Annotated in this window: 45 protein-coding genes, 1 tRNA gene and 1 pseudogene (1 of these 47 running past the window's edge); 17 read left to right on the forward strand and 30 right to left on the reverse strand. The window is 44.5% G+C overall.

Annotated elements, in window-relative coordinates; all coding sequences use genetic code 11:
- Nucleotides 1-107 precede the first annotated feature (107 nt).
- Entirely contained in the window at nt 108-1,103 is a 996-nt protein-coding gene (locus NO989_RS11320) for a YhdH/YhfP family quinone oxidoreductase (RefSeq protein WP_371342555.1), read from the reverse strand.
- Nucleotides 1,104-1,470: 367 nt separating this feature from the next.
- On the opposite strand from NO989_RS11320, the gene NO989_RS11325 reads away from it, so the two are divergent.
- Nucleotides 1,471-1,773 carry a helix-turn-helix domain-containing protein gene (locus NO989_RS11325; RefSeq protein WP_136783030.1) on the forward strand — a complete coding sequence of 101 codons (303 nt, stop codon included), beginning with the start codon at nt 1,471-1,473 and terminating at the stop codon, nt 1,771-1,773.
- A gap of 199 nt (nt 1,774-1,972) precedes the next feature.
- Here NO989_RS11325 and gtfA read toward each other — a convergent pair whose 3' ends face one another.
- From gtfA to NO989_RS11360, 7 genes and pseudogenes are all read right to left on the reverse strand, one after another.
- Entirely contained in the window at nt 1,973-3,469 is a 1,497-nt protein-coding gene (gene gtfA / locus NO989_RS11330) for a sucrose phosphorylase (RefSeq protein WP_283649013.1), read from the reverse strand.
- A 372-nt stretch (nt 3,470-3,841) separates the two neighbouring features.
- Nucleotides 3,842-4,021, reverse strand: coding sequence for an oxidoreductase-like domain-containing protein (locus tag NO989_RS11335; protein ID WP_156086570.1), 180 nt, complete (start codon nt 4,019-4,021; stop codon nt 3,842-3,844).
- A 230-nt stretch (nt 4,022-4,251) separates the two neighbouring features.
- A pseudogene (locus tag NO989_RS11340) lies at nt 4,252-4,587 on the reverse strand (SDR family NAD(P)-dependent oxidoreductase); the annotation flags it as partial.
- Between the two features lie 99 nt (nt 4,588-4,686).
- Complete coding sequence (locus tag NO989_RS11345) at nt 4,687-6,456, reverse strand: flotillin family protein (RefSeq protein ID WP_371342556.1); 1,770 nt, start codon at nt 6,454-6,456, stop codon at nt 4,687-4,689.
- An 18-nt stretch (nt 6,457-6,474) separates the two neighbouring features.
- Nucleotides 6,475-7,089 (reverse strand): OB-fold-containig protein, encoded by a 615-nt coding sequence (locus NO989_RS11350; protein WP_014949924.1) that lies wholly within the window; start codon nt 7,087-7,089, stop codon nt 6,475-6,477.
- Nucleotides 7,090-7,202: 113 nt separating this feature from the next.
- Nucleotides 7,203-7,928, reverse strand: coding sequence for a UDP-2,3-diacylglucosamine diphosphatase (gene lpxH / locus NO989_RS11355; protein ID WP_014949923.1), 726 nt, complete (start codon nt 7,926-7,928; stop codon nt 7,203-7,205).
- Nucleotides 7,929-8,068: 140 nt separating this feature from the next.
- Nucleotides 8,069-8,560 carry a peptidylprolyl isomerase gene (locus NO989_RS11360; protein ID WP_014949922.1) on the reverse strand — a complete coding sequence of 164 codons (492 nt, stop codon included), beginning with the start codon at nt 8,558-8,560 and terminating at the stop codon, nt 8,069-8,071.
- A 185-nt stretch (nt 8,561-8,745) separates the two neighbouring features.
- Here NO989_RS11360 and cysS point away from each other — a divergent pair, with 185 nt between their 5' ends.
- Nucleotides 8,746-10,128, forward strand: a complete 1,383-nt coding sequence (cysS, locus tag NO989_RS11365; protein WP_283622932.1) for a cysteine--tRNA ligase — start codon at nt 8,746-8,748, stop codon at nt 10,126-10,128.
- Nucleotides 10,129-10,200: 72 nt separating this feature from the next.
- On the opposite strand, the gene NO989_RS11370 is transcribed toward cysS, so the two are convergent.
- From NO989_RS11370 to gloB, 3 genes are all read right to left on the reverse strand, one after another.
- Entirely contained in the window at nt 10,201-11,232 is a 1,032-nt protein-coding gene (locus NO989_RS11370; protein WP_014976870.1) for a hypothetical protein, read from the reverse strand.
- A gap of 80 nt (nt 11,233-11,312) precedes the next feature.
- On the reverse strand, nt 11,313-12,977 hold the full coding sequence (locus tag NO989_RS11375) for a LysM peptidoglycan-binding domain-containing protein (protein WP_049586881.1): 1,665 nt from the start codon (nt 12,975-12,977) through the stop codon (nt 11,313-11,315).
- 64 nt (nt 12,978-13,041) lie between these two features.
- Nucleotides 13,042-13,833: a hydroxyacylglutathione hydrolase gene (gloB, locus tag NO989_RS11380; RefSeq protein ID WP_039225290.1), complete on the reverse strand. Its 792-nt coding sequence runs from the start codon at nt 13,831-13,833 to the stop codon at nt 13,042-13,044.
- A gap of 84 nt (nt 13,834-13,917) precedes the next feature.
- Here gloB and NO989_RS11385 point away from each other — a divergent pair, with 84 nt between their 5' ends.
- Entirely contained in the window at nt 13,918-14,775 is an 858-nt protein-coding gene (locus tag NO989_RS11385) for a class I SAM-dependent methyltransferase (RefSeq protein WP_014976867.1), read from the forward strand.
- 187 nt (nt 14,776-14,962) lie between these two features.
- On the opposite strand, the gene NO989_RS11390 is transcribed toward NO989_RS11385, so the two are convergent.
- A complete protein-coding gene (locus NO989_RS11390) occupies nt 14,963-15,802 on the reverse strand; it encodes a mechanosensitive ion channel family protein (RefSeq protein ID WP_039225292.1) in 840 nt (279 codons plus the stop codon).
- A 343-nt stretch (nt 15,803-16,145) separates the two neighbouring features.
- Nucleotides 16,146-18,173, reverse strand: a complete 2,028-nt coding sequence (metG, locus tag NO989_RS11395) for a methionine--tRNA ligase (protein WP_371342558.1) — start codon at nt 18,171-18,173, stop codon at nt 16,146-16,148.
- Between the two features lie 108 nt (nt 18,174-18,281).
- Here metG and apbC point away from each other — a divergent pair, with 108 nt between their 5' ends.
- From apbC to NO989_RS11410, 3 genes are all read left to right on the forward strand, one after another.
- A complete protein-coding gene (gene apbC / locus NO989_RS11400) occupies nt 18,282-19,388 on the forward strand; it encodes an iron-sulfur cluster carrier protein ApbC (protein WP_156086563.1) in 1,107 nt (368 codons plus the stop codon).
- Between the two features lie 224 nt (nt 19,389-19,612).
- Nucleotides 19,613-20,206, forward strand: a complete 594-nt coding sequence (gene dcd, locus NO989_RS11405) for a dCTP deaminase (RefSeq protein ID WP_014976864.1) — start codon at nt 19,613-19,615, stop codon at nt 20,204-20,206.
- Between the two features lie 124 nt (nt 20,207-20,330).
- The gene (locus NO989_RS11410; protein ID WP_049586885.1) at nt 20,331-21,767 is read left to right on the forward strand and encodes a DASS family sodium-coupled anion symporter; all 1,437 of its coding nucleotides are present in this window, start codon (nt 20,331-20,333) and stop codon (nt 21,765-21,767) included.
- Here the strand turns inward: NO989_RS11410 and NO989_RS11415 are convergent.
- Entirely contained in the window at nt 21,754-22,650 is an 897-nt protein-coding gene (locus NO989_RS11415; RefSeq protein ID WP_252118644.1) for an AraC family transcriptional regulator, read from the reverse strand. The two genes, NO989_RS11410 and NO989_RS11415, sit on opposite strands and share 14 nt — an antisense overlap.
- Before the next feature lie 128 nt (nt 22,651-22,778).
- Here NO989_RS11415 and NO989_RS11420 point away from each other — a divergent pair, with 128 nt between their 5' ends.
- Both NO989_RS11420 and NO989_RS11425 read left to right on the forward strand, forming a co-directional pair.
- Nucleotides 22,779-23,240: a YHS domain-containing (seleno)protein gene (locus tag NO989_RS11420; RefSeq protein ID WP_281715899.1), complete on the forward strand. Its 462-nt coding sequence runs from the start codon at nt 22,779-22,781 to the stop codon at nt 23,238-23,240.
- A 111-nt stretch (nt 23,241-23,351) separates the two neighbouring features.
- Nucleotides 23,352-23,428, forward strand: a tRNA-Pro gene (locus tag NO989_RS11425).
- A gap of 97 nt (nt 23,429-23,525) precedes the next feature.
- On the opposite strand, the gene NO989_RS11430 is transcribed toward NO989_RS11425, so the two are convergent.
- The 7 genes from NO989_RS11430 to NO989_RS11460 form a co-directional block, all read right to left on the reverse strand.
- Nucleotides 23,526-23,705, reverse strand: coding sequence for a YrhK family protein (locus tag NO989_RS11430; RefSeq protein ID WP_371342560.1), 180 nt, complete (start codon nt 23,703-23,705; stop codon nt 23,526-23,528).
- 18 nt (nt 23,706-23,723) lie between these two features.
- A complete protein-coding gene (locus NO989_RS11435; protein ID WP_039225299.1) occupies nt 23,724-24,173 on the reverse strand; it encodes a carboxymuconolactone decarboxylase family protein in 450 nt (149 codons plus the stop codon).
- A 48-nt stretch (nt 24,174-24,221) separates the two neighbouring features.
- On the reverse strand, nt 24,222-25,034 hold the full coding sequence (locus tag NO989_RS11440; protein WP_371342561.1) for a helix-turn-helix domain-containing protein: 813 nt from the start codon (nt 25,032-25,034) through the stop codon (nt 24,222-24,224).
- 84 nt (nt 25,035-25,118) lie between these two features.
- A complete protein-coding gene (locus NO989_RS11445) occupies nt 25,119-25,982 on the reverse strand; it encodes an alpha/beta fold hydrolase (protein WP_371342563.1) in 864 nt (287 codons plus the stop codon).
- Between the two features lie 144 nt (nt 25,983-26,126).
- A complete protein-coding gene (locus NO989_RS11450; protein WP_371342565.1) occupies nt 26,127-27,479 on the reverse strand; it encodes a sensor histidine kinase in 1,353 nt (450 codons plus the stop codon).
- Entirely contained in the window at nt 27,476-29,005 is a 1,530-nt protein-coding gene (locus NO989_RS11455; RefSeq protein ID WP_269351260.1) for a DUF3369 domain-containing protein, read from the reverse strand. Before NO989_RS11455 ends, NO989_RS11450 begins: the two co-directional genes overlap by 4 nt.
- A gap of 242 nt (nt 29,006-29,247) precedes the next feature.
- Nucleotides 29,248-30,750 (reverse strand): catalase, encoded by a 1,503-nt coding sequence (locus tag NO989_RS11460; RefSeq protein WP_039225577.1) that lies wholly within the window; start codon nt 30,748-30,750, stop codon nt 29,248-29,250.
- A 229-nt stretch (nt 30,751-30,979) separates the two neighbouring features.
- On the opposite strand from NO989_RS11460, the gene NO989_RS11465 reads away from it, so the two are divergent.
- Nucleotides 30,980-31,651, forward strand: coding sequence for a nitroreductase (locus NO989_RS11465; RefSeq protein WP_168463440.1), 672 nt, complete (start codon nt 30,980-30,982; stop codon nt 31,649-31,651).
- A 146-nt stretch (nt 31,652-31,797) separates the two neighbouring features.
- Here NO989_RS11465 and NO989_RS11470 read toward each other — a convergent pair whose 3' ends face one another.
- The 4 genes from NO989_RS11470 to NO989_RS11485 all read right to left on the reverse strand — a co-directional run bounded on the left by NO989_RS11470 (nt 31,798) and on the right by NO989_RS11485 (nt 37,036).
- Nucleotides 31,798-33,681, reverse strand: coding sequence for a bifunctional diguanylate cyclase/phosphodiesterase (locus NO989_RS11470; RefSeq protein ID WP_168463441.1), 1,884 nt, complete (start codon nt 33,679-33,681; stop codon nt 31,798-31,800).
- Nucleotides 33,682-33,828: 147 nt separating this feature from the next.
- The gene (locus NO989_RS11475; protein WP_014949897.1) at nt 33,829-34,935 is read right to left on the reverse strand and encodes an NADH:flavin oxidoreductase/NADH oxidase; all 1,107 of its coding nucleotides are present in this window, start codon (nt 34,933-34,935) and stop codon (nt 33,829-33,831) included.
- A 65-nt stretch (nt 34,936-35,000) separates the two neighbouring features.
- Entirely contained in the window at nt 35,001-36,155 is a 1,155-nt protein-coding gene (locus tag NO989_RS11480) for an iron-containing alcohol dehydrogenase (protein WP_049586907.1), read from the reverse strand.
- Nucleotides 36,156-36,169: 14 nt separating this feature from the next.
- Nucleotides 36,170-37,036: a type 1 glutamine amidotransferase domain-containing protein gene (locus NO989_RS11485; protein WP_371342568.1), complete on the reverse strand. Its 867-nt coding sequence runs from the start codon at nt 37,034-37,036 to the stop codon at nt 36,170-36,172.
- A gap of 108 nt (nt 37,037-37,144) precedes the next feature.
- Here NO989_RS11485 and NO989_RS11490 point away from each other — a divergent pair, with 108 nt between their 5' ends.
- Nucleotides 37,145-38,053: a LysR family transcriptional regulator gene (locus tag NO989_RS11490; RefSeq protein WP_014949894.1), complete on the forward strand. Its 909-nt coding sequence runs from the start codon at nt 37,145-37,147 to the stop codon at nt 38,051-38,053.
- 110 nt (nt 38,054-38,163) lie between these two features.
- Here the strand turns inward: NO989_RS11490 and NO989_RS11495 are convergent, their stop codons facing one another.
- On the reverse strand, nt 38,164-38,568 hold the full coding sequence (locus tag NO989_RS11495) for a phosphate ABC transporter substrate-binding protein (protein WP_371342569.1): 405 nt from the start codon (nt 38,566-38,568) through the stop codon (nt 38,164-38,166).
- A gap of 163 nt (nt 38,569-38,731) precedes the next feature.
- Between NO989_RS11495 and NO989_RS11500 the strand changes: the two genes are divergently transcribed.
- The 6 genes from NO989_RS11500 (at nt 38,732) to NO989_RS11525 (ending at nt 49,991) form a co-directional block, all read left to right on the forward strand.
- Complete coding sequence (locus tag NO989_RS11500) at nt 38,732-38,983, forward strand: hypothetical protein (protein WP_014979627.1); 252 nt, start codon at nt 38,732-38,734, stop codon at nt 38,981-38,983.
- 205 nt (nt 38,984-39,188) lie between these two features.
- Complete coding sequence (locus NO989_RS11505) at nt 39,189-41,108, forward strand: Cache 3/Cache 2 fusion domain-containing protein (protein WP_371342571.1); 1,920 nt, start codon at nt 39,189-39,191, stop codon at nt 41,106-41,108.
- Nucleotides 41,109-41,334: 226 nt separating this feature from the next.
- Nucleotides 41,335-43,983 (forward strand): M1 family metallopeptidase, encoded by a 2,649-nt coding sequence (locus tag NO989_RS11510; RefSeq protein WP_342326013.1) that lies wholly within the window; start codon nt 41,335-41,337, stop codon nt 43,981-43,983.
- Between the two features lie 338 nt (nt 43,984-44,321).
- Nucleotides 44,322-48,365, forward strand: coding sequence for an ExeM/NucH family extracellular endonuclease (locus NO989_RS11515; RefSeq protein ID WP_371342572.1), 4,044 nt, complete (start codon nt 44,322-44,324; stop codon nt 48,363-48,365).
- An 11-nt stretch (nt 48,366-48,376) separates the two neighbouring features.
- Complete coding sequence (locus NO989_RS11520) at nt 48,377-48,988, forward strand: PEP-CTERM sorting domain-containing protein (RefSeq protein WP_014976845.1); 612 nt, start codon at nt 48,377-48,379, stop codon at nt 48,986-48,988.
- Between the two features lie 115 nt (nt 48,989-49,103).
- Nucleotides 49,104-49,991: a WYL domain-containing protein gene (locus NO989_RS11525; protein ID WP_202285799.1), complete on the forward strand. Its 888-nt coding sequence runs from the start codon at nt 49,104-49,106 to the stop codon at nt 49,989-49,991.
- Between the two features lie 52 nt (nt 49,992-50,043).
- Here NO989_RS11525 and NO989_RS11530 read toward each other — a convergent pair whose 3' ends face one another.
- The 4 genes from NO989_RS11530 to NO989_RS11545 all read right to left on the reverse strand — a co-directional run bounded on the left by NO989_RS11530 (nt 50,044) and on the right by NO989_RS11545 (nt 56,192).
- The gene (locus NO989_RS11530; RefSeq protein ID WP_371342574.1) at nt 50,044-52,167 is read right to left on the reverse strand and encodes a response regulator; all 2,124 of its coding nucleotides are present in this window, start codon (nt 52,165-52,167) and stop codon (nt 50,044-50,046) included.
- 91 nt (nt 52,168-52,258) lie between these two features.
- Nucleotides 52,259-53,473, reverse strand: coding sequence for a pectinesterase family protein (locus NO989_RS11535; RefSeq protein WP_371342576.1), 1,215 nt, complete (start codon nt 53,471-53,473; stop codon nt 52,259-52,261).
- Nucleotides 53,474-53,486: 13 nt separating this feature from the next.
- The gene (locus tag NO989_RS11540; RefSeq protein ID WP_371342578.1) at nt 53,487-54,953 is read right to left on the reverse strand and encodes a glycoside hydrolase family 28 protein; all 1,467 of its coding nucleotides are present in this window, start codon (nt 54,951-54,953) and stop codon (nt 53,487-53,489) included.
- Nucleotides 54,954-54,986: 33 nt separating this feature from the next.
- Entirely contained in the window at nt 54,987-56,192 is a 1,206-nt protein-coding gene (locus NO989_RS11545) for a glycoside hydrolase family 105 protein (RefSeq protein WP_371342579.1), read from the reverse strand.
- Nucleotides 56,193-56,873: 681 nt separating this feature from the next.
- Here NO989_RS11545 and NO989_RS11550 point away from each other — a divergent pair.
- On the forward strand, nt 56,874-57,671 hold the 5' portion of the coding sequence (locus NO989_RS11550) for a TonB-dependent receptor (protein ID WP_039225317.1). The gene runs 1,902 nt beyond the window's last position; the window shows 798 of its 2,700 coding nt (coding positions 1-798); it begins with the start codon at nt 56,874-56,876; its stop codon lies off the right edge, out of view.

Genomic DNA, 57,671 nt, shown 5'->3' on the forward strand with positions numbered 1-57,671 from the left:
TATCGCGATCGCAGCCTTCGGCTGCTAGAAAAAATAAACCCCTCCGAAAAAAGAGGGGTTTATCATCAATCTGAGGCACCATATTAAGGTGCCTTCTTTTTATGTACTTAACCTTGAACATTAACCAAAGTACGGCCAGAAATCTGCCCTTTTAAGATTGCGTCTATTTTTTCATTTACCGCATCAAGGGTCACTTCCTCGGTAAGGTTATAAAGGCAGTTTAGCTTCCATTCACTAGCAAGCTTGTCCCACAACCTCAATCTTGGAGGCATTGGGCACTGCACAGAGTCGATTCCAAGCAATGAAACGCCTCGCAAGATAAATGGAAATACGCTCACGTTAAGATCTGCAGCAGCCGTAAGACCGCAGCACGTCACCGCGCCGCCATATTGCGTAGCTTTGATTGCCTGTGCTAGATACTCTCCGCCTACTGTATCAACGGCGCCAGCGAATTGCTCCCTAAGCATGGGGCGTTCTTTGTTTTCTAATAGTTCGTCGCGAGTTATCACTTTGCTTGCGCCAAGTGTCTTTAAAAATGACTCATGCTCTTTTTTTCCAGTGCATGCCACAACCGAAAAGCCAGCTTTGGCCAACAGGGCAACAGCGACAGAGCCCACGCCTCCTGTAGCGCCAGTGACTAGAATATCGCCTTTGTCAGGAGTCACGCAGTGTTCAACCAAGCCTTGTACCGATAGTCCTGCAGTAAAACCTGCGGTACCAATGATCATTGACTCTCTCAACGTAAGTCCATTTGGCTTAGCTACCGCCCATTCACTTGGAATTCTGATGAATTCGCCAAAGCCTCCAGCGGTGTTCATGCCGAGGTCAAATCCGGTGACAATAACCTCGTCTCCTTCTTTAAAGCGATTGTCACCACACGATACCACCGTGCCTGCTGCATCAATTCCTGGGGTATGAGGAAAGCTTCTGCTCACACCTGGATTGCCGGTGGCTGACAGTGCATCTTTGTAGTTAAGCGATGAATAATGCACCTTAATGAGTAGCGTGCCTTCAGGCAAGTCATCAAGTGAACGCTGCGTTACTTTACGCGTGAAGGATTTATCTTCCTGCTTTTCTACAAGCAAAGCTTTAAACGATGTCATACCTGTCTCCGTTAGTCGAATGATTACGCTACCCATTGTGACAATATATAAACTTTGCGCAAGTATGCACTTTTTAGTAGGGTAGTACCCTAAAAGATACTATTGGCGTGATGTAAATCCTTTGTTCGACTGGTCGCTTTAACAAAGACCACTGACATCAATGCTGACATTAATAATAATGCCTTTTACGTAGTGAATATGAACGTAATTACTCTAAGAGGGAGTAGTATGACCGCAACTTTGAAACAGTGTAGTGGCAGAGGAAAGTGATGTGACATCAGACATTGATAATAACGCCGTCCTAAAAAGCCAGAAACAAGATAATAAGCCCAATGCTGCAGAAAATACGAACGACTCAAATCAATACATTTGTGGCGTAGCAGTATCCCTTGAGATAATAGGCGGTAAATGGAAAGGGGTTATTTTGTGGCACCTTTGCCATAAAACGCTACGTTTTAGTCAGTTGCGTAGACGATTGCAAGGCGTTACCCAAAAAATGCTTACACAGCAACTCAGAGAGTTAGAGCGTGATGGGTTGGTAAACAGGAAAGTGTATGCTGAAGTGCCCCCTCGTGTAGAGTATTCTCTTACCGATTTAGGCCGTACACTAGAGCCAACTTTACGTCAGCTATGTGACTGGGGTAGGGCGTATAACGACGACTATAGATAAAACACCAACACAAAATAATACGTCGTTTAGGTAAACGAGTACTGAGTTAATTCACAACAATACCAGTTTTGTAATACTTAAATCGTAATGGCTAATCCAAGGTTTACGTGCCGCTAATGCGTTTAAGCGCATTGACGGCACGTGTTAGTTCCTGAATAGCTGAGCGCTAAGTAGCTAAACTATCGCTAAAGATTGCGTTTTAAGCAAGTAGCGAGTTGATTGACAACACGCTTTCTTCACCATTATCCACCGTATGAATTGTTGCATCCATGGTGCTGAAGTTCACGTTTAGTGACGCCGCATGGTTGCCGTTTTTCCACGAAAGCACGAATACGTTGTTGATGTAACTCACGTCAAATACACCGTTAAAAGCATCGCTTTCGTTTCTTAGCCTAATAAGCTGCATCAAGCCTTTAACCACTGGCTTTTCAACGGCTTCTTTTACCATGGCAGTAGACAAGTATGGGCGGTTGATGTCGCGACCAACATTGGTTTTAGCAAGTAAAGCCATGTCGTTTTCAACAGCAAGCAAGCCACCGTAATAAACTTGAGGGATACCCGGGCTAAAAAATTGAATGGCGCGTGCAACCAAATAAGCGAAGTCATCTTTACCTAACGCATCGTAATATGTGCAGTTTACCTGATAAAGGTCTACATTATTTGCAGCGGCACCGGTGGCTTTTTTAGACTCGCCATTGGAATTTTCATGTATTTGGTCAACGAGCGAATTAATCGCATCTGCGGTAAGCAGGCCTGGTTTGTCACCATTCGCGCCCACGTCAACAATGCCGATGCCATCGTGAGTATCTAGCACGGTAAAGCAGTTACGTGGCGAAATTGAAAGCCAGTATGCCAATGCCTCTGCATTTTTAGAGAACAAGGTGTGTAGTACAAGCGGAGGTAAAGCGAAGTCGTAAACACTGTCGCAACGCGCAGCAATATCAATTTGAGTTTGATAGTGACTGTGTATTTCGACCAAACACTGCATGCCCATACCACGTGCGCGGTTTGATAATTCTTCGATAAATTCGAAGGTTTCTTCAAGCATAAAGCAGTTCGAACCTGCGCGTTTAATTGCATAGCCCGCCGCATCTAAGCGAATAAGATCAACATTACTTTCAGTAAACGACTGAAGAATAGAAGATAGGTAGTCTTTGCCTAACTGTGACTCCACATCAATATCAATTTGATTAGAGGTAAAAGTTGTCCAGAACGGCACGGTTTCAGGGTTGCCAGTCTCTGTGCCCACCTCGTAATCGCTGAAAAACGGTGTGGGTCGAGGGCGGAACACTTGTGCTATTTGTTCGTCAATTTGCGTTTGATCGTTGCCCTTAAAAATATCTTCCTTGGTTAAGAACAGCGGCCAATAACTCGATTCGCGCCCGTTTTTCAGCACGTCTTTAAACGCTTCACTTTGCCCCGACATATGGTTAACAATGAGGTCGGCCATGATATCTACCGATTCGCCAAGCTTTTTGACGTTCTCCCAATCGCCCAAGCGCTCATCGACCAAGGTATGATCGATAGGATCGAAACCCGCGTCTTCACCATCGTAAGGGTAGTAAAAAGGAAGGATGTGAACACCCGTAAACAGGCCACCTAACGGGCCCTGAAGTATGCTTGTTAGACTCTCGATGTTGCCATCGCCTAGTCGGTCTGCATAGGTGATTAGTTGAACGCCATTGCGTATAGACATGATAACTCTCCAAAATTCAGCATGCGCTTGCTCGTACTTCTCTTACGTATCGCGAGCACACATTACTACGAATTAAGCACTACCAGTTTGGCAGATTAAAAATTAACCATGTAACGGGTTTAGCTTAATTCTTAATCTTCTGTTATTGACTGACCAAATTTGGTTGAGACTCACAGAAAATCAAAATCTTAATCGATTAAGATAAAATAGCAGTAGAATAGAAATTTGTAAATGAGAAGTTTAAAAAATGGAACTGTCAAACGCTCATGCGGCGGTTTCAATTAGGCAAGTTCTAAGACAGGGTAGCTCGTTCAAGGGCTGTTCAATAGTAGGAAATAGCGAACACGGTATTCTAAATACGAGTTCGGATCGCTAGTCTGAAGATCTTGTGTCTGATGACTCATTATTCGCTAACTCGTCAAATTCTCGCTTTGCTTCTTTCCACTTAGCGAGCTTCTCGTAGTATACGTCCCAAATACATGGGCAACACGAACCTCCGCCGCAACAATCGTCTCTTAAAGGTTTCTCTGGTTCTTCGGGTAGCGACTTCATAGCACTTATCCTCGACTTTCTTCCTTAAAAATATCTAAATCTCAGATAATATTTTCAAGGCTTAACAATATCCTCACGTGCAAACCTAATGTTTAAGCGCAGAGAATACAACTTTGCCTGTGTATGTTACTCCTTATGATACGCCTTTGCAGCTTGAAAGGTTACAAAGGCGTTTAAGCTATTTTCGTTAATAAGTGAAAGCTGACATCAACGCCATCATGCTTATGGTGTTACAACTTCATACCACCAGATGCCTCAATCCTTTGGCCGTTAATCCAATAACTATCATTACTTAATAGCGCTGCCATAACGCCACCTATATCTTCGGGTTGGCCAACGCGGCCTAAAGCGGTCTGAGAGGCTATAGCATTATTGACTTCGCTATTATCGCGAACATAGCCACCGCTAAAGTCAGTCTCAATGGCACCTGGAGCCAGGGTGTTTACTCTAATTTTACGGGCTCCTAACTCTGCAGCCAGGTAACGACTCATTACCTCTATGGCTCCTTTAGCCATACCGTAGGCGCTGTATCCCGGGAAGCAAAATCTTGCCACTTCGGTTAAGAGTATTAGTTGATAAATTAAGTGAAAACAAAAAGCCCTGTTGAATTACAGGGCTTAGGATGTTGTGTCGTGTTAGCTAGCTAAATACTAGCTCAATGAGCATTAATCAGCTGGAAGCTCTTCCGACGCTTTATTACCATTTAGGTTTTCTGGAGCTGCCACGATAGGTTTAGGTTTTACGGCATTGGCCTTGGTCAGTATGTCGCTGTTGCCTGTTACCAAATCATCTAATTTGCCTTTTTCCGCATCGACCAAGCCCACTTCACGCAACATAGAGTCTACCAGTGGGGCGTTAGCACGATAGCTTAGTGCGGCTTGCGTTACTTGTTCAGCTAAACCACTACCAGCAGTAGCAACGGTGTGATCGCCTTTCACGCCACTCCCTTGGCCGTAGCCTTGAAGAATTTTAATACCTTCTATGTTTTCAAGTGGCTTAACGGCGTGTGCCACAAGCTCAGGCAATATTTTGAGCATGGCAAGGGCTTTTTGCAGCTCAATTTGCTCGGTCTTAAGCGTATTTTCAGCCTCATAAAGCGCTTGTTTACCTTGTGCTTCAACAGCAAGCACTTTCTCATCAGCTTCAGCCTGAAGCATTTTTGCATCGGCAGCGGCCTTAGCTTCCGTAAGAATAGCGGCAGCAGAGTTTTCAGCTGCTTCTTTCTTAGCTTGTGCTTCTACGGTAATGCCTACAGCCTCACGCTCTGCCTCTTTGCGCGCGTCTATAACTTCAATTTGTTTCTTACGCTCAGCTTCTGCCACCATTTTCGCTGTGGTTACTGCTTCCACTTTTTCCACTTTAGCTTTTTCCGCTTCAGCAGCTTTAGCACGTGCGGCCGACTCTTCCTCAGATTTTGTCGCAACGGCAATTTGTTTAATTTGCTCAGAAACCTCAACTTCTTGCTGCTGACGAATGCGCGCTTGCTCTAATGCCTGACGCTTAGCAATTTCTTGGGTTTCAATTTCCCGTGATTTTTCGATCTCCGCAGCCTCGATAGCACGGTTTTTCGCGATCTCTGCTTCGCGCTCTTCCCGTTCTTTCATTTCGCGCTGCTTAGCAATTTCTGCTTTTTGTTCCTGACGTTTAAAGGCAAGAATTTGCTCTTGGGCTAAGCGAGCTTCTTCTTCATCTCGTTTCACTTCTAGTGATTGTTTCTCAGCAGCCAAATTACGCTGTTCAATGAAAATGCGGTTTTCTTGTTGAATATCGTTGGTTTCTTTGCGCTTTTCTTCAATGATCTTCGTTAAGCGTGCACGCCCCTCGGCATCGAAAGCGTTGTTTTCATTGAAAAACTGTAGGTCGGTTTGGTCAAAACCAGTCAAGCTCACCGATTCTAACTCAAGACCGTTCTTTTCAAGATCGTTAGCCACGCTTTGCTGAACTTTTTGTACAAAGTCAGCACGCTGCTCATGCATTTCGGTCATGCTCATTTCAGCAGCTACCGCACGTAGTACGTCAACAAACTTAGACTCCATTAGCTTTTTAACTTCTTCAGCGCGAGTGGTGCGCGTTCCTAGCGTTTGCGCAGCCATTGATATGCCATTGGCATTGGGGGCCACGCGTAAATAGAAGTCTGCCTTAACATCAACACGCATGCGATCTTTGGTAATAAGCGCGTCTTTTTGAATTTTTTCCACTTCTATACGAAGGGTGTTCATATTTACTGGAATTATTTCGTGAACGACAGGAAGCACGATAGCGCCACCGTCCTTAATGACTTTTTCACCGCCTAAACCGGTTCTTACGAACGCTGTTTCTTTCGTCGCGCGGGTGTAAAGTTTGGCAAAGATAAGGCCAATAACGATAAGCCCTACAACAATAGCACCGGCAATAAAGAGTATTGACGGCAAGCTAGATGGTTGAATTGTATCCATACTTTTATCTCTTTTAGGTTATAGGTAGCGGGTTGCTAACCAGCTGTGTTGTTTTTTCTGAACTAAAATGACGCGCTCTCCCTGTGCGAACAACTCTTCATCTTCGAAAGGTTCTACTAACACAAAATGAGGCTGTGAATAATGGTCAGTAAACTTTGCTTCAGCTGGGTTGCCTCGGCTTGCTTTTCCAATCGTGATTTCGGCCACAGACCCAATGAAGTCATCGCTGTTAACCGCGCTAGACTCTACACTAGGCAACAAGCCTGAAATTACCTTTACGGTTTTAGCTGTTACGAATGCGCCAATAACAAATGCAAGAGGAACGGATAGGAAAGCTGGCAGGGTATAGCCGAGTGCACTCGCTGTTAAGCCGTTAACCATCAAGCCAACTAAACCGAATAGAGTAAGAAGTACTACCAGGTAAATAAGAAAGGGAACTTTATTAATATTAAGCCAGTTGGCAAACGAGGTATTAAGAAACCCATCGCCATCAAACTCTGCAAAATCATCGCCTAACCCCAACAGGCTTATACCAAAAATAGTGCTAACAAGTTCTAGTATGAAAATAAAGAAAACGGCTATAAGCGAAATGCTAAACCAGAAGTTTGTAGGGGAAAGAAGAACATCTGTCATTTACACCATCCATGATGACTAACTTGCTTTTATTCTTTATACCACAGAACAAAAATTAAGCCAGCGTCTGACACATGTACTTTCGGCTAGTTTGTAACAAATAATGATGGGGGCTAACTGAAGTTATGTTTCTGCAGCATCACATCATTTTCAGTAACCTTTAATACACTGCCTTGATCATACCAATCGCCAAGTACAATACGAGTTGCAGGCTTGCCGTTTGCTGTAAGACTATGAATGTTGGGTCTGTGTGTGTGGCCATGTATCATGCGCTGCACGCCCCATTTTTCCATGACTTTCACCACTTCTTCAGGCGTGACATCCATAATATCTGGCTTAAGATTTTGCTGCTTAGCCTTACTTTCCTTGCGACCGTTATCGGCAACACGCTGTCGATACCATAAAGGAAGCGCAAGCATTAAACGTGGCCACCACCAACCGCGGGATTTCTTGCGAAACTTTTGATAAGCAACATCGCGAGTGCATAGTTCGTCACCATGAGTAAGCAGGGTAGGTGTGCCGTATAAGTCTACAACTTCTTGTTCGTTTAATAACGTCATGCCGGCTTTTGATAGCCACTTTTCACGTATGGCGAAATCGCGATTACCGTGAATAAAGTAAATAGGGCAATGCTGACTCACTGCCTTGAAAGCTGATGCTATGGCAGTGTTAAATGGAGTAACGTTGTCGTCGCCAATCCAAACTTCAAACAAGTCACCAAGAACGTAAAGTGCATCAGCATTAATCGCGTCTTCTTTTAAAAAGCGCATTAAGCATTCTGTAATGTCAGGGCGGTCGGCACTTAGGTGCAAGTCGGCAATGAAGTAGGTGAACGACATAAATCTTCTTATTGTGGTTTAAAAAGCCGCGTTAAAGTAACGCGGCTTGTATTTAACTCAAGGCCTTGAGTATGTCTTGAAAATCATATTGGCCAAGGCGTTATTGAGACAGCTATTCAAGCATAGATGTCAGCGGCTATTTAAGAAATAGTCGCTTTTTCAATGATAACAGGCTCAACAGGAACATCCTGGTGATAGCCGCTGTTACCGGTTTTAACGGCTTTAATTTTTTCAACAACATCCATACCTTCAGTTACTTTACCGAATGCACAGTAGCCCCAACCATTGACAGACTTGCTAGAGTGGTTAAGGAAGTCGTTGTTATTTACATTAATAAAAAACTGAGCCGTCGCGGAGTGTGGATCTTGGGTACGCGCCATCGCGATTGTACCCACTTCGTTTGCTACGCCGTTGTCCGCTTCGTTTTCAATAGGGTCTTTTGTGTCTTTCTGATCCATATCTGGCGTAAAACCACCACCTTGGATCATAAAGTTGTTGATTACACGGTGAAAAATAGTGTTATCAAAAAAACCGTCTTCGACGTAAGAAATGAAGTTAGCTACCGTTTTAGGCGCTTTATCTTCAAAAAGCTCTAGGGTGATGTCACCGAAATTTGTTTTTAACGTAACCATTGTGGTTTGTCCTGTGTGTTAGCATACATATAAAGTGGCGGCATTTTAGCGCAAAACGAGTCGTTAGCGCAAAGAGACGGTTATCGCAAAACCCAGCCATATCCTTGCAAAAGGCTTGTACCATTTAAATCGTGACAGTGCTAAACTTTGCGGCCGAAAAATTATGACAAATAGGAAATATAGACATGCTACATCTTTACAACACCCGAACCCGTGAAAAAGCGAAGTTTGTACCGCTTCAAGAAGGGAAAGTGGGTTTGTATGTTTGTGGTATTACCGTTTATGACCTAAGTCATATGGGTCATGCCCGTACTTACCTGAGTTTCGATGTCTTAGTACGCTACATGCGCCACCTTGGTTTAGATGTGAAGTACGTGCGCAATATCACCGATATCGACGATAAGATTATTGCTCGCGCCAATGAAAATGGCGAAAGCTTTGAGGCGCTAACTGCACGCACTATTGCCATGATGCACGAAGACTTTGCGGCGATTAACTTACTAGAGCCAGACGTCGAGCCGACAGTAAGTGGACATATGGATGAGATCATTGAAATTATCCAGCGACTAATGGACAAAGGTTACGCCTATCAAGCTAAAAGCGGCGATGTACTATTCGACGTAAGCAAGTACGAAGATTATGGCAAGTTAAGCAAACAAGACTTAGATCAGCTTAAAGCGGGTGCTCGTGTTGAAGTGGCGGCAGGAAAAGACGACCCGCTAGACTTCGTACTGTGGAAAACCACCAAGCCTGGTGAGCCGGCGTGGCAATCGCCATGGGGCGAGGGACGTCCGGGATGGCACATTGAATGTTCTGCAATGAATCATAAGCATCTTGGTGCGCACTTTGATATTCACGGCGGTGGCTCAGATTTAACGTTCCCACATCACGAAAACGAAGTGGCTCAGTCGTGCTGTGCGTATGACACACCTTACGTAAACGTGTGGATGCACGCGGGTATGGTACAGGTTAATGACGAAAAAATGTCTAAGTCATTGGGTAACTTTTTTACCTTGCGCGATGTGCTTAAAGAGCACGACTCAGAAACATTGCGTTTCTTCCTGATGTCGGCGCATTACCGTAGCCAGTTAAGTTACTCTCAAGACAATATTACTCAAGCGAAGGCCGCCCTAGAGCGTTTGTACACTGCGCTGCGTGGTGTAACAGTAGACGAAAGCACTGACCTTAGCCACGGTGGCTACCTAACGCGCTTTGAAGCGGCAATGAACGACGATTTAAACGTACCTGAAGCCTTTTCGGTGTTGTTCGATGTGGCACGTGAGCTTAACCGCCAAAAAGATAATGTAGAAGAAGCAGGTAAACTGGCTGCTGTTCTTAAAGGCCTAGGCGCAATTTTGGGTATGCTTCAAAGTGATCCAGACACCTTCTTGAAAGGCGGTGAAGGCAATGACGACGAAGCGGCTGAAATTGAAGCGTTAATTAAACAGCGTAACGATGCCCGTGCCTCCAAAGACTGGGCAGCGGCAGATGCCGCACGCGATGCGTTAAACGCAAAAGGCGTAGTGTTAGAAGATGGCCCAAGCGGTACTACGTGGCGTAAAGCGTAACTCGCAGCCTGTAATTAACTGATAATAAGAAAGCTCGCATATGCGAGCTTTCTTGTTTGGTAAGGTCATCATTTAAATTTCGGGCTTGCCAGTGGGGATTGCCGATTCTTTTTCGGTGAGATGTGACTTCCAACGCTGCTGTGCAACGTGCGCTTTCACCAGTTCTAAGCATTCGTTTACAACGTTAAGTACTTCTTTATCAAGTGCATCGGCGGTAGGGGTATAGTCGTGCATGCCGACTGAAATGAAATGGTCGATGCGCTCTGCGTCTAAGTCGCTTAACAGATTAACTAGCGATGTGGTCACGATATCGGTGACTGACTCTTCCAACGTATTTTCAATGGTTTTGCCGATAACAGGTAGGTAATGCAGGGAAGAAACTTGTGCATTACTTCTCACCGCTTTACCCACGCTCTTGCGCACGTGCTCCCGTATCACCTCGCCGTGCTCTTCGCTTTGAATTGACTGGCCTAAATGGTTGATAACGCCAGCCATCCATTGGGTAATGACAGGACGGCGGGGGGCCAGTACCTGTGCGTTGATATCGTCTAATAAAGGCGAACCTGCTGAGATGTCTTTTTGCGCATCGCTGAGCACTTTTACAACAATTCGGTCGCTTAACTCTTCGACAAATACATCGTAGTAAAATGCAAAAAAGCGAAAGACCGCGGTTTGATTTAAGTCGATGATTTCGAATTTGTGCAGGCGGTGCAAAATAGAAAATATGCGCAAGAAACGAAATAGGCGGGTAGGTCCAGTAGGGATTAGACCTATGATATCGTACCAATGCAAAAACGGAAAAAAATACCAGCGTAAATGTTCTTTACGCACAATAGCTACAACCCACCGGAAGCAAAATTCGCTGAAGAAAATGGCGATAAACACCAAGTCGACCAACAGAAAGTTGTTGTGAACGGGATCGTAAGCACTAAGAAAAGCGGGAAAATACGTGCCCAATAGACCATAGACAAAGTCGGTGGCGTATAAGGCGTCGAAAATGAGCCATGTTAGGTTCACAAAAAGTATACCTAACATGACTAAATCTAAGATTAACCAAGGCGTTTCATGACTGTTTCGCAAATTTTCTCGGTTAATTCTTAGCATTTCCTTATCCTGTATTCTGACTTAAAGCGTAACGTAAATGCAGTTAGACATGAACAGTATTGAACTTTAAGTATTAAAGGTTAGCTTGATGCGTTTAACCTTGTTACGTCTACATAAAGTTTTAGCTTCTGACCAGGTTGTAAATAGCGCTTGGTATTAAGTGAATTCCACTTGCCTATGTCGCTTACTCTAACATTGAACTTGCTGGCTATACGAGACAACGAATCGCCATTTCTTACTGTGTAGGTCACTTTTTTGGTAACACCGTCTTGCGCTTTACCTTCCTGCCAGATAACTAAGGTTTTGCCAGGGTGAAGCATATCGCCAGGGGCCATACCGTTCCATTTAGCTAACTGTTTAGTGCCTATATTGTACTTACGGGCAATATCCCAAAGCGTATCACCAGATTGTACGGTATGACGTACTTTTTGCTTAGACGTGTTGCCGTTCTGCAAGCTGGCTAGACGCTGTTCCTGAGATAATGTGTAGCTGTCCAGTTCTTGAAGTGCTACTGGTACCATTATCGCTTGACCCACGCGGATCATGGACGAGTCTAGCTCATTCACTTTTTTAAGAACTTTCACGGTGGTGTGATACTGCTTAGCGATTTTACCTAAGCTGTCGCCGGGCTTCACCGAGTGGCGTACCCAGTTCAATCGCTCTTTTTGATCAATTTTGGCCAGTGCTTGGGAAAAAGCGGCCGCTTTGTCTAAAGGAAGTATCAACCTATGGGGCCCTTCTGGCGATGTTGCCCAACGGTTGAACCCTGGGTTTAACCCGTGTAGTTCTTTTAAAGACATACCAGCAAGTTCGGCGGCAAACGCTAAATCGACCTGTGAGCCGATATCAACCACTTCGATAACCGCTACATTCTCAACTTCAGGCCACGCATACGCATATTCATCTTTATTTTTTAGAATATCAGCCAGCGCAAGCAATTTAGGCACGTAAGCACGTGTCTCTTTGGGTAAATTTAAGTTCCAAAAGTCGGTAGGTTTACCCGCGCGTTTGTTAGCTTTAATAGCCCTTTGAACGCGGCCTTCGCCACTATTATAGGCGGCAAGTGCGTGCAGCCAATTACCATCGAACATTTCGTTTAGATAGGTTAGATAGTCAAGTGCACCTTGAGTAGACGCAACAACATCTCGACGTCCGTCATACCACCAATTCTGTTGCATACCAAAGCGCTTGCCTGTGCCAGGAATAAACTGCCACATACCAGCCGCTCGGCCATGGGAATAAGCAAAGGGATCGAAAGCACTTTCTACTATTGGTAAAAGCACAAGCTCCATCGGCATGTCGCGCTTTTCAATTTCTTCGGTAATGTAATAAAGAAAAGGCTTGGCACGTTTTACAACGCGAGCCATATATTCTGGGTGCTTCAGGTACCATTTACGCTGTGCGCTAATGCGTTTGTCGTCAGGGATCGCTAAGGCGAAATTCGCGCTTGCACGTTCCCATACGTCAGTAACGACCGCCTGCGTATGCATATCCGGTGTATCGGTAAGCTCTGCGCCTTCTTCTAGCGTATCATCATTGGGGTGAACAACATCAATAACGCCGTCTCTTGCAACTTCACAATCAGAAATGGCTTCTTCGTTGTTATGAATTTCACTGCACGCTTCTAGCGAAGCGGTTTCGTTACTTTCTAATTGTGCATTGTCGTTATTATTATCGGTTAACTGACAACCCGTTAAACCTAGCGCCAATATCAGTGGCGACAGTGGGAAAAACTTCAACTGCATATATGAAGAAACCTCGTGGAGCACTGCAAACCGACCATGTTACGATAATCGGCTTACTTTTGCATCAAAACTCATCTTTCCAGCGGCGAACTGCAGCAAATACCGCTACATCGTCAGCCAGGTTATTTTCGCAATAGGCTTCGGCAGCAGTTTTCACAGAAAGTTCATGAGCCCGTAAAAATGGGTTTATGTTTTTTTGCTCTTTGAGATTACTTGGTAGTGTAGGCTGACCTTGAGCGCGTTTTTCTGCCACCCACTGTGCGTAGTCACACAGCGCTTTATTGTCTGGCTCTACGGCTAAAGCAAACTGGACATTAGCCTGAGTGTACTCATGTGTACAGAACACTTTCGTGGTGTCGGGCAGTCGCTTTAACTTATTCAGTGAATGATGCATTTGCTCGGGCGAACCTTCAAACAATCGTCCGCAACCTGCTGAAAATAACGTGTCGCCGCAAAACAATGCGCCATGCCCGAAGAAAGCAATGTGATCAAGGGTATGACCTGGCACTTCCATTACTTGCAGCGCCATTTTAAAAACAGGTAGCGAGACAGTATCGCCTTGAGAAACAGATTTCGTTATTCCTCTTATGTGATTGCCTCTTGGGCCAATAACTGGCAAATCTGGTACTGCAGATACTAATTTAGCAATACCACCTGTGTGGTCTCTGTGGTGATGAGTGATGAGAACTGCACTTAGCGTTAAGCCTTTGGCTTTAATAAAGGCCAGCACTGGCTCAGCATCACCTGGGTCGACAACAATAGCGCTACTCTCGTTATAAATACACCAAATGTAATTGTCGGTAAAAGCGGGAATAGGATGAATGGCTACGCCTGAAGGAAGTGTTTCTGCCGTCATAAGAGTACCTGCTTGTGTAGGTAGAATTATGCGTTACTATAGGGACTTGTGAAGAGCAGAGCAACCTAAGAGCGCGCAGTGTTAATGAGATCGGCGTTTAAAGCCAAACCGCCACGCTACCCTACAAATTGGAATGATTTCCCCGCCGGAGAGCACATTCGACATGCGGTCAATGCAGTTTGTAGCGATTATGCTGAGCGAATTTTCGGGTATCACTTTGCCAAACTAGGCTCGCTAAGTGCCGATATAAATCTCGATACCAGCCCAATTCGACACCACATCAATCACGTTCCGTTTAATGACCTAGCTAGCGAGCAGCCACACCACAATGAAGCGAAAGAGGGCTTTCCCAATCACAATGCATCGGGTATATCGTTAGGCGGTGATAAACGCGAACCGAAAATAAGTAGAGAAAACACGGTAGTGGGGCAGTCGCACTGCTTACCCTTCGCCGAAAACAGCATTGATGGCTTCCTACTTGCTAATGAATTAGATTTTGCACAAGACCCTCACGAAATATTAAGAGAAGTAGACCGCGTTATTACACAAAACGGTTATGTGATCATAAGTGGCTTTAACCCCTTAAGCCTCGCCGGAATTGCCAAATTTCTACCTGTTAAGCGCGGAAATATCCTACACGATGCACGCTTTTTTACGTCCTATCGCATTAAAGATTGGCTTCAGCTGCTGGGATTTGAAATTGTTGAACAACGTCAAGTGATGTTTTCAACGCTCTTTTTTCAACAAAAATGGAAAGGGGCGGTTAAGCTTCAAGACTATTTAGCATCTTACTTGCCATGGTGCAGTGCGGTGTACGTAATACTCGCGAAAAAGCGGGTTATACCCATGACCGCAATAAAACCCAAACGCAATTTGAAGCCGCGTTTTTCCGCGGTGGGCGCCAGTGTAAGGACCTCTACGATGAATCGCACGCTGCGCTAGTATTGTTAATGAGTATGCCATGTGCAGAGAGAGCACGCCAAGCTCTTAACTTGAAAGCAGCGACAGACGCTTACCATCTTCTATATTTACCAAGATGTTGTAACTAAAACGGATGGCTTTCGCGTTTTTACGCAAGTTTGAAAGGGGAATAGGAGATAGCATAGACTGCTATCTCCTAACTGAGACGTTAGTCGTTACTCGTTTTATAGAGGTGCACATCTCGCTGTGGATATGGGATGCTAATGCCTTCTTCATCAAAAGCTTTTTTAACTTTTTCCTGCATATCCCAATAGTAAGGCCACAAGTCATCTGTGGCGACCCACGGTCTAAACATTAAATCGACTGAGTTATCGCCTAATCCGCCTACACAAATTCTTGGTGCAGGGTCGGTTAACGAGCGCTCATCTTCTTCGAACAGGCGCTGCAACACCTTCTTGGCTTTATCGATATCGTCATCATAGCCTATACCAAATGTCATGTCGCAACGGCGTTTATCATATACGCTAACGTTAATTAACGTAGCATTAGACAGGCTGCCATTGGGAATAACGATGCGCTTATTGTCAAAAGTGTTAAGTACAGTATAGAGAATTTGTATCTCTGACACTGAGCCTAAATGACCCTCTGCTTCAATGGTGTCACCCACTTTAAAGGGTTTAAAAATCAGTATTAGTACACCGCCAGCAAAGTTCGCCAGGCTGCCTTGAAGTGCCAGACCAATGGCCAAACCTGCAGCACCCACGACGGCAATAAATGAGGTGGTTTCAATACCTATCATTGAGGCAACTGAAATCAACAGCATTACTTTTAGCACCGCACTAATAAGTCCGCACAGAAACTTATTTAACGTGGGGTCCTTTTTACCTAGCCGATGATCTAATAGGTTTACAAAACGATTCACTAACCAGAGACCCACCACCAAAGTAAGAATAGCCAATAATAATTTGGGGGTGTAAGTCATCACCAGTGAAATAGCTTTTTCGGTTAATTCCGATAAATCGATATTAGTCCCGAAGAAATCTTCCATAAATACCTCTTTTATTAATTAACCACGATGATTACGTTAAAAAAAGAGGGTTAGATCGCCTTGATTCAAACCGAACGGAACTGCGCTGTTTTTTGACAAGAATTTTCTAGCCGATTTGCCTAAGGCAGATAAGGTTAGTGAGTGGGTAGGTAATTAGTGAGTGAGGAGTGTAGGATGATTAGGCTTATTAGCATACCAAGTTACGTGCTTGCACTTTGATTCTGGTTATATGGTTTTTGCTTTATAAATCTAAGCGCCGCTTTGACCGCCCAATAAAAAAGGTGACATCCCGTCGCTTAATAGCGCTGAATGTCACCTTACTTTTAAGGGGGCGCTTTACAGCTTACTTAACACGCATACCCGGCTTTGCACCTTCGTGCGGCTCAAGAATGTATAGCTCGTCGCCACCAGGGCCCGCGGCTAATACCATGCCTTCACTCAAGCCAAAACGCATTTTACGAGGGGCGAGGTTCGCTACCATTACCGTATGTTTACCGATTAGGGCTTCAGGCGAGTAGGCCGACTTAATACCTGCAAAAACTTGCTTGGTTTCGCCGCCTAAATCTAGCTCTAAGCGTAGAAGCTTATCGGCTTTTTCCACGTGTTCAGCTTTAGCAATACGTGCAATACGTAAATCTACTTTGGCGAACTCATCAAACGAGATAGTGTCGCTAATAGGGTCTTTAGCAAGCGGGCTGTCTGGGTCGATTGCCGGTGCTGCTGGCGCTAAGCTTTCTTTTGAATCTTCAACCATGGCTTCGATTTTCTCCATTTCTACACGCTGCATCATCGGCTTGAATTTGTTGATGGCGTGGCCTTTCAATAGGGTTTGCAGTGAATTCCAGTCGAACTTATCGTTTAAGAATTCTTCTGCTTTTTCTGCAAGTACAGGAAGCACAGGCTTCAAGTAAATCACCAACAGACGGAACATGTTAATACCTAGCGAGCATACATCGTGTGTGAACTGCTGCTTAGTCTCGTCTTTAATGGTTACCCAAGGTGCATTGTTATCAATGAACTGGTTTGCTTTGTCAGCAAGGGCCATGATTTCGCGCACGGCTTGGTGGTACTTACGCTTCTCGAAAAGTGCAGCAATGCTCTCTGACGCGTTTTGGAACTCTGCAATAAGCTCTGGCTCAATCACATTGTCAGACAATTTGCCGTCGAAACGCTTAGTGATAAAGCTTGCACAGCGGCTTGCAATGTTAACCACTTTACCTACCAGGTCTGAATTCACTTTTTGTGCGAAGTCAGTAAAGTTAAGGTCGATGTCGGTAACACCGTCGCCTAACTTAGACGCAAAGTAGTAACGCAGATATTCTGGGTTCAGGTGGTCAAGGTAAGTACGGCCTTTTATAAACGTGCCGCGCGACTTTGACATTTTCGCACCGTTTACGGTTACGAAACCGTGAATGTTTACGCCAGTAGGCTTACGGTATCCCGCACCTTCTAGCATGGCAGGCCAAAATAGGCAGTGGAAGTAGGTAATATCTTTACCAATAAAGTGATAAAGCTCAGCCTCTGAGTCTGCTTTCCAGAAATCATCAAACTCTAAGTTGTTTTGGTCGCAGAAGTTTTTGAAACTAGCCATATAGCCAACAGGCGCATCTACCCACACGTAGAAGAACTTGTTCGGCGCACCTGGAATTTCAAAGCCGAAGTAAGGCGCGTCACGGCTGATGTCCCACTGTTGAAGACCTTCAGTAAACCATTCTTGCAGCTTGTTAGCCATTTCTTCCTGCAGGGCACCTGAGCGGATCCACTCTTTTAACATGCCTTCAAATTTTGGCAGGTCAAAGAAGAAGTGCTCAGACTCACGTAGCACTGGTGTAGCACCCGATACTACGCTGCGCGGGTTCTTTACTTCTGTTGGGCTATACGTTGCGCCACATACGTCACAGCTGTCGCCGTTTTGATCTTCTGCACCACAGCTAGGGCAGGTACCCTTAACGAAACGGTCTGGCAAGAACATTTCTTTTTCAGGGTCGAACAGCTGATTAATGGTGCGTTTGCTGATGTAGCCCGCATTATCTAAACGGGTGTAAATTTCTTCACACAGCGCCTTGTTTTCTGGCGAATGGGTTACATAGTAGTTGTCGTAATCTACGTGGAAATCAACAAGGTCTTGGTGATGTTCAGCACGCGTTCTTGCCACCATTTCTTCTGGTGTAATGCCAAGCTCTTGGGCTTTAAGCATAACCGGCGTACCGTGTGCATCGTCGGCGCAAACACTGTAACATTCGTTTCCGCGAAGGCGCTGAAAACGAGTCCAGATGTCGGTTTGAATGTGTTCTAGCAAATGACCTAAGTGAATAGAGCCATTTGCGTATGGCAACGCACTGGTTACCAGAATTCGGCGTTTTTCTGACATAATGACGTTATTGATTCTTTGCGTTTCAAAATGGCTGCAAATACTAGCGGAAAACCGCGTTTTTTGCATTACGTAATTCACACAATTCTACTACTAGTAAGGCATTTTATGTTCTTTTCTCGCAAAGCAGAGCCGGTAACTCAAAAAGTTGCTGTAATTTTGGCCAAGTATTTTTCTTTAGATGTTGAAGATACCTTGCCATGGTGTGCTTTTAGCCAGCCAGAAAATGAAGATGCCGGTGTAACAGTTACCTTGCCATTTTGTATAGCTACACAGCTAGACGCGCTTAAACAAGAAGTGCTTAAACAGCTAAAAGGAAAGCTAGGCGATGACCAGCTTACGTTTAAACAAAACGTAGCGAGTGGAGAAACTGAAGTAGCACCGGTCACCAACATTAAAAACATCATAGCAGTGGCCTCTGGCAAGGGCGGTGTAGGTAAGTCGACAACCAGTATCAATTTAGCGTTTGCGCTTATGCAAGAAGGCGCGAAAGTTGGGATTTTAGATGCCGATATTTATGGGCCGTCTATTCCCATTATGCTGGGCAACCCCGATGCACACCCTGAAAGCGAAGATAATAAGCACATGCAGCCGCTAACTGCACATGGGCTGGTGGCGAACTCAATTGGCTATTTAGTGCCTCAGGAAGACGCGGCCGTATGGCGAGGGCCAATGGCAAGCAGGGCGTTAAAGCAGTTGCTAGATGAAACCCTATGGCCCGTGCTGGACTACTTAATTGTAGATATGCCACCAGGAACAGGCGATATCCAACTGACGATGGCGCAACAGGTACCACTTACTGCTTCTGTGGTAGTTACAACGCCGCAAGACTTAGCGCTAGCCGACGCCCAAAAAGGCATAAGCATGTTTGAAAAAGTGAACGTACCTGTATTAGGGCTTATTGAAAACATGAGTTATTACCAGTGCAGAGCCTGTGGTACCAAAGACTATGTGTTTTCAAAAGACGGGGGCGAGGCGCTTGCCGAACGCCATGGACTGCCACTTTTAGGTCAGCTACCGCTTGATATCCATATTCGCGAGCATGGCGATGCCGGCACGCCTTTGTTAATTACCTCGCCCGAAAGTGCATTGAGTGAAAGTTATCGCGAGGCTGCTCGCGCTCTGTCTATGCAACTGGCCCTTACTGTTGCGCCACGCAAAGGGGCAGTAAAACACATTAAGGGCAACCCTATTGGCATTGTTGGTAAAGAGTAACTAGCTTGAAATACCTAGGTAACAAATATCAGGAATGCCCGACGGATAGGTAAATTCAGACAGGTGTAGTAAAGGTGAATTATAGCCAGGTTCGATTGCTTAAATTTAAAATTTGATAAAACTATACGAAAATTGCGCAAAAGCAGATAAAACAAGCCTTTGAGCAGTTGAATGCATGCGGCGACATACGCATAATAGCGGCCTAACGAAATGAGGAATACACCATGCGCTTGTGCGACCGCGATATCTACCAACATCTGCAAGATGGAAAAATTAAAATTGACCCTACACCCAGCTACGATCAAATAAGTGGTGTAACGGTAGATATCCGCCTAGGTAATAAATTTCGCGTGTTTGAAGATCACCAAGCGCCGTTTATCGATTTAAGTGGGCCGAAAGCACAGGTTCAAGAAGCGCTCGACCATGTTATGAGCGATGAAATTGAACTAGAAGAGGGTAAAGCCTTCTTTCTACACCCTGGGGAGCTAGCGCTTGCCATTACCCACGAGTCAGTAACCTTGCCTGACAACATCGTAGGTTGGTTAGACGGGCGTTCTTCGCTTGCGCGTTTGGGCTTAATGGTTCACGTGACCGCGCATCGAATAGATCCAGGCTGGTCGGGCAACATCGTTCTTGAGTTTTACAACAGTGGTAAGTTACCGCTGGCGCTTCGCCCTAAAATGAAAATAGGGGCGCTTAGCTTCGAAGTGTTGTCAGCGCCAGCTGAAAAACCGTACAACGCAAGAGTGGACGCTAAATACAAAGGCCAAGCAGGCGCAGTTGCAAGCCGAATCTCGTCAGACGACGAGAGTAAATAAAAGAAACCGTCTTAAAAACACGTTTTTTTCGCAAAAGCGTAGTGCGTTTCCCGCTAATTACTGATAGAAAATATAAGAGCAATAACTAGCACTTATAATAAAGCTATTAGTAACGGGAAGCGCAATGCACACAAACTCTGAACCTTCTTCAGAAACTCTACAACGAAAGCCAACACGTAAAAACAGTATAATTCTATTTGCCTTTATCGCTTCAGTACTATGTGGCTTGGGATTGTGGGCCATTGATCAGCCCAGCGAGATCATTTTTACCGCAGCAATTACGCTATTTGTAGCTGTGCTCTGGGTGACTGAAGCGCTCCCCATTCCCGCTACCTCACTTTTACCCTTCGCGCTATTCCCGCTATTTGGTGTGTTGTCTCACAGCGAAGCTGCCTCTGCTCTCGGAAGCCACGTTATCATTCTATTAATGGCTGCTTTCATGCTTTCAAAAGGGTTGGAGCGTGCTAACTTACACAAGCGTTTCGCCATTTACATGTTGCGTATAACGGGCAGCGGCAGCCCGCTCAAACTGGTACTGGGCTTTATGTTAACAACCGCAGTACTCAGTATGTGGATTAGTAATACGGCAACAATCCTAATGATGTTGCCAATGGCTATCGCTATTATCAACGCAGTAGACAATCCGCGATTTGGCGTGGCGCTTATACTTGGTATCGCTTATTCGGCAAGCTTAGGTGGGGTAGGGACACCGATTGGGACGCCACCTAATATTATCTTTATGAGCGTGTATGAAGAAACCCAAGGTATTGAATACAGCTTTATCGACTGGATGAAAACAGGCGTACCAATTGTAATACTAGGCGTACCTATTATGGCCTTATGGTTAGCGCGCGGTATTAAACAAGTGGGGAACATCGATTTACCTGTCCCAGGCACATGGACAAAAGCCGAGAAGCGTGTTCTTGCTATTTTTGGCACTGTCGCTTTAGCTTGGATTTTCAGACCTTTTTGGACTGCTTGGATAGGCATAAGCACAATAAGTGACAGTACTATTGCCGTAGCGGGTGTTGCGGCTATGTTCTTTACAAACAGCGGAAACGATAATGGTGAAGTAGACGAAAAAGGAAACAACGACAAACTGCTTGATTGGAAAACCGCAAACGATATTCCGTGGGGCATGTTGTTATTGTTTGCTGGCGGTATTTGTATTGCCAAAGCATTTATGTCATCGGGCTTAAGTGTTCTTATGGGAACATGGCTAACGGGACTTTCTACGCTTCCTGTTCTTCTCTTGGTACTTGGAATTTGCTTGTTCGTTACCTTCTTGACGGAAATTACCTCCAACACAGCAACATCTACACTATTAATGCCAATTCTAGCAGCCGCGGGTATGGCTGTGGGCGTAGATCCTAAGTTGTTGATGATCCCCGCGGCAATTAGCGCAAGTTGCGCTTTTATGCTGCCAGTAGCTACAGCGCCTAACGCCATTGCATACTCAACGGAAAAGTTCGACATAAAAACTATGGCCAGAGAGGGGGTGGTGCTAAACGTGTTAGTTGCACTGGTAGTAACTGGGGTGTGTTACGTTACACTGGCCTAGCTTGAACGCGCTTTTGTGAAGGAGATACGCCAATCTCTCTTTTAAAAGCCTTTGAAAAAGAAGCTTCCGTTTCGTAACCATATTGGTTTGCAATGGTAATTAACGGCTTGTTGCTTTGGATTATTTCTGTGCAGGCACAACGCAGGCGCCATTGCGTTAGGTATTTAATTGGAGTTACGCCTGCACAGGCTTTGAACTTTGCTGCGTAGTTAGATTTAGACATATTCGCAATACTCGCCAGCATTTCTACGTTCCAATGTTGTTCAGGCGCGTTATGCAGCGCTTGAAGGCTATTTGCTATGGCCGGATGCAGTAGAGCCCCTAAGGTTGATGAGTACTTGCTCATTAAATGCTTCACAATCAAAAGGAATACAACCTCAGCGATTTTGTTTAGCAGAACCGACGAAGTGAAGGTTGAGTCCGACACTTCTAACGACGCGCTGATAAGTAACTGCAGACTTTCATGTAGCACTCTACTTTCTTTTGATGCTTTTTTAATTATCCAAAATTCTGGCAGTTCTTTTGTTATTACTCTCATTAAAGGGTGCTGATACTCGAAGTAACCGCAAAGTAGCACCGGGCCTTCAGCTCTTAGTTTCTCGCTAACAGGAATAGAGCTTGCGCTAACATTTTTGTAAGTGTGAGTTTTTGTAGGGCTTAAAAGGTGTGGGCTATCAACAGGCAGTAAAACCATGTCGCCTTTTTCTAACAGAACTGGGCCGTCGTCGTTACGGTGTAAGTAGCATTGACCGTGAGTTACGGCGTGAAAATTAATAAAGCCGGTGCCAGAAGTGTCAATTTGCCAGTTACCGCAATATTGTCCGTTGTGAAATACATTGGTGGTTATTTGAAGTTGGTCAAAAAGGCTTTCTAAATTTTTCATGGTGTTTTGGACAAGTATTTAAGCGTTTGGAGCATGTTTGTATAAGACCGAAGTACGTACCATATTCTTCGAACTTATACAGAGATAGTGTGAAAACACTCGAAACACCAATGTGGAGAAGAAATAGCATGAGAGCATTCTTAAAAGGTAGTTTATTTGCAGTTTCACTAATTGCTAGTGGGGCGGTATTCGCTGGCGTTGATACAGAGACCGACGAAAACGGAATTATTTTAGCCGGGCACGACGCTGTAGCTTATTTTACTGAAGGTAAGCCAGTGCTGGGTAAAGCGACTATAACGGCTGTCCACAACGACGCAATTTACCGATTTTCATCGCGGAAAAATAGAGACATGTTTGTAAGCAACCCAGACAAATACGTACCAGCGTACGGCGGCTTTTGTGCCTACGGAGCAACGTTTGGTAAGAAATTCGAAATAAACGGCAAAGCGTTTGAAATTGTTGATGGCGTACTTTACGTGAATAAAGACGAAAGTGTATACAAAGCATGGGCCAAGAACATTCCTACTCATATAGATGAGGCGAATGAAGAATGGCCAGAAATCAAAGATGTAAGTGCAGACGACTTGTAATAAGCTTCGTTTTAGATGGGTTTTGATTACCAAATAATCGTTTAGGCGGTTATTTGGTTTTTTTACATTGCAAAGTCGTTGAAATTGAGTAGACTTGTCGGCTCTTTCGGTCGGTGTGTAGCGCAGCCTGGTAGCGCACTGTCATGGGGTGTCAGGGGTCGGAGGTTCAAATCCTCTCACACCGACCAACTTCTCTCTCCCCATTCAATGGCTTATGCCATATATATCAGGCTCTACCCCATAAACGGGGGATCAGCATTCACCTTACACGATTGATAACAAAGCCTAGTTGGTTTTAATGCTCAAGATGTCGAAAAGCATCAATAGAGAACCCGCCATAAATAACCATACTCCACCGGTTGCAAATTTGCTGAAGGCTGGCAAGAAAAGGATACTTCCCCAAAAAAAGCACAAGCAGGCGGCTACACCCAATTTGTTATTTTGTACTTGTTTCATGATCGTCATTTTCACGTCTTCCTACTACTAAATAGAAGGTTGAAACTGAAGGCTTACTGAAATACGGTTCCAGCTATTAATTTGAAGAATAATAGACGTGAGTTCTATCAGCCCTTCTTTTCCGAAGGTGCTTTCTACACTGTTATACATTTCTTCAGTAATAGTGGAAGAGTGGATAAGCGTTAACGCTTCCGTCCACGCTAATGCTGTTCTCTCTTCAAAACTGAAGCAATCTAGCTCTCTCCATGCAGACAATACATCAAGCCTTGACTGATTTTCATCAGACTCTCTCGCTTCTTCGGCGTGCATGTGTTGGCAGAAGCCGCACTGATTAATTTGTGACGCACGAAGCTTAACTAAATGTATGAGTTTATGACTTAAAGTACTTTTGACTGAAGGCTTAACCAAGCCTGTGAGGTGTTCAAGAATATGGGGATATTCAGAATATAGCTCAGATTGTGTAACACGTTTTTTCATAGTGATCTCCTTTAAACTGCGGAGAACTATAAAGTCTAAGCAAAACGCTTAATTGTAAATTTGCGACAACTTTCGCTTTCTATACTGAAGGGGCGTTTCCAGCGCGAAATCACTAAACGAATGCGTAAAGTGCGCTTGGTCGAAGTAACCACATGCCAATGCGACGTGGCTCAGCGCTTCAGAATTTGAGGTTAATAACGATCGAGCATGGCGTATTTGAGCAAATTGATACAGTTTGTTTGGCGAGAAACCAAAGTTAGTGCGAAATTGGCGCTCCAGCGTTCTTCGGCTGACCCCGAACTGATCGGCAAGATGTTGTGGGGGCACCAGTAAATTCATCGACTGATAAAGCATGCGCTCCCATTTCTGAAAGGCTCCATCAGTATTTTCTGCTAGCTCAAACAACCAGTGCTGTATTGCTAAGCACTGCTGGCTAATAGTTTTTCCAATAAGATAGGCTTGCAGTCGTTGATAGGAATCACGCTGCTTAACCATAGCCAACGCGATGTCGATTTGTTGGTTTTTACTGTCATCAAAGGTTAAACCGAACAAGTATTTCAAGGCACCGGGCCTAAATCTTACACTTATTTGTCTGCAAGCCAGTTCCCACGGCATGGCGCAGACCTGAGTATGGTAAAAAAATTGTGCTTCACAGTTAGTTTGATCGAGATAAAAAGTCAAACTAGCACCTGCATCGGGATAAAATTTTTCGTTTAGCGTCGTAGCTGAGCCTTCTGGGTTATCAATCACCCATATGCATTGTACAAACCGTTTTATGGAAGCAGCAGGGGTCACGAAACCAATATCAATCTGCTTAAAGCTAGCGGCAGGAATAATTTCGTTGTTGGTTGAAGCGTCCATAAACGTTGGTTGCGAGTCTAGAGTTAAATCAGTGAAGCTTTATATTACCCCTGTCGCGTGACGTATCAATACAAAGTTTCACGTTTAGTTAGCGTAGCGACCTAAAAAGCTTGTTATAGATTTCACCACGGCTTCAGCACTTTCAATTTGCGGATAGTGCCCAATCTGATCGAGCTCAATTACGTCTGCATTAGGAATGAGTTGTTTGTACCGCGCCACCATATGCGCGCCAGAGATTGGATCAGCCATACCTGCGGTTAGTCGAAGAGGGGCATTGGCATTTTGCAGTGCACTTACCCAGCGCTTTCGGTATTGTTTACGCTGCTTCATATAGTCCAAAAGCAAGTGCATGTGTTGGTGACCATTATTTGCACTGATAAGTGTCCAAAAATCATCGATGTCTTGATCTGAAGGAGGTGTGTTTGGGCCAAATATGTTGTGCATACTTTTTCGAATTGCATTTTTGTTTAAAAAGCGAATGAGTAGACCACCAAATGGAGATAGCAGCAGCTTTTGAATGGGCAGAGCTCGATGTGTCTCAGGAAAAAGGCCACCATTAAGTAAGTGCAGCGATTCGATGCGAAAGGCAAGGTCGTTTTCCAGTTGCTTCGCCATCATTTCTTGCGCAACCGTATCACCGTAATCATGAGATAGAACATGGGCACTTGTGATACCTAAATGCCTTATTACCTCACTTATCGTGTCTGCTTGTTCTTTAATTAAGTATTTTTTTGGTGACTTATCGCTAAAACCAAACCCCGGCATATCGAGCGTCACGCATTGATACTTGTTTGTAAGTGCTGGCCATATTTTAGCCCAATCAAAACTTGCGGTGGGGTATCCGTGAATGAGTAATAGTACTGGTCCCGTGCCTTCTTTTTTATAAAAAACTTGCTGACCGTCGACGTTTAAAAAGTGGCCGGAACTTCGCCAATGTGAAAGTTGCATTTCTACATGCCTTGTTATGTTTTTGTATTTAGCTTGCCCAGCCTTTGATTTCACGTCTGTCGTGAGGGCGACATTTTAATAATGTCGCGCGCTGCACAGGGAATTTATAACGCAGGGTATAGGTTGTGGAAAATGAGAGGCACGCTAGGCTTCAACCGGAATACACACGGTTACTTTCGTACCCTCTCCTGGGGTTGATGTTAAGTCAATCTCACCGTTAAATTTTTGTCGTACTAAGTTGTATAAAATATTTAGGCCCAGACCTGTACCGCCTTTATCACGAGCCGTGGTGTAAAATGGCTCGAATACCTTCTTGTGAAGTGCCTCTGGTATACCTTTGCCATTGTCTTGTACGCTAATCACAATGCCTTTAGCATTTTTGCTGCAGCTCACACTTACTCTATTTACGTCGTTATTTACCGATGGACCAAAAGCGTGACGCTGAGCATTCGAGATTAAATTTGTTAGCAATTGGGCAATAATGCCGGGACAGGTGGTTATCACCAAATTGGGCGTAACGTCTATGCTTAGCTCAACTTGTTCTTTGCGAAGCATGGGTTTTAAAGGGTTACAGACTCTAGGGATATATTCGTCTAATGCAATTTCTTCTATTTCTAACGACGTTTGGTCAGCAGAAGTGCGCTTAAAGTCTTGTACTAAATTCGCTGCCCGCATCAGGCTTGTTTCAGCCAAGTTTAGCCCTTCAGAGCAAATAGCTTCAAAGTCTTTAAAACCCTGCTCGGTTAATTCATCGTTTTCGAAGTCTCGATAGATGCCTTTTAGTTCTTCTTTGCAGTTACTGACGGAGGTAAGTGCAATGCCTAACGGCGTATTAACTTCGTGAGCAATGCCTGCGACTAGATTTCCTAACGCCGCCATTTTTTCTGACTCGACGAGCTTTTCTTGTGCGGCCTCAAGTTCAGCCGTGCGGTCTATTACTTTTTGCTCAAGGGTTTGGTTGGCCTCAATTAGCCTCTGCTCGTAATCTGCGCGCTCATTTGCACTCACTGCACGCCCGTAAAGGTCTGCCAGTGATGCCGCAAATACAACTTCATCGGCATGCCATTCACGGGCTTTGCCTTGGTGTTCACAACAAATTATCCCAATCATTTTGCCGCGGTGGCGAATAGGGACATCAAGCATAGAGCTAATTCCAAGCGGCGTTAAATACACTTCTGCAAATTCAAATGTTGCAACATCTGTTAATGCGTCGTGGGCCGCAATGGTTCTCTCTGAATCTAGCGCCTCGAAATAGTGAGGAAAGTCTTTTCGGGTAAGTACTAAGCTTTCGTGGTCCAGGTCATTACCCTTATCAATGAGCAATGTGCACTGGACCAGTGTTTGCATTTCATCATACAACCAAATGCCAGCTCGAGTAATTTGCAAACCCTCACACACCGAGTTGATAATAAGTCTAGAAGCAACGTCTAATTCACCTTTATCAATATCTGCGCTTTGGCTAACGCGTAATAAGATTAATTCTAGCGTTTCTTTCATTCATCTTCGTCCGGTTCTGTGGCTCTGATTTCAAGGATCCTGTCGAAGTGCTCTATCATAATGTGGGTGATAAGCGGGTCGAATTGTTTCCCGGAATTCTCATGAAGATAGGCTTTTACTTCCTGAGGACTCCATGCCGGTTTATAGCAGCGCTTAGATAGCAATGCGTCGACAACGTCGACAATTGCCATAATACGACCCTCCACGGGAATGTCGTCTCCAGCTAAACCTTCAGGGTAACCTTGACCATCCCACCGCTCATGATGCGTTTTCGCAATGATGGCGCCCATTTTAGCAACGATGCGATCAGATCCCGCAAGTAGCTCGTAGCCTTTTTGTGCATGGGTCTTCATGATCTCCCATTCTTCTGGGTCGAGTTTGCCCGGCTTATGTAAAATAGTTTCAGGAATGCTAATTTTACCCACGTCATGAAGTGCGGCTGAATACCGTATGGTCTCAATAAACTCTCGGCTCATGTGAAGCTTTTCAGAGAGAAATTCGGTCATAAGAATGACCCTTCTCACATGGCCACCGGTCTCTTTACTCCGCATTTCGATTGCGTCGCTAAGCACCATAATGAGTTCTTTTTGGGTTTTTTGTATGTCTTCTTTTTGCGTGAGATTTTGGAATATTACCGCCACATTAGAGGCAAACATCTCTAAGGTCTTGCGCTGCAGAGCATCCAGTGGATGATCTAATTTAACATACAAGATGTTGTGGCTATCTTCTCCAGTAGGGTAGTAGCCGATGAATAAATCTTTAGACTGATAGTGACTTTTGCTTTCTAAGACTTGTTTGATTTCTTCTTCGATGGTTTCAGGAATTCGGCTAGAAATTCCAGGTTCGCATAATCCAACTAGGTCGCCGCTGGCGCCTAGCACCGTCATGGTCGTATCGCCATATAAGTCGGTGTGCTGAGTAGACAAGTAGAGTACAGAGTTGTTTAGGTTAAGCAGTGTAAGTGTCTGTTTCAACACTGCGGTGCCAAATTGGGCTAAAGACTGGCTTGCTAAAACGGAAGACGAGGATTTTAAAACGTCTTCCATACCGCGCTTACCTTGCTCAATAGTCTGAATATCCCGATACGACCTTATTGCTGTGTACACACAAGACTTAAGTTTAAGCGATGATAATTCAGTTTTGGCTTTGTAGTCGTTTATGTCGTAACGCCTGATTACCTCTTCTTCCGGCGCCTGACCAGGTTGACCTGTTCGCAGAATAAGGCGGGCGGTATGGTTATTGAGCTCGTTGCGAATGGCATCAACCAAATTCAAACCCGCATCGTCAGTTTCCATCACCACATCAACGAAAGCGAGAGCGATGTCTGGATTTTCTTTGAAAAGTGCTAGGCCTTCAGCGCCACTGTGAGCTGATAGAAATTCAACCCCGCGTTTTTCGAAATTAAATTTCCGCAGAGTGAGTTTAGTGACCTCATGAACGCCTTCTTCATCATCGATTATGGCTATTTTCCATGGAGCTTGGCGAGAGGTGGATTGTTCTGTTTTTGACTTCTTAAATAACGACATACATAGCGCTATAAACGTTTAGATACATTAAACGTAAGCCACAATTTTCAATCTCGCAAACTTACTCGACAAGTTTTGTTCTAAAGTTCAATGAGCATATTTTGATGACAGAAGTCTCTTTATCATCAGTTAGATGTGTTTTAGGCAAGTATTAAAAATATGCCATGTTTGTTAAATTGTGGAGCCCAGCAGATTCCAGTAAGAGAAAACTGCTGGGCCGCAATACCTTACAACAATAGCGTTTAGCTATCTTCGATAGGGGTATTTTCAGTAATCGGTACCGTATTTACGTCGGTATCTAAGCTTTCTACCGCATTTCGTACGCCTGCGGCGTAGTCTGGATGTACCTTTTCTAGCACGGCGTACCAACGCTCTTTTACGCTATCTGAGCACGGGCCCATTGCGGCAGCGTAGTTTTTATACAGCCGTTCTTTTTGATCATCAGAAAACATCTCATACAGTTTTCGCGGCTGCACGTAATCCACATCTGCTTCATCTTGATGATATCTATCAGCGTCTCCATCAATGCGAAGCGGAGGCTCTTTCACTGAAAAGTCAGCCACCGGACCTTCGTATTGATTGGGCTCATAGTAGGCGTCAGGGTTACCAAAATCATTGGTAAAGAAGCGCATCGCGCCGTCTTTGTGATAGTGGTTTACCTTGCTATTTTTCGGCGCGTTAGCGGGGAGTGCTTCATAGTGTGTGCCCAAACGATAGCGATGGGCATCAGCATAAGAAAATATGCGAGCCTGAAGCATTTTGTCAGGGCTAAAGCCAATACCAGGGACAACATTTGACGGACTGAATGCTGCGTTTTCTATCATTTGAAAGTAGTTTTCTGGATTTCTGTTCATTTCCAGTTCGCCAACTTCAATAAGCGGATAGTCATCGTGCGGCCACACCTTGGTTAGGTCGAACGGGTTATAGCTTTGCTGTCCTGCTTCCTCTTCTGGCATGGCCTGAATGTACATTGTCCATTTTGGGAAATTGCCTTCTTCAATGGCGTTATATAGCTCTTCTTGATATTTTTCCCGAGTGCTTCCAATGATTTTTTCAGACGTTTCATTGGTGTAGTTTTTAATGCCTTGTTGAGTTTTGAAATGGAACTTCACCCAATGACGCTTGCCTTCTTTATTCCACATGCTGAAAGTGTGGCTGCCATAGCCGTTCATGTGCATAGGTGACACCGGAATACCACGGTCCGACATTAAAATGGTAACTTGATGCACGCTTTCTGGCTGTGCAGCCCAAAAGTCGAACATGGCTTCTGGTGAGCGCAGGTTAGTTTTCGGATGACGTTTTTGCGTACGAATGAAGTCAGGGAACTTGTATCCATCGCGAATGAAGAAGATAGGAGTATTATTACCTACCATATCCCAGTTGCCTTGTTGTGTGTAAAACTTCAAGCTAAAGCCTCGCACGTCACGCTCGGTATCAGCTGCGCCTGATTCTCCTGCTACCGTAGACCACCGGCTTAATACTTCAGTTTGTTTACCCACTTCTGAGAATAAGTCAGCGCATGTGTAATCGGTAATGTCGTGCGTGACCGTAAATGTGCCCTGTGCACCCCAGCCTTTCGCGTGAACGACACGTTCTGGAATTCGTTCGCGGTTTTGATGCGCTAACTTTTCGATTAGTTGATAATCTTGTAAGAGGGCGGGGCCGCGCTCTCCTGCTGTTTTAGTGGTTTCGTTACTTACTACGGGGGCGCCTGCCGACGTGGTTAATTGCGGTTTCTTAGCCATTATAAAACTCCTTTCGTATGCTTCTTTCGAAAGCCAAACTTCCATAAACATCATGTGTGCCTGACTCATGACATGCTTTTGCTACGCACTGCTAAATGAAAGGGTTTACAAACTTCTATATATATCTATAAAAACAAACAATCTGAATTAAGTTTGCCGCCTATTGAAGAGCAAACTCGTCGTGTTTACTCTAACTTAACAAGTTCAATTACCGCGTTTAAGGAAGTGTATGAATTTTGCCGAGTTTGCAGCATCAAGAAAGAGTGTTAGAGGGTTCACTAAACAGCCTGTTACTAAGGAAACAGTAGACGCGATTATCAACGCAGCGAAGTGGGCGCCATCGTCCTATAACACGCAAACCTGGAAAATTCATGCAGTAACAGGCGACGTGCTTGATAAAATTCGTGAAGGCAACACCAAAAATACACTTGAAGGTAAACCGCACGTTCGAGACTTTCCATACAAAGAGGACTACGAGGGGATTCACCGTCAGCGTCAAATTGATGTAGCCATACAGCTGTTTGACGTAATGGGAATAACCCGAGAAGACAAGGAAAAGCGTATGGATTGGATGATGCGCGGCTTTAGGCAGTTTGATGCACCCGTTTCTTTGGTGCTTACCTATGACAAGTCTTTAGAGCCAGCAGGGATCACCCAGTTTGGTTTAGGGTCGCTGGCGTATGGCATTGTGCTAGCTGCATGGGACTTAGGGCTTGGTTGTGTTATCAATGGTCAGGGCATTATGCAGTCCGATGTAGTACACAAGCACGCTAACATCCCTGATGATGAGGCCATTATGATTTGCATAGCCTTGGGCTATCCAGACCCAGAGTTCGCTGCAAACGAGGTTCGCTCAACTCGCGCCGACAACGAAGAGTTTGTGACGTATCACGGGTTTTAGCGTTTTTCGATTTAGGCGGCTCGGTATTTTTTCAGCAAGCCAATACTGCATTAAGCCATCGGCATGAAAACGTCCGTTTGAAATATAATGAGCCTCTAAAACGGTGCCTTCACAGCGGAACATTTCCGAATTTTTAGTGTAAGTGGTTACTTTGTTGGATGATTACTTAAGAATCGTTCTATCTCGGGCACGGGGAGTGGCTTGCTCCAATAATAGCCTTGGCCCAAGTCACATCCCATTTTTATTAGCTTTTCTAAAGCGGGTTTACTTTCAATACCTTCAGCTACCGCTTTCATGCCAAGGCTGTCGGCAATGCTGATAATTGCTGCAACTAAAGGTGCGTCGTTTTCCCCAATGCCCAAGGTGTTGATAAAAATGCGGTCTATTTTGAGTTTGCGAGCGCTAAATGTCTGTAGATAATTTAAATTAGAGTAACCGGTACCAAAATCATCAATAGCAAAGTGCACGCCTAACGATTTAATGGCTTCAAGTTGTTCGCCAGTGGTGCCATTTTCATCCGCGAGTATGGTTTCAGTTAGCTCCAGCTCTAAAAATTGCGGTGCTAATTGTGAATTTTGCAAGGCCTGCTCAACGACAGCGGGGAGCGTACCATCTTTGAATTGTGCGAAGGATAAGTTTACGGCAACCGTAAGATTAGTATGACCGTTTTCATGCTGTTTAGCGCAAAATTCACAAGCCTGGTTTAACACCCACGCACCAAGAGGGATGATCAGGCCACTGCTTTCCGCTAAAGGTATGAACTTGTCGGGGAATATCATTGAGCCGTCTTTCTGAGGCCATCTCAAAAGCGCCTCTACTGCTTGAACCTCGTTAGAGGCAAGGTCTATCAACGGTTGGTAGTACACCTCGAATTCATTGGCCTGTACAGCCGGGCGCAAACGCTGAATAAGTGTGAATTTTTCATCGTTTTCTTCGTCAAAGCGCACGTCATAGTATTCGTATCTATTTCTGCCGTTGCGTTTCGCTTCGTACATGGCAATATCAGCTTTTCGGCACAGCTGTTTAAATTTAATTCCGTCATAAGGCGCTTGTGCTACACCAATTGAACCCGATACTACCACTTTGGTTTGCAGCACTTCGAATTCGTTCGAACACCACGTAATTAAGTTCTTACATAAGTCATCGATTTCAGATTTGTCTGATATTTCTGGCGCCAACACAATAAACTCATCGCCACCGAAGCGTATTAAACTTTGCTTTGTGGATAGGTGGTCGGTGATGGTTTGAGATATTTTTTGAAGAAACCGATCGCCCGCAGCATGGCCAAGAGCGTCATTCACGGGTTTAAAGTTGTCTAAGTCTATAAACAGCAGCGCGAGCTGAAGCCCTTTTTCTTCACTCTCACGTAGCTTTTCGTTGAAAAGTCGCTCGCCCAAAATCCTATTTGGCAAGTTTGTGAGCGGATCGTGATGTGCTAAGTGCTGGATATGTGCTCTATTTTGCTCAACTTTAGACACCTCTTGCTGCAGTGACTGCATAAGCCGACGAATATCCTGTATCAAAATAAAAACGCTGAAGCCCGTAATAACGTAAATAACCATGATGAAGAGCACGTGAGACCAGCTCAAAATAGGCGGGTTTGGTGTTACTACATCGTGCATAATCAACCACGTAAGCGTAATGCACTGAAGAAGCACTAAAGATAAAACGGTGCCAAATAGGGCAATTCCACCTAATAAAGCCGCAAATATGATGACGCCAGGATAGCCAATCATGGCGATATCAAATACGCCTGCACCTGTTGCGGATAGGGCAAACAGCATTGACGACATAGCGCCCAAAAGTAGGTAACTGCTGGTGGTAACGTAATACTTGTATGCGAGCGAGCCAGTGACGATTAATGAGAACAAGCCCAGTAAAAAGATATCAAAAGTTATGCCTCTCGCGACCAGAGATGAAGCGAAAAGCCCGAAGCCTGTTACCGCGCTTATTTGAATGACACGGCGCCTTCGGAGTGACGTTAGATCAGCAAGCTTTGCTGATGAGGAAAAAAAATCTTTAACCTGCATTCTTCCAAATCTTGAAGGAGGTTTATAGCAACCTTAAACCTAACTTGGAAAAAAGCAAGTGCAGAGACGCAACGTTATACGTTATTGGCAAAAGACGAGGAAAAACACAGCAGTGCTCGAAAACACTGCTGCCTGTAAAGTCAATAATTACCTTTCGTCTGATGGTGCGTAACGCTCCAACCAGTGTGCATATGGTGCAGGCATTACCCAAGATGGTTTTTCAACGCCTAGCTTTTTCGCTGCAAAGTAAGACCAGTGTGGGTTAGTAAGATGCATTCTACCTACCATAACAACGTCAAGTTGTTGGTTTTCAATGGTATCGTTGGCGAGCTCTGGTGTGTCTACTCCCCACGCTGTAGCAACCGGGATCCCGGCTTCATCACGTACCTTTTTCGCAATTGGAGCAAGGAAAGCCGGGCCCCAAGGAATATTCGCATCAGGCGTGTTAAAGCCAACGCTAACGCTAACGAAATCAGTACCAATTTCTTTGAACTGTTTTACAAGTTCGATAGACTCGCTCAACGTCTGTTCGTCATCACCATCGTATTCGATAACGCCAAAGCGTACGGTAAGCGGTAGGTTTTCAGGCCAAACCGCACGCACTGCGCTCAGTGTTTCAAGTAAGAATCGGCCACGGCCTTGCGCATCACCGCCGTATTCGTCGGTACGCTTATTGGCGTGCTTCGAGAAAAAGCTTTGAGCCAAATAACCGTGGGCAAAATGCAGTTCAAGCCACTCGAATCCAGCTTCAAGCGCGCGCTGGGCACCTTTCACAAAGTCACTCTTAACGCGCTCAATATCGGCTTTGGTCATTTCTGTAGGCGTAACAGGTAAGTGTGCCCCAAAGGCTTCTGCCGAAGGTCCAATAGGCTGCCACCCTTTTTCTTCACTTGGCTGAATGTGGTCATCGCCTTCCCAAGGGCGGTTAGCACTCGCTTTGCGCCCGGCATGTGCAATTTGAATTCCAGCAACAGCGCCTTGGCTTTTTATACGATCAGCAACATTTTTTAAGCCACTAACGTGTTCATCTTTCCAAATACCTAAGCAATTTGGCGTGATGCGTCCTTCTGGCGAGACGGCGGTTGCCTCAACGATAACCAATCCAGCACCGCCTCGGGCAAATGACTGGTAGTTTGCTTCATGCCACTGATTTGTAAACCCATCTTCTGCAGAGTATTGGCACATAGGAGGCACAGCAATACGATTGCGAAGCGTCACGTCTTTTAACGAAAATTGTTCAAATAATGCAGTCATATTTCTCTCTTTTTAAATAAACACAAAAGCACTCAGCGAAGGCTGAGTGCTTTAAAATCTAGGGGTTATGCCGCAAGAGTTAGAATTTCACGGGCTTTAGCAAGATCGATGTCACCATGCTCGCCAAGCGCTGTTAAGCCGTTGCGTTCAAGGTTCTCGATTAGCCCATCAATGGCAGACTTTTCAATGTTGTGGTCTGACAGGCGAGTTTTAACCTGCATAGTTTCAAAAAAGTCCTGAACCGCTTTTATGGTTAAGTCAATGGCCTTTTCTTTGTCATCTTCCTGAATGCCAAACACGCGCTCACCTAGCTGCAGAATTTTTTCCTGCTTTTTGTCACGCTGCACGAACATTAACGACGGTAGAACAATTGCTAAGGTCACGGCGTGATCTAAACCGTGTAACGCAGTAAGTTCGTGACCTATCATATGTGTGCCCCAGTCTTGCGGTACACCTTTGCCGATTAATCCGTTAAGCGCCATTGTTGCTGACCACATTACGTTTGCACGCACATCGTAATCTTCAGGCGTCGCTAACGCTTTAGGACCTTCTTGAACTAAGGTTTGTAAGATTCCTTCTGCAAAGCGGTCTTGAAGCGGTGCGTTTACAGGGTAGGTAAGGTATTGCTCAATCACGTGAACAAAAGCATCAACCACGCCGTTTGATACTTGACGTGGTGGAAGTGAATAGGTGAACTCAGGATCAAGTACGGCAAAAACAGGCTGAACTGTTTCAGAAGAAAACGCGCGTTTTTGCGACGTTTCTTTTCTGTTTACTACCGAGTTACCGTTACTCTCAGACCCTGTCGCAGGTAAAGTAAGTACTGCGCCAATAGGTAATGGATTTTTAAATGCTGCACCTTTAACAAGTATGTCCCACGGATCGCCTGCAAAGTTAACGGCAGCAGCTACGAATTTCGCGCCATCAATAACACTTCCACCGCCAACCGCAAGAATGAAGTTCACGTCATTTTCACGGGCGACATTCACAGCTTTCATCAGTGTTTCAAATTCTGGGTTTGGTTCAACACCCTGAAACTCAATGACTTCAGCACCTGCTAGTGCAGTCGTTACTTTATCGTAAATACCATTTTTCTTAATTGAGCCGCCACCGTAGAGGAAGAGGACTTTTGCTTGTTTCGGCAAACGTGAAGACACTTCACTTAGTTGCCCTTTGCCGAACAAAATTTCGGTTTGATTCTTAAACGTAAAATTAAGCATAGTGTTGCCTGTCCTTAATTAGATTGTGAATTTAACTGTTGTAAAAGCTTTTCAGCTAACAGTTCATCAGAAAACGGGTTTTGGCCTGTAATAAGCTCACGGTCTACTACTACATTGGGCGCCCACATTTCTTTGAATTCCATCTTGCCACCCGCTTGCGCCATGGCGTCTGCTGGGTAGTACAATAACGTTGCGTCGTTTAACGTGCTTTCAAAATAGGCCTCTTCCGGTGTGGAGAAGATTGTCATTTTGTAGCCATCATAAATCCAACTCTCAGATGAGGCTTGCTCACCGGATTTCAATGCCAGTTCAAATGCCTGCGGGTTAGATTGCCCAGAAAGTAAGGCGATTGGGCCATGGCAGATAGCGGCAGTAGGTTTTCCTTCATTGTGAAAGTGAGACAAAATTTCACCCACTTGAGGATTGTTTGCCAGGTCGATAAGCGGTGCATGACCGCCTGGAATGAATACGCCTTCAAACTCTTCCAGCCCTTGTCCAATCACTTCGCTCAATGACAGCGTGTCATCAATGCCTTCTATTGACGCTACAAATGTTTGAATGTCTCGCATTTGCGATTCGCCGCCATCAAAGTATTGCGGTATTACTGACTTTTTATCTACAGAAGGCGCATTGCCTTTTGGCGTGGCCAATACCAGTTTGTAGCCTGCTTCTACCAATGCTTTTGCCGGCACACCAAACTCGTTAAGGTAATAGCCTGTAGGCTCTGTTTTTCCATCTGCAAGTTGCATTACATTTTCACTTGAAAGTAGTACAAGTATTTCGCCTTTACTGGCATTCGCAGCTTTAACGTCTGCCGCATAGGCCGACTGCGATAAACCCGCAATAATGGCGAGCGATAAAATTGATGATGCTGATTTCATGTGCAGCTCCTGTCGCATTAGAAAGTGCGTGTATCTTAGAGAGGTTGGCTTACATCGAGAAGTCAGATAAATTGTGACGAGTCATCAAAAATCTGATGGGTAGGGATTATGTCTTACTTAACACAGTTAAAAACCTTTGTAGAAGTTTATCGAAGCGGCAACATTACACGTGCTGCAGCTCGCCTTCATATGTCTCAGCCAGCGGTCACTTCTCACATACAAGCCATGGAGAATATTGTCGGTAAAGAGTTGTTCATAAGAAAAGCGAGAGGCGTTGAGCCAACGGCTATCGCTGATGACTTGGCGCTGCAGGTCGCCAGTCACATTGATACGTTAGAGCAGAAAGTGGCTTCTATTCGCAGTCGTGCTTCCACCGATCACGGCACGTTACACCTAGCAGGCCCTGCGGAGTACCTCAGTCTGGTGGCAGGTCCGGCACTCGCTAACTTGCTTCAGGCCGATAAAGTGAATTTAGTGATCCATACCGGCAACAAAAGTAATATTTATCATTTGTTGGAGAACGATGTAGCGGAACTTGCCATTACCGCCTCTGAGCCAACTGACGCGATGTATGAATATCAGAAGTTAGATAAAGAGCGCTTAATCTTAGTGATGAACCGTGTGCAGGGAAAGTTGCTGGGAGAAAGAGAAATATCGGCAGCGCTACTCAACCAACATAAAGTAGTGACGTATGATGAACAGTTACCGCTTGTTCGGCGATACTTTTCGGAGGTATTTAATGCCGCGTGTGAGTCGCCTGTCGCGGCTGTTTGCCCCGATATAAGAGCAATAAGTAGTATTATCAAAGCGGGAATTGGTTATTCCGTTTTGCCTGACTACTTATGTAAAGAAGGTATTGCAAAAGGCGAATTGGTCGCGCTGGGCAAGCCAGGCCCAGAAAATGATGTTTATTTAGTGTGGAAAAAAGGAGCGCTTCGTCATCCTAGGGTCGACTTCGCCAAAGATGTCATAATGGCTTTTGCAAACATTAACTATCTTTCGACACTTCCTGATTGAAGCTAGACGCCTAAAAAGGGCGACGCATTTAGACAAGGCGTCGCCAATTGTTCCTAGTTTACATAACCAAGGCTTGTTGATCTTTGCTGAATATTAAACAACAGCAGGCCCTAAAATGTACCGACAACTTTTACCGTGCCATCAACTTTACCTTCATCCACAAAACCTATGGTATTGGGGTTGGTTGCGACAAGATTTAACATCTCATCCTCAGTTGCTATCATTTCAGGGGGGGTGCCTCTGCCAGTAAACACAAGCTTCGACCAGAATGCGGAGTATTGTGATTCAGATTTTCCAAGCACATTATTATTAAAAGCGTCTCTGATATTATTACCTTGTTCGAAGGTAAGGGGAATTGCGCGACTTCCATCGGGAAATGCTTTTACTTTCCCCAAATATATTTTCTTGACGGTATCGATATCGATCCCAGAATTGTTATTGGCATTTATTATCACGGCTGTACCGGCATAAATCGGCGCAGACATTAAAAAGCACAGGGCTGCAATTATCTTCATTGATATTACCTTCGTTCTTAACTCGCTAACATCGAGGCAAGCATGCTAGTGGTTTGTACCCAAGGGCGACGCGCCCTCACGAAAGTATAACCGAGATTTACAATTTGTCGCATTTCGACAAAAGGTGAAATTTGAAGGATCCTAAAACATACAAAGAGAAATTATGGCAAAACCTAATGCAAAAGGGCCGGTCAGAACCGTGCAAATTTATTGCTCCAAGTGCAAGTTCCAGCTATTTAAATATCGAAAAGGCGGCAAAGGCGCGTTGGTTAAATGCTTTAAAGAGAGAATAGTTGAGGACTTTACTCATGAAGAAGGAGTTTGCCCTTCTTGTCACGGACAGTTTGCAAGGAATGCCTTAATTCGAGGTGCACCTGCACTGAAAATTGTTGGCACAAAGGTGACCATGAAGTAGCACAGACTGCTAATCGGTTGTTAATTGGACAACTTTTTTTAAATATAAACGTTTGGATAATTTGCTCTTACGTAATTTTTGCCTAAATTAATATAAAGGGATTGCAGCCTCAAGCCGTTGTGCTGTTTGGTAAAAAATTAAAGGCCGAGGTTAGAAAGCGCAACGGAATGGCTTTGTATTAAACGTCTACACATCGAGATGATAAATGTCCATTCAAAGAAAGTTTCTATTTTCTATTTCTGCTGTTATCGCTTTGTTCGCTTTAATTGTTGCCGTGGCAACGGTTATCACCACTTCCTCAAATGTTTCAACCCTTGTTCAAGAGCAAAAGAAGAACACCGCCGATCGTTTAGTGAATATTCTTACTGTGACTGACTCTATCATGCTTGAACGCGTCAAAAGCAGTATGGCGTTGCTTAAACAGCGAGGTAAGGCAATCGGTGAACCCAATCAAACCGATATTGTTACCGTTAAAAATACGCAGGCTCGGCAGCTAAGGTTGGGCAATGCGGAACAAGCTAACACATTCGATTTGGTCGATAACCTTACAAGCGTAATGGGAGGCACCGCCACGCTTTTTAGTAAAACAGGAGACGACTATATTCGCGTGAGTACCAATGTCATTAAAAATGGCGAGAGGGCAATTGGCACTAAGTTGGCCCCTGATGGCAAGGCGATTAAAAAGATTAATCAGCAGGAAGCGTATTACGGTGCGGTTGATATTTTGGGTAGCCCTTATTTGACAGGTTACGAGCCAATGTTTAACAGCAGTGGTGATGTTGTGGGCATTTGGTATGTGGGGTACTCAGCCGACCTTAACGTCTTAGAGCAAGCCATTAAGCAAAGTCACGTGCTAAAAGAAGGCTTTGTTGCCCTTCGTGATGCAAAAGGTAACATTCGCATGCATTCCGCACATGTGAATGACCGACAGGTCGCCGACGCCCTTCAACCTAATGATGACTGGGTTGTAGAAGTGGTACCGTTTTCGCCTTGGGGTTACGATATTATATTAGTGGCGTCGACGTCAGAAAAATCGGCAATGGTTCGAAGCTCTGTGTTGGTTGTTGTACTTAAAATCGTATTGGCGAGCGTGGGAATTTTGATCACCATTTGGTTGCTCGTTAAGTATATTGTTGGCAAGCCACTTGAAGAATTCATTGGGGTAGTAAACAACTTGTCTTCTGGTGAGGGAGATTTAACGTTCCGTTTTCAGGCATCAAGAAGCGACGAGTTTGGTACCATGGCAAGAGCGTTTAATGGACTTCTTAGCCAGTTACAAGACACGTTGCAGAGTGTGGACGAAGCCACCGACCACATGCTAGCAAAGTCAGAAAGGTTAAATGCAACAGCGTTGCAATCCAAAGATACCGTTTCACAACTTAGCCGAGAAACCGAGTCAATTAATAACGCCATTTCGTTAATGCAGCAGAATGCACAAACGGTGTCGTCAACCATTCGCAGTTCAAGTGAAGCGGCACACGCTGCCGATCAAGATACGCGAAACAGCGTAAGCGTTTTGGCGCAAACCATTAAAGACATCCAGTCTCAGGCAAGCGATGTGGACGCGTCAGTACAGGTTATCACTGAGTTGGCTCAGGCAAGTGAAGAAATTAGCGGTGTAATGGAAGTTATCAGGAATATCGCGGAACAAACGAATCTACTTGCGCTTAATGCAGCTATTGAAGCGGCTCGCGCTGGTGAGCAGGGACGTGGCTTTGCCGTTGTCGCTGACGAAGTCCGCTCGCTAGCAAGCAGAACGCAGTCTTCCACGGAAGAAATTCGCAATATGATTGAACGCCTTCAGCAAGGTAGCCGCGTGGCTTCTGAGAAAATGCAGCAAAACAAAGAAACCGCCTATAAAACCGTGGACACCACAAAACATGCTGGCGATTCGTTAAAGCAGGCGCTTGACGCTGTTGCACGCATCACAACGTTAAACCAAGACGCTGCCACAATGGCTGAAGGACAAACAGAAGTTGCTAACGATGTGAATAAAGGGGTAAGCAGTATTCAACAGGTGGGCAATGCCAATACTACCTATGCAAAAGAAGTGGTAGATAACTGTGAAGCCTTAGTTCAGCAAGTTAAGCAAATGCAAATGCAGTTGCGACGATACCATTTCTAGAGTTGCTGGCTTATTCAATCGATCTGGCTGTCAGCAGGCAGCGAAGCAGAAACAAGATAATTCGCCAGAGTCAATGTACGCTGAAATGCACAATTCTTGCGGTTGACATGAATAGTAACAATTTGAACCAATGCCAAAAGGGCTTTAGATTGCTAAGGCCCTTTTTGATATTTATTCTTACCCATGGATGAATATAGGGATTTTCCCATAACATGGATAAACCATAATGAAACAACTATCTACACTAGCTGGTGTGGTTGCGAGTGTTTTTGCATTCACATCGCTATCGACAACGGCAGTAGTGGCGCAAGAAGCGCAAACTGCATCTGCAGTCGTATCACCCGCGAAAAAGACACTTGCTGATGTTGAATACCGCTTACCGTCAACAATCGCTCCCACATTTCAACACATTCACTTAAATATCGACCCTGACAACCCTACATATTCTGGAAAAACGAATATTGACGTAACGGTTAAAACCCCAACTAAGAAAGTGGGCTTTTATCAGCAAGATTTGACCGTGACGTCTGCGCGTTTAGTGTCTGGAAGCAGCAGCTTTCCTCTAAATGTTACGATTGGAGAATACGACATCAATTGGGGCGAATCGCAAGATGAGATTGCGCCTGGAAAGTATACATTAGAGATTACGTTTGAAGGGAAAGTGAACACGTCTTCAGATGGCATGTATCTGTCACGTTTTGAAGAGACCAACTATATATTTACCCAGTTTGAAGATATGCATGCGCGAAAAGCGTTTCCAAGTTTTGATGAGCCAAACTTCAAAATTCCTTATCAAATGACCATCAGTTCTCCTGAACATCAGGAAATTGTGGGTAATACACCTGTTGAAAAGGTGACAGTGGAAAACGGGATCAAAACCGTAGTGTTTGAAAAAACTAAGCCCATGCCGACATATCTTATCGCCTATACCGTAGGGCCTTTTGATAGTGCTGAAATTTCTGGGCTGTCGGTGCCAGGAAAAATATACGTTCCAAAAGGGTATGCCGATAAAACCAAATTTGTTATCAAACACATCCCAGAAATCCTAGCCTCGCTAGAAGATTTTTTCGGTATCAAGTACCCCTATAAAAAAATGGATTTTGTTGCCGTACCAAACTTTACCCACGGTGCAATGGAAAACGTAGGTTTAATTACCTATCGCGATAGTTTGTTACTGCTAGAAGATAACCCAAGCGTCACAGAGCGTTCACGACCGCTAAATGTTATCGCGCATGAACTTGCTCACCAATGGTTTGGCAACTTGGTAACAATGGCGTGGTGGGATGACCTATGGCTGAACGAAGCGTTTGCGTCTTGGGCTGCAAGCCATACCATGAAAACCTTGTATCCAGAGTTGAACTACGCCGATCGCATAGTACAAGAGGGAGCATTTGGTGCAGATGCTAGTCCCACGGTGAAACCTGTTAAAAAGGTAGTGAAAAGTCAGCCAGATGTGATGGATGGGTTGGGCTTGAACTACTCAAAAGGTGAATCAATTTTACAAATGATTGAATCGCTAATTGGTACAGAAAAGTTTCGTGAAGGCGTTCAAAACTACATGAATTCCCATGCTTGGGGTAATACCGTAGCAGACGATTTGTGGCGCGCTCTAGATGAAGTGTCCGATTTCAACTTAAGCGCCATGATGAAAGCCTACTTGGAACAGCCGGGCTACCCACTTATTCATATTTCAAAAGATGGCAAATTAACCCAGTCCCGTTTTCACCTTGCTGGCGCTACCGTGGAAGATAAGACATGGGCAGTTCCATTAAAGCTGACTTATCAATCAAACGGAAAAATACTAAACGAAGTGGTTTTTATTGATAAAGAAACCACAGTTTTACCTCAGCTTGCTGAAGCAGACTGGGTGTACCCTAATGACAATGCAACAGGTTACTTCCGTTGGTCAATTGAACCAGCTCAGTTAAACGCACTGCTAAATAATATTGATGCGCTAAATAAGCGTGAAAAGAAAAATGTGCTATACAACTACCAGGCGCTGTTAAACGCAGATCAAGTAGGTGTAGACAGCGTGATGAAGGTGCTTAATAGCTTGGCAAAAGATGATGACCCTGCGGTCATTCGTGCGGCTGTTGGCGTGTTAGCTGAGTTTAGTTATTTAGTAAATGAAGACAATAAAGCCGCATATGCAAAGCTTCTAAATCAAAATTATATGCCTTTGTTAAACAAGCTTACCTTGTCTCAAAGTGAGCAGGATAACGCAGATGTCATTCGCCTGCGTAACCAGCTATACAGCTTACTGGGTACTCATTCGAACAATGAGCAACTTGTTGAACAAAGCGTTAAGATAGCGAAACAGTACCTTGCAGATACTAGCAGTGTTCCTTCCGGTATTGCCGGTACAGCAATTGAAATTGCTACGCGAAATAGTGAACAAGGCGAGCAGGGCACATGGTTTAATACAATTGTAGAGGCATTTAAAAAAGCACAGTTGCCAAATGTGAAAAGCACGCTGGTGTATTCGATGTACTTTGAAGACAAAGCGACCGTCTTTAAAATGTTAGATTTAGCGCTTACCGATGATATTACGCCTGCAAATACCATGTATATGGTGGTGAGAGTAGCACGTAACTTAGACGATCATACGCTATTGTATGAGTGGCTTAGTAAGAATAAAGACGCGCTACTAGCAAAAATGCCTGATTACCATGTAAGCAGAATGCCGGAATTTGTTTCAACAACCTGTTCGGCTGAAAACTTAGAAATGGCCAATGCGTTCTACGCGCCAATTAGCGAGACCTATCAAGGAATGGCACGCGGTGTCGAAATTATGCAGGACGAGTCTCAACAGTGTATGCGGCTGAAATCTGCATTTCAGGCAGACTTTAACGCCTTCTTAAACGAGCAGTTATAGGCAACAACGAAAAGGCGTTTACCCAGCGCTTTTTGTCCTAAAGTTATGATTGAAAGAGCGTCCACTAGGCGCTCTTTTTTTTGTGCATAAAACTGTAACATGCACCACGGCGAGTCACTAAAATATTTCAAAGCTGAAACATTTACGCATTGTGACAAATCAACTTTCCCTGTACCAAAGTTCAGCAGAGTTAATCAACAAGTAAGTTTATTTTAAACGTCTAAGTTTCTGATTTTTAACGTTTGTGACGTTTATATTATTATTTTTATTAAGTGCTTGCTGTATATACGTATGTATAAGAATTTATACCTTCCTTATACAAAAAAGCGGAAAGCAAAATGATTCATGAGGGTAACACACAAAAGTATAAGCTGAGGAAATCAGCTAAAGTAGTCAACGCGTTGTTGGCGGGCGCATTGTCGTTAGGCGTTGTTTCTATTAATGCCTCTGCAGATACAGTATGGCAAGAGGACTTCGAAGCAAATGAACTGCAAGGCAAGGGCGCAACTGGCTCAGACCCAGCGGGAGCAATTGTTGATCTTGAAGGTGTTGATCGTTGGTCAGTAGACGTGTCAGCGAGTGAGCTAAGTGCCACTTCAGACTGGTTCCGTGTTGAAAGCGGCGCAATGCAAGCACGTGATACTGACGGTGAAGTAGTCTGGTTGAGCGAGTCTATCGATATATCTGGTGCCGGTGATATCACCATAAATGCCGTGCTTTCTCAAAGTGGAAATTTTGAGTCGACAGACTACATCGATGTATTTTACTCATTAGATGGTGGCGCATTCGAGCTTATTACGCTTTCAGAAGGGGCAACGAATACGGTACAGGAAGACTTTGGTTCTGCAACACTGACCGAAACGATAGGTAGCGGAAGCACTTTAGAACTGAAAGTAGCGATGGCTAACAACTCGGGTACCGAATATCTCAATTTAGACAGTATTTCAGTAAGTGGAAATGGAACTACCGATGGTGGGGATACTGGCGGTAACCCTGACGACGGCGGTGAACCTTCAAATGAACTTCTTTTCTTAAGTGGTACTTGTTTTAACTGCCCTGATTTGGAAGCAGTTAACCTAGCCAGCGACTTTGTTGCATCTGACTATTACGCAGCTCTCGACACAGCTATTGCAAACGGTGAAAGTGCGCAAACGTTAAAAGACACGGCGCATAACATCATTGAAAATGGTCATCGTACGCTTTCTTACTCAGAAGTGTGGACAGCACTCACTTACACTGATGAAGATCCTGCTAACACCGATAACGTTATCTTGTTCTACAAAGGCATATCACAAGGCAAGTTTACCAACGGTAGCGGTAGTCAAAGCACCAACCCAGACAATTGGAATCGCGAACATGTTTGGGCTAAGAGCCATGGTTTTCCTAGCTCAAGCCTAACGGCATACAGCGATATTCTGCACCTGCGTCCTACCGATATTTCTGTAAATAGCTCGCGCGGCAACTTAGATTTTGATTTTAGTGATAGCGCGCTTTCTGAAGCTCCGTTAAACCGAGTTGATGGTGACTCTTTTGAGCCTCGTGACGCAGTAAAAGGTGATGTAGCACGCTCAATGCTATACATGGACGTGCGTTACGATGGCAATACAGCTGGTGATACCGAAGACGACTTAGTGTTAGTAAATCGCCTTACCTCTACTAGTGAAGCCGCGTTTGGTAAGCTTTGCGTATTGCTTCAATGGCATGAAAGTGATCCAGTGGATGATTTCGAACGTCGTCGTAACGAGCGCGTTTATGAATTCCAAGGAAACCGAAATCCGTTTATAGACAAACCTGAACTTGCTTCACTTATCTTCAACGAGAGTTGTGATGGTACAGGTGGTGATACTGGCGGTGACACGGGTGGCGATACTGGCGGTGACACGGGTGGTGATACCGGCGGCGACACAGGTGGTGATACCGGCGGTGACACAACACCTTCTACCAGCAGTATTTACATTTCAGAATACATCGAAGGTGGCGGTTTCAATAAAGGTATAGAGCTTTTCAATAGCTCGACACAACCGGTAAGTCTAGCGGGTTATGAGTTAGTTTTACTCTCCAATGGTGAGACCGCAGATGCTGACCGTAAAGTGTTAGCACTTGAAGGCACAATCCCAGCAGGTGGCGTAGCAACATTCGCTCACGGAAGTGCAGATGCACTGTTAACTGCCGGCTCAACGATTAGCAGCTTCGTGATTAATTTCAATGGCGATGACTACATTGAGCTCGTCGCTAACGGTCAGGTTGTTGATGCTCTAGGTACGTACGGCGTTAAAACTAACTGGGGTAAAGACGTTACTTTGGTACGCAAGAGTTCAGTAACGGCAGGCAACCCTAACCGCAACCCAGCGTTTACCCTTGAAGAATGGGATAGCCTACCAAAAGATACGCTTAACAATTTTGGTTCGCACAATGGATCTGTTAGCGAGCCTACGGATCCAACTGACCCGACCGACCCAACTGATCCTACAGACCCAACTGACCCAGTTGGTGAAGTAGTCTTAATTAGCGCTATCCAAGGCGAAGGCGATACCTCGCCACTTACAGGCAATGACGTTGTTGTTGAGGCAGTAGTGACTAAAGTTGTGCCGGAAATGAACGGATTCTTTATTCAAGAAGAAGCCGCCGACTCTGATGGTAATGCTGCGACGTCTGAAGGTGTATTTGCCTATTCGACAACCTTCACTGAATACCCATCTGTTGGTGATGCTGTGCGTGTTAGCGGTGCAGTGGCAGAATACAATGGCATTACAGAAATTGTACTAAGCGCCAATGCTGAAACGCTAGGTGCAGGTGCTGAGATACTAACGACAAGCATTGAAATGCCATTTGACGAGAGCGTTAACCTAGAGTCACTTGAAGGTATGCAGGTTCAATTCCAGCAAACTTTGAACGTAACAGACGTTTACAATCTTGGTCGATATGGGCAATTCAACGTGTCATCAGGCCGCCTGATGATCCCTACAAACCAATATGCCGCGGGTTCAAGTGAAGCTATTGCCTTGGCTGAAGCGAATGCACGCAACACATTGTTGGTTGATGATGGCTCAAGCGCACAAAATGCTGACGATATTCCTTTCCCAGTTGGAGGTTTATCTCATGCGAATCCTCTGCGTTTAGGCGACAGTGTAGAAGGCCTGGAAGGTGTAATGCACTACGCATTTGGTGCTTACAACTTAATTCCAGTTGGCGCTCTTCAAACTGTACGCACAAACCCAAGAACAGATGTGCCTCAGTTAGACGTACAAGGCGATGTCAAAGTGGCTAGCTTTAACGTGCTTAACTACTTTAATGGTCCGAACTTCCCTACCTCTCGTGGTGCAGACTCAGAAGATGAATTTGCCCGCCAGCAAGCGAAGACAGTAGCAGCCATCGTTGCGATGGACGCAGATGTACTTGGCTTAGTAGAAATCGAAAACGATGGATACGGGAGTGATTCTGCCATTGCTTCTCTAGTAAATAGCGTAAATGCTGAACTTGGTAGTGACGTGTATAGCTATGTAGCACTTGAATCATTACTTGGTGGTGATGAAATTGCGGTAGGTATTATTTATAAGCCTGCAACGGTTACACCACAAGGCGCAGCGGTTACTTCCTCTGAAGCTCCTTTTGACTACGGTAACCGCCAGCCGCTGTTACAAACCTTTAGCGTAAATAGTAACAGCGAAGCGTTTACGCTCGCGGTAAATCATTTCAAATCAAAAGGAAGCTGTGGCAGTGCAACAGGTAATGATGCTGATTTGGGTGATGGACAAGGCTGCTGGAACGAGCTACGTACCCAAGCTGCGCTAGGGCTGACAGCGCTTGTGCAAAACAGTGAAGGTTTGTCTGACCGAGTAATCGTAATGGGTGACCTAAATGCTTATGCGAAAGAAGATCCAATTCTTGCTCTCGAAGACGCTGGTTTCAGCAACTTGGTGAACCTCTTCCACGGCGAAAGTGCTTATTCTTATAGCTTTGGCGGCGAAATGGGCTACTTAGATCACGCGCTATCAAGCTCAACTTTGACTGAGTATGTGGCAGACGCAACGGTTTGGCATATCAATGCCGATGAGCCTCGTGTCTTCGACTACAACGTTGAATATAAGTCAGAAACACAGCTTTCTAGCTATTACGGGGCTGATGCTTATCGTTCGTCAGATCACGATCCAGTAATTGTTGTGCTGGATTTCCCTGAAACGAGTGAGCCGGAGCCAGTAATTGGTGATTTTGATGGCGATAGTGACATAGACAACACCGATATTGTGGCGTTCTACACCTTGCTTCTGCAACGTCAAGCGACGGTTGAAGAGCACGACTTTAACAATGACGGCAGATTAAATATCTACGATTTATACGCGTTAATGTCTATGTGTACACGTACCGCATGTGCAGTTCAGTAGTTGGAAAGAAAATGAAAAAAATTATTTTAATGGTATTGGCAATTGCTACTTTTAATGCAAATGCCGCAATAATTGAAATCTCTACGGATAAATCAATTTATCAAGTAGGAGAAACTATCACGGCGACGGTAAGCTTTTCTAATGAAGATGCTTTTTTAGGTATCGTACCGTTTCCTCAACCGTTTGATGTATATAACACGACAATTGGTTTTAACGATTCGCTCTTGAGTTTTATTGGCGCTTCTACGTTAAATCCTTTTGGCTCAGTTAGCAGCTTGGGGAACCCAGTGTTAGAGATGTTTCTACCTCCTTTTCTACCGGGGGGAATTTTAGAGATAGGTTCACTAGCTTACTTGGAACAAATTGATTTGTTCTATCAACTGCAGACACCAGTGATTGGTTTATACACCGTGCAATTTATCGCACAGTCTGTTGGTGACATTACAATTGATGGGTTGTCAGGTTCTTACATTTTTCAAGGCACTCAAGGGGGGCAGCTGACGCCTATACAGGTGAGTAGCGCAAGTTTCAGTATTGCAGAAGTACCTGCACCAGGTACCTTCGCGCTATCGCTTCTGGCTTTAGGTGGTATGTTTTTCGCCCGCAAACGTGTGAAGTCATAAACCTTAATGGCTAAAAGTTTAAGCCCAGCCGCGTGCTGGGCTTTTTTATTTCTATTGCTATTTACATACGGCTTTAAATAAACCACACTGAATAAAAATACAATAAGTGCGCACCATGTTAGAAACCATTTCTTTTTCTCAACGCCAACGACTGGCGTATATCGACTTCTGCCTTTTGTTTAAAGGGGCTATCCATCGCCAAGACTTAATAAATCGCTTTGAAGTGGGACTATCGGCTGGTTCTCGTGACTTTACACTATACAAAGAGCTCGCCCCTGATAACTTAGTCTACGATCCAAGGGAAAAACGTTACTTTCAAACAGAAAGCTTTATTCCGGTTTTTGAACACGATGCAAAGCGAACCCTTGTGAAGCTTGCCAACGACATATCAGATGGATTTGATGCGATCGGTGACATACATTTCCCTGTTGAAAGTGCATCTTCACTTAATATTCCTGATATTTTTGTGGTGGCGAAAGTGGTACAAGCCATCGTGAACAAAAAGGCGATGAGCGTAATCTATACGTCGCTTTCAAGCGGCAGTGGTGCAAGAGAGTTAGTGCCTCATAGTATTGTTGATAATGGTCAACGCTGGCATGTTCGCGCATTCGACAGAAAATCACAAAGTTTTAGAGATTTTGTGCTAACTCGAATTAGTAAGGTAACGGTTAAAGCAGAACCTGAAATCCATGAATGCATAGATTGTGATGAAGAGTGGGGAAGACTTATCTCACTTGAAATTGTGCCGCATCCTAAGAATATTAAATATGCCACCGCAATAGAGCTTGATTACGCCATGGAAGAAGGCGTGCTTACATTGGAAGTACGGGCTGCCATGGCGGGATACCTGCTTAGACGTTGGAATGTTGATTGTACAAAACATGCAAGCTTACGTACCGGAGAGTATCAACTTTGGCTTAGGAATCAGCAGAGCCTTGCGAATACCGACAATTTAGCCATCGCGCCAGGGTACATTGCAGAGCAAGAACCCTATACCGTATAAAATGTGGAAGTGGTCTGCCAAACAGCACCTTGTTGAGTGTTAGTACATGCAGCTAACCGATATATTTCTTGATACAAACCAGCAGCGTGTCTTTGTCTAAAGGCTTGGCTAAAAAGTCAGTCATGCCGGCAGCCAAGCACTCTTCTTTGTCTTCTGCGAAGGCGTTTGCAGTGAGCGCAACAATTGGTGTGTCAACCTCCAATGCTTTGCGTAATATTGTTGATGCCTCAATTCCTCCCATGACGGGCATATTGCAGTCCATCAAAATAAGGTCGAATTGATGTCGCTTGCCCACGTCTACGGCATCTTTTCCGTTCTTAACATGTAGGAACTTATAGCCTTCTGACTGCAATATAGTCTTCACGATTTCGGCATTGATTTCGTTGTCTTCAGCTAGCAGTATGCGTTTCTTCTTATTGCCTTCTTTAACATCATTATGAGATACGGGTTTTGTATCAATTAACTTTCCTAAATCATGCTCAAGTTCTCGACGATTAATGGGCTTAGCATGCGTGCGCCAGATAAGTTCAGAAACATCATTTTCATCTTCTAGTCGTTCCAGTTCAGCAGAGATAAGAATGATTTTAGGAAATTTATCTGGGTTCATCGCCTTCAACTGTTCTATCAAATCGACCCCGCTCATCTCTGGCATAGACAAATCAAGAATAATAACGTCGAAAGCCAGTGGGCTGTCTGATAGGTAGGCTTTTGCACTATCATAACTTCGGGGCACAATCGACATAGAAGTAACGACATGCTCAAAATATTCGCGGCTGGTTTGTAAATCATCAACTATCGCACAGCGCAAATTAGCACTGGGTTCAACGTTAATGTCAGGCAGCTGAGATTCTTCCGCTGCCATAGTAAAACTGAAGGTACTTCCTTGACCTACAAATGAAGTTACATTGATGTCGCCGAGCATGAGTTTCGCCAACTGCTTCGCAATACTTAACCCTAGTCCTGTGCCCCCGTACTCGCGGGTGGTGGATTGGTCGGCTTGCTCAAATTTCTTAAAGATATTACCAAGCTTAGATGACTCGATACCAATGCCGGTATCAATAACATCGAAGCTTAAATAATTGCCGTTTGGGCGTTTGGTATAGGTGACCTTTAACGTGACAGAACCTAGTTCAGTAAACTTAATTGCATTACTTAACAAGTTGTGCAGAATTTGCGAAATACGAGTGATATCGCCTTTAATTACGTGAGGTAAGTCAGGGTCTTTTAAGTAATGAAATTCAAGACCTTTTCTTTGGCAGTAAACCCGCTGTAACGACACCACATCGTCCAAGACTTGTAATAGGTCGACTGGCGCCTGTTCAATTTTGATTTTGCCTGCTTCAATTTTTGATATATCGAGAATATCGTTGATTAACACAAGGAGTTGCCTACCAGCAGTTTTGGCTTTTTTAAGGTAGATGTTGCTTTTGTCAGGGTTGTCTATGGCCAACTCGATCATGCCAAACAGGCCGTTCATTGGTGTGCGAAGTTCGTGACTCATGCTTGAAAGAAACTCTGATTTTGCTTTGCTTGCTCTACGAGCCTCATCAGCCGAACTTTCTGCTTGCTCTTTCAAGCTCGTTAGTTTGGCAAATGACCGTTTAACGGTACGCTCCATAGGGGAAAAGATGAATGCTGCCTCGATACATAATAGAGCGAGTGTGGCTAGCCATAAGTAAACTTCAATCGAAAGAACCACATCTACTCTAGCAGTGGCGTCTTGCTCGAACTGCGCGACGACATAATCAAGCTGTTGTAATAGCGATGTCAGCGCTTGAATATCTAAAAGCGTAGTGGGCTGACACTGTGCTGCATCTAAAATTTGATCGGCGCTTTTTATGTATCGGTTTACTTTGTTGTCGAGCTGGCCTTCGTTAAAGTAAGTATTAGAGATAGAGGAGGGAAGGTTATCGAGTGACACAAGCTGTTGATGATTTTGTTTGAAACGTGCTAACGATTGCGCCAAATACCTTTGCTCTTCACTGTCGTCGCAAATGTTTGGTGTAGAGGTGAGCAACGCAATACGCTGTGAAAGCATGCGTTGCTGACCCGCGATATTGATAATTTCCGCATCCTTCTTCTGATCACTGATTAATTCATAAAGTACAATAAAAGAAAGAGTGACGAGTGTAGCGGTTAGCAATAACGCAACGATATAACGAACACGTATAGACATAAGGGTAGTAGTGGCACCGTGATAACTAAAAGATAATAGATACCAAGTGGTTACGCAATGTGCCGAGCAAATTACTTACGCTTATGTTGCTCTATTTAATATCGTTCGGAATGTTATTAGGCACCCAGCCTCGCAATACCGCCTCTTTAGTGTAAAAAGCCGCGTTTTTATCATTCAGAAAATGAGAGTTTATTGCTGGTGAGGAGACTGCTTTAGGTGCACCTTCTCCATGAGATTGGTACTCGGAAAATCTTGCTTCTGTGTGGGGATTAAATGGTCTCTTTGTACCTGATGGCGTAGTTCCACCCATAGTAGTCCAGCGCTTTTGGATGATATGACCTGCCATATAGGTGTTGATAAACGCGGTTTTACCTACAGCGTAAGGGTTTGCATATCGGCCATCTGAAAAGGTGGTTGTAGGATGCCAAGGCCTTCCCAGTGCCACGCTTTCATCTGGAACGCCGTGTTCTCTTTCAAGCCTACAGTTATTGAACGTTAATCCATAAGGGCGCTGTAAATGAGTGCTTGGGGCGGTAATGTAGCCTGTTAGTCCTTCGCTATCACCGCCAGAATAACGTGTACGGGAAACAATAGAAACGCTTTCAAAAAACGCGGTGCCCTCACCAAAAATAAAGTCAATATGTCCTGCTATTGTTCCGCCTTCAATCAGAGCGCGGTCACCTTTTAAATAGAGGGTATCTTGGTAACCCCAGAGTGCGACATTTTTAAGGTAAGTGCGATCTGAGTTCACATCGGTTTTAAGCGCTACTGCCTGCGTACCTGATAATCGAGTAGGGTCGTCTTTTGCTTTGACCTCGTTACCGGGATAGTCAAAATCATTGGTGATAGTGATATTTTCCAGAGTGATATTATCACCTAAAATCTCCACAGTGGCAGTGCGACGAGTTCCCCATTTTTCTTGAGAATTCTCTGCGACTTGTTGACCTGCATATCGATTGAAAACGATAGTCGTTGTTTCTTGCGACTGGCCCACAAAGTGAACATTATCAACGTTTATGACGACACGCTCTCGATAAATGCCTTCGTTAATAAAGACGGTCCATACTTTATCTTTTTGTGGCTTGTGAGACGCGATATAAGCAACAGCTTGGGACACAGAGTTAAAATGAGGTAAAGCGTCCTTACTTACGTCACTGTCATCGTCACTGTCATCGTCACTGTCATGTGATTTAGCTACCACAACATCCGTCGTTGCTGGCATTGCCGCGCTTAATCCACTGAAAAGTATTCCTGCCAGCAACACAAAGGCTAAACTAAGACTGACACGTGCTTTATTAAATTCCATAGTATTTATTCTTCTACAGCCCGTGCTTGTTAAATGGTTGGCTATTAATAAACACATTGTTTATTGAAAGATGCGCTACGTTTTCGATAACGGCATCTTTAAGCGCACGTTTTATCGTTATGTTATTCAACGTCAACCCAGAAATAGGCGTATGGTCATACCCGCGAAGCACAAAGGCTCGGTTAGCTGACGCAACGTTCAAGTTCTCTATAGTGATATCTTCCAGTAGAGGAGGGAATTTACCGGCATCACCTTCTTCGTAGAAGAAATTCACGACAACAGCGTCTTTCACCGTCCCAATATCGATATTGCGATAGTTTAGATTTTTTAGGTGACCACCCCGAATACTGTTGGTTTTAATTCTAATGCCGCGGTCTAAATCAGGGCTACTCATGGTGCAATGCTGAGCATAGAGATTCTCTACACCGCCGGATATTTCACTGCCGATTACAACACCGCCATGGCCAGCCTTCATCTCGCAATGTTCTATGACGATATTACTACAGGGAACATTGACCCTTCTGCCGTCTGCATTGCGTCCAGATTTAATGGCAATGCAATCGTCCCCTGTATCAAATGTACAGTTAGAGATAAGGACGTTCGTGCAGCTTTCAGGGTCGCACCCGTCCGAATTTGGGCCGAAACTTTTACAGTACACGTCGTTAACGGTGACGTTCTTGCAAAGCACAGGGTTAACTAACCAAAATGGAGAGCGCAGGATGGTAACACCCTCGATAAGTACATTTTCACAGCGGTAAGGTTGTATAAACGGAGGGCGCAGGTAATTATTTTCAAAAACGCGGTCACTAACGGGTGTCCCGTTTTCTACCATTTCTTGCAGCGTGTCTCTGGTATATTTTTGGTTCTCAACCGGATCGTCACCCCATGTTGAAGCCTTCCACTTACCTTTCCATGGCCACCAGTTGTCTTTCGCCGCGCTACCGTCAAGCGTACCTTTGCCGGTAATTGCGATATTACTTTGTTCAAAAGCATAAATAAGAGGGGAGTAACCCATTAACTCCATACCTTCCCAGCGAGTAAAAACGTATGGTTTGTAATCTTCAGGGTTGGTAGAAAATCGAATTGTTGCGCCTGCCTCAATACGCAAGTTTATATTCGACTGTAAGTGAATTGGGCCGCTGCATAGCCAGTCGCCTTTTGGCACAACCACTTTGCCACCACCTTGGCGTGCGACTTGGTCGATAGCTGCATGTAACGCTTGCTTAAAGTCACTGCCATTTTCATTTAAAAAGTCGGTAACATTAGCTTCGCGCTTTGCAAAGGTGGGGCGCTTTATCGTCCCTTTAATAAGGTTTGCTTCGGCGTCCCACTGGCGTTGAGTCCTTCCCGTTTCGGTCACATTTGCACATCCGGATAGGAATGTAGGAACACCTACAGCCATCCCAGAAGCTGCAACAGTGGTGGCGAGACCAGACTTTAAGAAGTGACGTCTGGCATTCGGTGAGTTAGGTCGGACCATCATATACCCCTTTTATTTACAATTTAGCGCTTTTTACTTATTCAAATAATGTGCAGCCAGAATGAATGAGCCTACACCTTTCGCGTCGTTTGCTCTGATTGGCTCACTCATGTAGTAGTCGAATGAACCATCTCTATATGGATTTCCACCAAGACCAGCAACAGCGCAAACTTGCTCAAGGCTGATAACGTTAGTTTCTGGATTAACCGAAATCATTTGATCAAGAAGTCCAGCAAACCCTTTTTCTGCGTGAGCTTTGTATTCCTCAGGAAGAAACTTAAGGCTTGCACCTTTAGCCATAGCGTAGGTCAACATTGCTGTACCTGATGCTTCAAGGTAGTTTCCTTCACGGCTTCCCAAGTCAGTAACCTGATACCAGGTGCCTGAATTATGTTGATAGGTAAGCGTAGCGTCGATAAACGCTTTTAAGCGCCCTTGTAGCCACGGTGTTTTTGGGTGTTCGGCAGGAACAACTTCTAGCACATCCACCATTGCCATAGCATACCAACCTAGCGAACGTGACCAGTGATGTTGAGAAAGACCTGTTTCTTTATCAGCCCACTTTTGCTTTTTAGATGCGTCCCAGCCATGTAAGGGGAGGCCTGTTTTTTCGTCGTAAAGGTGCTCTTCAATGAGTTCAAATTGCAAAAATACATCGTCTAGCTCTTTCATATCGCCGTACTTAACAATGTATTCAGCGTAGAAGGGAGCCCCCATGTATAGACCATCAAGCCACATTTGGTCTGGATAGCGTTTCTTATGCCAAAAGCCACCTTGCTCGGTACGTGGGTGAGTAGTAAGCTGCGTTCTAAGTAGGTCAGCGGCTTTTTTGTACTTAGGGTTGCCGGTTTCTTCATAGAGGAAAAACAGCACTTTACCAGGGTTAACCATATCAATATTAAACTTATTGATATCATAGGTTTTGATACTTCCGTCTTGTTGAACCAACATGTCGTAGTAACCTTTTACATAAGACAGGAGGCGGGGATCTTTAGTATCTTGATAGACTTCTGTTATGGCAAGAAGGTTGAGACCGTGAACGTAATCCCATTGTGGCTTCTCATCCCAATCGATTTGCCAAGCTTCTGGGAAACGCACCATCTCAGACTCTATCATTCTCATAGACCATGATTGTGTGTTGTCGAGAGGCATTTGTACCCAATCATTTGCATTAGCAGCGGAAGAAACAAACGCCGTGCAAGCTACAACGGAAGCTGCGCGTAGAATACCTTTTAGCATAACAAACCCTTATTTTTATAACATTGTAAATACACTCTGTGCTACCGGTAGCATAATGGTTTTTATTTGCTCATATGTCAACGGAATTATTTACATTTTTTAACTTTTATTTTACGCGTTTAAAAAGCGTTCATTATGGCGTAAATAACTGTATTTAAATGTTTTAATTAAAGCTCTCATCCTGCTTTGGTAAGTTTCTATAGTCTCTTCTTCTTTCATCATTGCATATCAAATTTCTACTTATTGTAAATTTTTTCAACAAAATTGCTACCACCGGTAGCATAACTGTTTAGGATGTAAATCAAATGTAAAGCTTGAGTGTTGTTTTCGAGGTTTACATTATTGCCGAAGAGAAGTTTTGCGTTAATTAGAAAACATAGCTGTACCCTGCAACTCTTCTCATTCAAGGTTTTGGTGGTTTACGAGACCACTATAGAGAATGAATTAGAATTGACGCGTTTTCGCTTCCTTAACAGCCAAGACGTGCTATCGGATAAATGTAAAGCATTGACGGTATTAATCACCAAAATGTTATCCGGTGGCATAAAGGGGAGTGAAATGGTTAAATACGATAAATGTTGAATTTGTGTAAATTTGAATAGTTCACACACGTTTCAAAAGCATCTTCACCTTTTGTCAGTATGCGCGTCTCTTATAAATATAAAAACCGGAGAAACAACAATGTTACCAAAGAAAAAGCAACTCGCTGTTCTTGTTACGCTAGCGTTGTCAGGCGCACATCTTCATGCGCAAGAAGCCACAGACGAACAAGCCAGTGAAACCGAAGCGCAAAATATGGAAGTCATTGAAGTATCAGGCTTTCGTGGATCACTTAATAAATCACTGATGGAAAAGCGAACATCAGTTAACAGTAAAGAATCAATTGTTGCGCAAGACATTGGTAAATTCCCGGACTTAAATATTGCTGAGTCAATTCAACGTGTACCCGGCGTAGCCATTTCTCGTGAAGGTGGAGAAGGGCGCCAAATTACTTTGCGTGGTTTGAGCCCTTCATTTACCCGCACAACACTTAATGGCATGGAAGTGCCAGCAAGTACAGATGGCACTGACTCAGGTGGCGGTGTAAACGGTGGACGTGGCTTTGACTTTAACATTTTCGCTTCTGAATTGTTCAACCGCGTAGATATTCAAAAATCTCCTACCGCCTCTATGGAAGAAGGCGGCATTGCAGGTACGGTTGATCTGTACTCGGCAAAGCCGTTTGATTACGACGGTTTTAAATTCGTTTCATCTCTTCAAGGCGGCTATAACAGCATTACAGAAGAGACCGATCCTCGCGCCGCTTTCATGATCAGCAACCGTTTCGCTGACGACAAAGTCGGTGTGCTTTTCTCGGCAGCGTTCTCAGAGCGTACAGTAAGACAGGAAGGTTTTGGTACAGTTCGTTGGACTACTCCAGTTCGTGATGGTGGTGGCATCTTTGGCGATACATCAAACACGGTTGTTAACGGCACACCT

Source organism: Alteromonas sp. DY56-G5 (assembly GCF_041414725.1).
Lineage (GTDB): Bacteria > Pseudomonadota > Gammaproteobacteria > Enterobacterales > Alteromonadaceae > Alteromonas > Alteromonas macleodii.

Bases quoted from the DNA above. Each gene is read 5' to 3' on its own strand.
- NO989_RS11360 (WP_014949922.1), bottom strand. From the start codon at position 8,560: ATGGTTACGTTAAAAACAAATTTCGGTGACATCACCCTAGAGCTTTTT.
- NO989_RS11530 (WP_371342574.1), bottom strand. From the start codon at position 52,167: ATGTCTATACGTGTTCGTTATATCGTTGCGTTATTGCTAACCGCTACA.
- NO989_RS11420 (WP_281715899.1), top strand. From the start codon at position 22,779: ATGAGAGCATTCTTAAAAGGTAGTTTATTTGCAGTTTCACTAATTGCT.
- NO989_RS11490 (WP_014949894.1), top strand. From the start codon at position 37,145: ATGTCTTACTTAACACAGTTAAAAACCTTTGTAGAAGTTTATCGAAGC.
- NO989_RS11505 (WP_371342571.1), top strand. From the start codon at position 39,189: ATGTCCATTCAAAGAAAGTTTCTATTTTCTATTTCTGCTGTTATCGCT.
- NO989_RS11475 (WP_014949897.1), bottom strand. From the start codon at position 34,935: ATGACTGCATTATTTGAACAATTTTCGTTAAAAGACGTGACGCTTCGC.
- gloB (WP_039225290.1), bottom strand. From the start codon at position 13,833: ATGACGGCAGAAACACTTCCTTCAGGCGTAGCCATTCATCCTATTCCC.
- NO989_RS11390 (WP_039225292.1), bottom strand. From the start codon at position 15,802: ATGGAAGATTTCTTCGGGACTAATATCGATTTATCGGAATTAACCGAA.
- NO989_RS11470 (WP_168463441.1), bottom strand. From the start codon at position 33,681: ATGCAGGTTAAAGATTTTTTTTCCTCATCAGCAAAGCTTGCTGATCTA.
- cysS (WP_283622932.1), top strand. From the start codon at position 8,746: ATGCTACATCTTTACAACACCCGAACCCGTGAAAAAGCGAAGTTTGTA.
- NO989_RS11545 (WP_371342579.1), bottom strand. From the start codon at position 56,192: ATGCTAAAAGGTATTCTACGCGCAGCTTCCGTTGTAGCTTGCACGGCG.
- NO989_RS11540 (WP_371342578.1), bottom strand. From the start codon at position 54,953: ATGGTCCGACCTAACTCACCGAATGCCAGACGTCACTTCTTAAAGTCT.
- NO989_RS11385 (WP_014976867.1), top strand. From the start codon at position 13,918: ATGAGATCGGCGTTTAAAGCCAAACCGCCACGCTACCCTACAAATTGG.
- NO989_RS11460 (WP_039225577.1), bottom strand. From the start codon at position 30,750: ATGGCTAAGAAACCGCAATTAACCACGTCGGCAGGCGCCCCCGTAGTA.
- NO989_RS11350 (WP_014949924.1), bottom strand. From the start codon at position 7,089: ATGACAGATGTTCTTCTTTCCCCTACAAACTTCTGGTTTAGCATTTCG.
- NO989_RS11430 (WP_371342560.1), bottom strand. From the start codon at position 23,705: ATGACGATCATGAAACAAGTACAAAATAACAAATTGGGTGTAGCCGCC.
- NO989_RS11525 (WP_202285799.1), top strand. From the start codon at position 49,104: ATGTTAGAAACCATTTCTTTTTCTCAACGCCAACGACTGGCGTATATC.
- NO989_RS11435 (WP_039225299.1), bottom strand. From the start codon at position 24,173: ATGAAAAAACGTGTTACACAATCTGAGCTATATTCTGAATATCCCCAT.
- NO989_RS11500 (WP_014979627.1), top strand. From the start codon at position 38,732: ATGGCAAAACCTAATGCAAAAGGGCCGGTCAGAACCGTGCAAATTTAT.
- metG (WP_371342558.1), bottom strand. From the start codon at position 18,173: ATGTCAGAAAAACGCCGAATTCTGGTAACCAGTGCGTTGCCATACGCA.
- NO989_RS11375 (WP_049586881.1), bottom strand. From the start codon at position 12,977: ATGCAGTTGAAGTTTTTCCCACTGTCGCCACTGATATTGGCGCTAGGT.
- NO989_RS11445 (WP_371342563.1), bottom strand. From the start codon at position 25,982: ATGCAACTTTCACATTGGCGAAGTTCCGGCCACTTTTTAAACGTCGAC.
- NO989_RS11410 (WP_049586885.1), top strand. From the start codon at position 20,331: ATGCACACAAACTCTGAACCTTCTTCAGAAACTCTACAACGAAAGCCA.
- NO989_RS11440 (WP_371342561.1), bottom strand. From the start codon at position 25,034: ATGGACGCTTCAACCAACAACGAAATTATTCCTGCCGCTAGCTTTAAG.
- NO989_RS11415 (WP_252118644.1), bottom strand. From the start codon at position 22,650: ATGAAAAATTTAGAAAGCCTTTTTGACCAACTTCAAATAACCACCAAT.
- NO989_RS11480 (WP_049586907.1), bottom strand. From the start codon at position 36,155: ATGCTTAATTTTACGTTTAAGAATCAAACCGAAATTTTGTTCGGCAAA.
- NO989_RS11450 (WP_371342565.1), bottom strand. From the start codon at position 27,479: ATGAAAGAAACGCTAGAATTAATCTTATTACGCGTTAGCCAAAGCGCA.
- NO989_RS11485 (WP_371342568.1), bottom strand. From the start codon at position 37,036: ATGAAATCAGCATCATCAATTTTATCGCTCGCCATTATTGCGGGTTTA.
- NO989_RS11515 (WP_371342572.1), top strand. From the start codon at position 44,322: ATGATTCATGAGGGTAACACACAAAAGTATAAGCTGAGGAAATCAGCT.
- NO989_RS11465 (WP_168463440.1), top strand. From the start codon at position 30,980: ATGAATTTTGCCGAGTTTGCAGCATCAAGAAAGAGTGTTAGAGGGTTC.
- NO989_RS11455 (WP_269351260.1), bottom strand. From the start codon at position 29,005: ATGTCGTTATTTAAGAAGTCAAAAACAGAACAATCCACCTCTCGCCAA.
- gtfA (WP_283649013.1), bottom strand. From the start codon at position 3,469: ATGTCTATACGCAATGGCGTTCAACTAATCACCTATGCAGACCGACTA.
- lpxH (WP_014949923.1), bottom strand. From the start codon at position 7,928: ATGTCGTTCACCTACTTCATTGCCGACTTGCACCTAAGTGCCGACCGC.
- dcd (WP_014976864.1), top strand. From the start codon at position 19,613: ATGCGCTTGTGCGACCGCGATATCTACCAACATCTGCAAGATGGAAAA.
- NO989_RS11370 (WP_014976870.1), bottom strand. From the start codon at position 11,232: ATGCTAAGAATTAACCGAGAAAATTTGCGAAACAGTCATGAAACGCCT.
- NO989_RS11345 (WP_371342556.1), bottom strand. From the start codon at position 6,456: ATGGATACAATTCAACCATCTAGCTTGCCGTCAATACTCTTTATTGCC.
- NO989_RS11520 (WP_014976845.1), top strand. From the start codon at position 48,377: ATGAAAAAAATTATTTTAATGGTATTGGCAATTGCTACTTTTAATGCA.
- apbC (WP_156086563.1), top strand. From the start codon at position 18,282: ATGTTCTTTTCTCGCAAAGCAGAGCCGGTAACTCAAAAAGTTGCTGTA.
- NO989_RS11320 (WP_371342555.1), bottom strand. From the start codon at position 1,103: ATGACATCGTTTAAAGCTTTGCTTGTAGAAAAGCAGGAAGATAAATCC.
- NO989_RS11495 (WP_371342569.1), bottom strand. From the start codon at position 38,568: ATGAAGATAATTGCAGCCCTGTGCTTTTTAATGTCTGCGCCGATTTAT.
- NO989_RS11510 (WP_342326013.1), top strand. From the start codon at position 41,335: ATGAAACAACTATCTACACTAGCTGGTGTGGTTGCGAGTGTTTTTGCA.
- NO989_RS11535 (WP_371342576.1), bottom strand. From the start codon at position 53,473: ATGGAATTTAATAAAGCACGTGTCAGTCTTAGTTTAGCCTTTGTGTTG.
- NO989_RS11335 (WP_156086570.1), bottom strand. From the start codon at position 4,021: ATGAAGTCGCTACCCGAAGAACCAGAGAAACCTTTAAGAGACGATTGT.